Source organism: uncultured Umboniibacter sp., assembly GCF_947497555.1.
In the GTDB taxonomy this organism is placed as follows: domain Bacteria; phylum Pseudomonadota; class Gammaproteobacteria; order Pseudomonadales; family DSM-25080; genus Umboniibacter.
The window spans coordinates 57,672-115,342 of record NZ_CANMGY010000001.1; the positions used below are offsets into that span (position 1 = coordinate 57,672).

At 48.6% G+C, this 57,671-nt stretch carries 55 protein-coding genes (2 of these 55 cut by a window edge); 23 read left to right on the forward strand and 32 right to left on the reverse strand.

Annotated features, from left to right (window positions below):
• Positions 1-93, forward strand: the end of a protein-coding gene (locus Q0698_RS00205) for a DUF481 domain-containing protein (protein WP_298632578.1). Its footprint begins 1,029 nt before the window's first position; only the last 93 of its 1,122 coding nucleotides appear in the window; its start codon lies off the left edge, out of view; the stop codon is at positions 91-93.
• A gap of 77 nt (positions 94-170) precedes the next feature.
• Here the strand turns inward: Q0698_RS00205 and Q0698_RS00210 are convergent, their stop codons facing one another.
• Positions 171-3,050 carry a M14 family metallopeptidase gene (locus Q0698_RS00210; protein ID WP_298632580.1) on the reverse strand — a complete coding sequence of 960 codons (2,880 nt, stop codon included), beginning with the start codon at positions 3,048-3,050 and terminating at the stop codon, positions 171-173.
• Between the two features lie 266 nt (positions 3,051-3,316).
• On the opposite strand from Q0698_RS00210, the gene arsB reads away from it, so the two are divergent.
• Positions 3,317-4,336 carry an ACR3 family arsenite efflux transporter gene (gene arsB, locus Q0698_RS00215; RefSeq protein ID WP_298632581.1) on the forward strand — a complete coding sequence of 340 codons (1,020 nt, stop codon included), beginning with the start codon at positions 3,317-3,319 and terminating at the stop codon, positions 4,334-4,336.
• Between the two features lie 72 nt (positions 4,337-4,408).
• Here the strand turns inward: arsB and Q0698_RS00220 are convergent, their stop codons facing one another.
• From Q0698_RS00220 to hppD, 3 genes are all read right to left on the reverse strand, one after another.
• The gene (locus Q0698_RS00220) at positions 4,409-5,071 is read right to left on the reverse strand and encodes a cupin domain-containing protein (protein ID WP_298632583.1); all 663 of its coding nucleotides are present in this window, start codon (positions 5,069-5,071) and stop codon (positions 4,409-4,411) included.
• Between the two features lie 122 nt (positions 5,072-5,193).
• Positions 5,194-5,715 carry a VOC family protein gene (locus tag Q0698_RS00225; RefSeq protein ID WP_298632585.1) on the reverse strand — a complete coding sequence of 174 codons (522 nt, stop codon included), beginning with the start codon at positions 5,713-5,715 and terminating at the stop codon, positions 5,194-5,196.
• A gap of 14 nt (positions 5,716-5,729) precedes the next feature.
• Positions 5,730-6,806 (reverse strand): 4-hydroxyphenylpyruvate dioxygenase, encoded by a 1,077-nt coding sequence (gene hppD / locus Q0698_RS00230; RefSeq protein WP_298632587.1) that lies wholly within the window; start codon positions 6,804-6,806, stop codon positions 5,730-5,732.
• 214 nt (positions 6,807-7,020) lie between these two features.
• On the opposite strand from hppD, the gene Q0698_RS00235 reads away from it, so the two are divergent.
• Positions 7,021-8,007, forward strand: a complete 987-nt coding sequence (locus Q0698_RS00235; RefSeq protein ID WP_298632589.1) for a fumarylacetoacetate hydrolase family protein — start codon at positions 7,021-7,023, stop codon at positions 8,005-8,007.
• 240 nt (positions 8,008-8,247) lie between these two features.
• Entirely contained in the window at positions 8,248-8,769 is a 522-nt protein-coding gene (locus Q0698_RS00240; protein WP_298632590.1) for an outer membrane beta-barrel protein, read from the forward strand.
• Between the two features lie 98 nt (positions 8,770-8,867).
• On the opposite strand, the gene Q0698_RS00245 is transcribed toward Q0698_RS00240, so the two are convergent.
• From Q0698_RS00245 to Q0698_RS00255, 3 genes are all read right to left on the reverse strand, one after another.
• Complete coding sequence (locus tag Q0698_RS00245) at positions 8,868-9,479, reverse strand: porin family protein (RefSeq protein WP_298632592.1); 612 nt, start codon at positions 9,477-9,479, stop codon at positions 8,868-8,870.
• A gap of 208 nt (positions 9,480-9,687) precedes the next feature.
• Positions 9,688-10,314 (reverse strand): 2OG-Fe(II) oxygenase, encoded by a 627-nt coding sequence (locus Q0698_RS00250; protein ID WP_298632593.1) that lies wholly within the window; start codon positions 10,312-10,314, stop codon positions 9,688-9,690.
• Between the two features lie 28 nt (positions 10,315-10,342).
• Complete coding sequence (locus Q0698_RS00255) at positions 10,343-10,870, reverse strand: DUF1993 family protein (RefSeq protein ID WP_298632596.1); 528 nt, start codon at positions 10,868-10,870, stop codon at positions 10,343-10,345.
• Positions 10,871-11,019: 149 nt separating this feature from the next.
• Here Q0698_RS00255 and Q0698_RS00260 point away from each other — a divergent pair, with 149 nt between their 5' ends.
• The 3 genes from Q0698_RS00260 to Q0698_RS00270 all read left to right on the forward strand — a co-directional run bounded on the left by Q0698_RS00260 (position 11,020) and on the right by Q0698_RS00270 (position 15,294).
• The gene (locus Q0698_RS00260; RefSeq protein ID WP_298632597.1) at positions 11,020-11,766 is read left to right on the forward strand and encodes an AsmA family protein; all 747 of its coding nucleotides are present in this window, start codon (positions 11,020-11,022) and stop codon (positions 11,764-11,766) included.
• An 87-nt stretch (positions 11,767-11,853) separates the two neighbouring features.
• A complete protein-coding gene (locus Q0698_RS00265; RefSeq protein WP_298632598.1) occupies positions 11,854-13,368 on the forward strand; it encodes a tetratricopeptide repeat-containing sulfotransferase family protein in 1,515 nt (504 codons plus the stop codon).
• 75 nt (positions 13,369-13,443) lie between these two features.
• Complete coding sequence (locus tag Q0698_RS00270) at positions 13,444-15,294, forward strand: PAS domain S-box protein (RefSeq protein WP_298632600.1); 1,851 nt, start codon at positions 13,444-13,446, stop codon at positions 15,292-15,294.
• Positions 15,295-15,352: 58 nt separating this feature from the next.
• Here the strand turns inward: Q0698_RS00270 and Q0698_RS00275 are convergent, their stop codons facing one another.
• Complete coding sequence (locus tag Q0698_RS00275) at positions 15,353-15,919, reverse strand: DUF4136 domain-containing protein (protein ID WP_298632602.1); 567 nt, start codon at positions 15,917-15,919, stop codon at positions 15,353-15,355.
• Positions 15,920-16,124: 205 nt separating this feature from the next.
• Between Q0698_RS00275 and Q0698_RS00280 the strand changes: the two genes are divergently transcribed.
• The gene (locus Q0698_RS00280) at positions 16,125-17,432 is read left to right on the forward strand and encodes an NADH:flavin oxidoreductase/NADH oxidase family protein (protein WP_298632604.1); all 1,308 of its coding nucleotides are present in this window, start codon (positions 16,125-16,127) and stop codon (positions 17,430-17,432) included.
• 80 nt (positions 17,433-17,512) lie between these two features.
• On the opposite strand, the gene htpX is transcribed toward Q0698_RS00280, so the two are convergent.
• From htpX to yghU, 4 genes are all read right to left on the reverse strand, one after another.
• Positions 17,513-18,388, reverse strand: coding sequence for a protease HtpX (gene htpX / locus Q0698_RS00285; protein ID WP_298632607.1), 876 nt, complete (start codon positions 18,386-18,388; stop codon positions 17,513-17,515).
• A 102-nt stretch (positions 18,389-18,490) separates the two neighbouring features.
• Positions 18,491-18,931, reverse strand: coding sequence for a nuclear transport factor 2 family protein (locus tag Q0698_RS00290; RefSeq protein ID WP_298632609.1), 441 nt, complete (start codon positions 18,929-18,931; stop codon positions 18,491-18,493).
• A gap of 24 nt (positions 18,932-18,955) precedes the next feature.
• Positions 18,956-19,480 (reverse strand): DsrE family protein, encoded by a 525-nt coding sequence (locus Q0698_RS00295; protein WP_298633479.1) that lies wholly within the window; start codon positions 19,478-19,480, stop codon positions 18,956-18,958.
• A gap of 351 nt (positions 19,481-19,831) precedes the next feature.
• Positions 19,832-20,668 carry a glutathione-dependent disulfide-bond oxidoreductase gene (gene yghU / locus Q0698_RS00300; RefSeq protein ID WP_298632611.1) on the reverse strand — a complete coding sequence of 279 codons (837 nt, stop codon included), beginning with the start codon at positions 20,666-20,668 and terminating at the stop codon, positions 19,832-19,834.
• Between the two features lie 426 nt (positions 20,669-21,094).
• On the opposite strand from yghU, the gene Q0698_RS00305 reads away from it, so the two are divergent.
• The 3 genes from Q0698_RS00305 (at position 21,095) to Q0698_RS00315 (ending at position 22,680) form a co-directional block, all read left to right on the forward strand.
• Entirely contained in the window at positions 21,095-21,658 is a 564-nt protein-coding gene (locus Q0698_RS00305) for a hypothetical protein (RefSeq protein ID WP_298632613.1), read from the forward strand.
• Between the two features lie 63 nt (positions 21,659-21,721).
• Complete coding sequence (locus Q0698_RS00310; protein WP_298632615.1) at positions 21,722-22,363, forward strand: site-2 protease family protein; 642 nt, start codon at positions 21,722-21,724, stop codon at positions 22,361-22,363.
• The gene (locus tag Q0698_RS00315; protein WP_298632617.1) at positions 22,360-22,680 is read left to right on the forward strand and encodes a mechanosensitive ion channel domain-containing protein; all 321 of its coding nucleotides are present in this window, start codon (positions 22,360-22,362) and stop codon (positions 22,678-22,680) included. Before Q0698_RS00310 ends, Q0698_RS00315 begins: the two co-directional genes overlap by 4 nt.
• Here Q0698_RS00315 and Q0698_RS00320 read toward each other — a convergent pair.
• The 7 genes from Q0698_RS00320 to Q0698_RS00350 form a co-directional block, all read right to left on the reverse strand.
• On the reverse strand, positions 22,677-23,978 hold the full coding sequence (locus Q0698_RS00320) for a HAMP domain-containing sensor histidine kinase (RefSeq protein ID WP_298632619.1): 1,302 nt from the start codon (positions 23,976-23,978) through the stop codon (positions 22,677-22,679). The two genes, Q0698_RS00315 and Q0698_RS00320, sit on opposite strands and share 4 nt — an antisense overlap.
• A 37-nt stretch (positions 23,979-24,015) precedes the next feature.
• Positions 24,016-25,332 (reverse strand): sigma-54 dependent transcriptional regulator, encoded by a 1,317-nt coding sequence (locus Q0698_RS00325; protein WP_298632620.1) that lies wholly within the window; start codon positions 25,330-25,332, stop codon positions 24,016-24,018.
• 14 nt (positions 25,333-25,346) lie between these two features.
• Positions 25,347-26,570 (reverse strand): FtsX-like permease family protein, encoded by a 1,224-nt coding sequence (locus Q0698_RS00330; protein ID WP_298632622.1) that lies wholly within the window; start codon positions 26,568-26,570, stop codon positions 25,347-25,349.
• A gap of 9 nt (positions 26,571-26,579) precedes the next feature.
• Positions 26,580-27,902, reverse strand: coding sequence for an ABC transporter permease (locus Q0698_RS00335; protein ID WP_298632624.1), 1,323 nt, complete (start codon positions 27,900-27,902; stop codon positions 26,580-26,582).
• Position 27,903: 1 nt separating this feature from the next.
• Positions 27,904-28,605, reverse strand: coding sequence for an ABC transporter ATP-binding protein (locus tag Q0698_RS00340; RefSeq protein WP_298632626.1), 702 nt, complete (start codon positions 28,603-28,605; stop codon positions 27,904-27,906).
• A 26-nt stretch (positions 28,606-28,631) separates the two neighbouring features.
• Positions 28,632-29,894, reverse strand: a complete 1,263-nt coding sequence (locus Q0698_RS00345; RefSeq protein WP_298632628.1) for an HlyD family efflux transporter periplasmic adaptor subunit — start codon at positions 29,892-29,894, stop codon at positions 28,632-28,634.
• Between the two features lie 336 nt (positions 29,895-30,230).
• Complete coding sequence (locus tag Q0698_RS00350; RefSeq protein WP_298632630.1) at positions 30,231-30,461, reverse strand: glutaredoxin; 231 nt, start codon at positions 30,459-30,461, stop codon at positions 30,231-30,233.
• Between the two features lie 134 nt (positions 30,462-30,595).
• Between Q0698_RS00350 and Q0698_RS00355 the strand changes: the two genes are divergently transcribed.
• Positions 30,596-30,874 carry a DUF3081 family protein gene (locus Q0698_RS00355; RefSeq protein ID WP_298632632.1) on the forward strand — a complete coding sequence of 93 codons (279 nt, stop codon included), beginning with the start codon at positions 30,596-30,598 and terminating at the stop codon, positions 30,872-30,874.
• 66 nt (positions 30,875-30,940) lie between these two features.
• Here the strand turns inward: Q0698_RS00355 and Q0698_RS00360 are convergent, their stop codons facing one another.
• Together Q0698_RS00360 and Q0698_RS00365 are read right to left on the reverse strand one after the other, a co-directional pair.
• A complete protein-coding gene (locus Q0698_RS00360) occupies positions 30,941-33,472 on the reverse strand; it encodes a zinc-dependent metalloprotease (RefSeq protein WP_298632633.1) in 2,532 nt (843 codons plus the stop codon).
• A 176-nt stretch (positions 33,473-33,648) separates the two neighbouring features.
• Entirely contained in the window at positions 33,649-33,864 is a 216-nt protein-coding gene (locus tag Q0698_RS00365) for a TIGR02450 family Trp-rich protein (RefSeq protein WP_298632634.1), read from the reverse strand.
• Positions 33,865-34,077: 213 nt separating this feature from the next.
• Between Q0698_RS00365 and Q0698_RS00370 the strand changes: the two genes are divergently transcribed.
• Positions 34,078-34,449 carry a DUF3127 domain-containing protein gene (locus Q0698_RS00370; RefSeq protein WP_298632635.1) on the forward strand — a complete coding sequence of 124 codons (372 nt, stop codon included), beginning with the start codon at positions 34,078-34,080 and terminating at the stop codon, positions 34,447-34,449.
• Between the two features lie 136 nt (positions 34,450-34,585).
• Here the strand turns inward: Q0698_RS00370 and nhaD are convergent, their stop codons facing one another.
• Positions 34,586-35,875, reverse strand: coding sequence for a sodium:proton antiporter NhaD (nhaD, locus tag Q0698_RS00375; RefSeq protein WP_298632636.1), 1,290 nt, complete (start codon positions 35,873-35,875; stop codon positions 34,586-34,588).
• A 195-nt stretch (positions 35,876-36,070) separates the two neighbouring features.
• Here nhaD and Q0698_RS00380 point away from each other — a divergent pair, with 195 nt between their 5' ends.
• From Q0698_RS00380 to Q0698_RS00390, 3 genes are all read left to right on the forward strand, one after another.
• The gene (locus Q0698_RS00380) at positions 36,071-37,381 is read left to right on the forward strand and encodes a DcaP family trimeric outer membrane transporter (protein ID WP_298632637.1); all 1,311 of its coding nucleotides are present in this window, start codon (positions 36,071-36,073) and stop codon (positions 37,379-37,381) included.
• Positions 37,382-37,436: 55 nt separating this feature from the next.
• Positions 37,437-38,459, forward strand: a complete 1,023-nt coding sequence (glsA, locus tag Q0698_RS00385; RefSeq protein WP_298632638.1) for a glutaminase A — start codon at positions 37,437-37,439, stop codon at positions 38,457-38,459.
• Positions 38,460-38,930: 471 nt separating this feature from the next.
• Positions 38,931-39,602, forward strand: coding sequence for a DUF3313 family protein (locus Q0698_RS00390; RefSeq protein ID WP_298632639.1), 672 nt, complete (start codon positions 38,931-38,933; stop codon positions 39,600-39,602).
• A gap of 121 nt (positions 39,603-39,723) precedes the next feature.
• On the opposite strand, the gene Q0698_RS00395 is transcribed toward Q0698_RS00390, so the two are convergent.
• Complete coding sequence (locus Q0698_RS00395; protein WP_298632640.1) at positions 39,724-40,224, reverse strand: putative 4-hydroxy-4-methyl-2-oxoglutarate aldolase; 501 nt, start codon at positions 40,222-40,224, stop codon at positions 39,724-39,726.
• Positions 40,225-40,424: 200 nt separating this feature from the next.
• Here Q0698_RS00395 and msrA point away from each other — a divergent pair, with 200 nt between their 5' ends.
• Positions 40,425-41,678, forward strand: coding sequence for a peptide-methionine (S)-S-oxide reductase MsrA (gene msrA / locus Q0698_RS00400; RefSeq protein WP_298632641.1), 1,254 nt, complete (start codon positions 40,425-40,427; stop codon positions 41,676-41,678).
• Between the two features lie 74 nt (positions 41,679-41,752).
• On the opposite strand, the gene Q0698_RS00405 is transcribed toward msrA, so the two are convergent.
• Positions 41,753-42,199 (reverse strand): hypothetical protein, encoded by a 447-nt coding sequence (locus tag Q0698_RS00405; RefSeq protein WP_298632642.1) that lies wholly within the window; start codon positions 42,197-42,199, stop codon positions 41,753-41,755.
• Between the two features lie 121 nt (positions 42,200-42,320).
• Between Q0698_RS00405 and Q0698_RS00410 the strand changes: the two genes are divergently transcribed.
• Both Q0698_RS00410 and Q0698_RS00415 read left to right on the forward strand, forming a co-directional pair.
• Positions 42,321-43,451, forward strand: coding sequence for a PQQ-dependent sugar dehydrogenase (locus Q0698_RS00410; RefSeq protein ID WP_298632644.1), 1,131 nt, complete (start codon positions 42,321-42,323; stop codon positions 43,449-43,451).
• A 3-nt stretch (positions 43,452-43,454) separates the two neighbouring features.
• Positions 43,455-45,404: a TonB-dependent receptor gene (locus Q0698_RS00415; RefSeq protein ID WP_298632646.1), complete on the forward strand. Its 1,950-nt coding sequence runs from the start codon at positions 43,455-43,457 to the stop codon at positions 45,402-45,404.
• A 158-nt stretch (positions 45,405-45,562) separates the two neighbouring features.
• On the opposite strand, the gene Q0698_RS00420 is transcribed toward Q0698_RS00415, so the two are convergent.
• The 3 genes from Q0698_RS00420 to Q0698_RS00430 all read right to left on the reverse strand — a co-directional run bounded on the left by Q0698_RS00420 (position 45,563) and on the right by Q0698_RS00430 (position 49,054).
• Positions 45,563-46,843 carry a HAMP domain-containing sensor histidine kinase gene (locus tag Q0698_RS00420; protein ID WP_298632648.1) on the reverse strand — a complete coding sequence of 427 codons (1,281 nt, stop codon included), beginning with the start codon at positions 46,841-46,843 and terminating at the stop codon, positions 45,563-45,565.
• On the reverse strand, positions 46,824-47,516 hold the full coding sequence (locus Q0698_RS00425; RefSeq protein ID WP_298632649.1) for a response regulator transcription factor: 693 nt from the start codon (positions 47,514-47,516) through the stop codon (positions 46,824-46,826). The genes Q0698_RS00420 and Q0698_RS00425 overlap by 20 nt, the downstream gene beginning before the upstream one ends.
• An 83-nt stretch (positions 47,517-47,599) precedes the next feature.
• Positions 47,600-49,054, reverse strand: coding sequence for a DUF4397 domain-containing protein (locus tag Q0698_RS00430; RefSeq protein ID WP_298632651.1), 1,455 nt, complete (start codon positions 49,052-49,054; stop codon positions 47,600-47,602).
• Between the two features lie 622 nt (positions 49,055-49,676).
• Here Q0698_RS00430 and Q0698_RS00435 point away from each other — a divergent pair.
• From Q0698_RS00435 to Q0698_RS00445, 3 genes are all read left to right on the forward strand, one after another.
• The gene (locus Q0698_RS00435) at positions 49,677-49,976 is read left to right on the forward strand and encodes a hypothetical protein (RefSeq protein WP_298632652.1); all 300 of its coding nucleotides are present in this window, start codon (positions 49,677-49,679) and stop codon (positions 49,974-49,976) included.
• A 9-nt stretch (positions 49,977-49,985) separates the two neighbouring features.
• Positions 49,986-50,444 carry an arsenate reductase ArsC gene (locus tag Q0698_RS00440; protein ID WP_298632653.1) on the forward strand — a complete coding sequence of 153 codons (459 nt, stop codon included), beginning with the start codon at positions 49,986-49,988 and terminating at the stop codon, positions 50,442-50,444.
• Positions 50,445-50,549: 105 nt separating this feature from the next.
• Positions 50,550-52,454 carry a S9 family peptidase gene (locus Q0698_RS00445; protein ID WP_298632655.1) on the forward strand — a complete coding sequence of 635 codons (1,905 nt, stop codon included), beginning with the start codon at positions 50,550-50,552 and terminating at the stop codon, positions 52,452-52,454.
• Positions 52,455-52,545: 91 nt separating this feature from the next.
• On the opposite strand, the gene Q0698_RS00450 is transcribed toward Q0698_RS00445, so the two are convergent.
• From Q0698_RS00450 to Q0698_RS00470, 5 genes are all read right to left on the reverse strand, one after another.
• A complete protein-coding gene (locus tag Q0698_RS00450; protein ID WP_298632657.1) occupies positions 52,546-53,166 on the reverse strand; it encodes an LON peptidase substrate-binding domain-containing protein in 621 nt (206 codons plus the stop codon).
• A gap of 55 nt (positions 53,167-53,221) precedes the next feature.
• The gene (gene kynU / locus Q0698_RS00455; protein ID WP_298632659.1) at positions 53,222-54,457 is read right to left on the reverse strand and encodes a kynureninase; all 1,236 of its coding nucleotides are present in this window, start codon (positions 54,455-54,457) and stop codon (positions 53,222-53,224) included.
• Positions 54,447-55,343 (reverse strand): alpha/beta hydrolase, encoded by an 897-nt coding sequence (locus Q0698_RS00460; RefSeq protein ID WP_298632661.1) that lies wholly within the window; start codon positions 55,341-55,343, stop codon positions 54,447-54,449. Before Q0698_RS00460 ends, kynU begins: the two co-directional genes overlap by 11 nt.
• Positions 55,344-55,465: 122 nt before the next feature.
• On the reverse strand, positions 55,466-55,900 hold the full coding sequence (locus Q0698_RS00465; protein ID WP_298632663.1) for a thioesterase family protein: 435 nt from the start codon (positions 55,898-55,900) through the stop codon (positions 55,466-55,468).
• Positions 55,893-57,065 carry an iron-containing alcohol dehydrogenase gene (locus Q0698_RS00470; protein WP_298632665.1) on the reverse strand — a complete coding sequence of 391 codons (1,173 nt, stop codon included), beginning with the start codon at positions 57,063-57,065 and terminating at the stop codon, positions 55,893-55,895. The genes Q0698_RS00465 and Q0698_RS00470 overlap by 8 nt, the downstream gene beginning before the upstream one ends.
• Positions 57,066-57,480: 415 nt before the next feature.
• On the opposite strand from Q0698_RS00470, the gene Q0698_RS00475 reads away from it, so the two are divergent.
• Positions 57,481-57,671: the start of a TonB-dependent receptor gene (locus tag Q0698_RS00475; protein WP_298632667.1), read on the forward strand. Its footprint extends 2,251 nt past the window's final position; only the first 191 of its 2,442 coding nucleotides appear in the window; its start codon is at positions 57,481-57,483; its stop codon lies off the right edge, out of view.

Sequence of the window (57,671 nt, forward strand, 5' to 3'; positions counted from 1 at the left end):
GACCGAACTGAGAAGCCGCTACCCTTGTCAGATGGTACCATCCCAGAAAAAGATGATACTCGCTTTGTAATTAGTATTGGCTATGAAATCTAGAATGGCCTATGCACACTGTGACACCTAGTCGCCCAGTCTAATTCGACGAGGTGACTAGGGTCACTGGAAGCACTTCTTTAGAGTAGGATACGAGGCTCAGTGCCCATACCCGGCCCCAAGACAATGGCGTTGAGTAATAGTCGCTGGGTACCCAGTGCAGCGCCACGGAAGTTCGCTTCGTTGGCAAACATAATAATTTGTCCGCTACCAACCTGTTCCCGGACTAGGTAGCCCGTGTTGACGATGCGCTGTGCGGCTTCCGGCCAAAGCAGGCCACTCATCCGGACACTCACCTCGGAATTAGTAGGTACCGAAGTCCAACCTATGTTCTGCCACTCGCCGATCAGCGCATCAGAAAGGCTACCCTGCGGTGCTTGATAATGACCCGCACGGATCACGGCTTCAGCTGAGCCACTTGGCATCATTAAGGTAGCGCTACTATAGAGCAAAGGCATTTCCGCAATAGCACCAAAACTCAGCCAGTGATCAGCGTCAACGCGTCCGGTAACAAACGAACCACGCGGCATAAAGCGTGAATTCCAGCGGTCTCGCTCAACAATCTCTGACACCGGTGGATAGCTCACATTGCGTACCCAAGGCGCCACTACATCCGTAGGAAGTGTGTGAGATTTGGTATCGCTGAGGTCGAACTGATGATGCTCAGCCATAAGCTCTTCGTAAACCTTGCGATCGAACGGCTCAACGGACTCCAAGGAATCATTCAATAGTGCGGTTTGAGTGAAATCAGCGCCGGCGAATTGGCGGGAGGCTCCACCTAAGGTGATTAACGTACCGCCCTGTTCAACCCAACGCTGTAATTCAGCCACTGAACCTTCCGACATCCCAGCTCCCCAGGTTGGTGGAACAATGATCAGGTTATAGCGTCGCAGATCCATATAACTCAGTTGTTGATTGTGTATTTGCGAATGTCTAATGCCCAGCATACTGTCGATAGCAAACCACGTTGACCCCGTTACATAGGGGCTAGTGGGCATATGTGAAAGCAAGGCAATCTGCGGTTGCTCTAGCAGCGGAAAATGAGAGCCCCCCCACTCTGGCAGGTCACCCTCGCCAAAACCGGTTTCAATACTCACTAAGCTAAGGCCTAATTCGTCCGCCACAACCACCAATTCCTGAACATCTAAGTTGGGGTTGTCCGCGCGGGTGACCATGATTGAACCCGCGTTAAAGTTTTGGCTGCCGTAGGTTGATCCAATATCACTGGCTCTCACTTCAACGCCACGTTCCATTAGACGTGCTGCGAAAGCTAGTGATAAATCATCGGCTCCATCTACCACAAAGGCTATGCCCTCGGTCACGCTATTGGCTTCAGCCGATGCAAGCTCATAGCGAGATAAACCCGAATCAATATGCTCGCTAACCACGACAGACTCTAGGCCATACATCATGGTTAAGTTCCACGCCGTGGTGTCATACATCAGTGACGATTCGCCCTGCAACAGCGCATTCCGCTCGCCACGAAGTACCTCATCATTGATGTAGGCATCAAACTCCATAATGGCCGCAATTAACCGTGCCTCGGGCTGGCGATTAGGAATCACCAAACTTCCCTCGGGGATAGTAAAGCGTCTTTGAACTCGTCCGCTTTGCGTCGTGGTTTCGCCTACCGATAGCTCGCGCTCTGCCTTAAACACCTGAATATCTTGAGCGTTAAGCTTCTCGACCAGCTGGTTTAAGCGCGATTCGTTATCGGTGGGTAAAATGACATAGGATCTATTCGCGTATTCGCCGCGAGAGGCAGTGGCTACTCGACGTAATTCAACGAAATCACGATAAATTGCCTTCGTATGGGTGGCGAGTGATTCAAGGTTTGCGAAGGTACTCACATACTGATGATGTACCGATTCTGCATAAGTTTGGACGGTTCCCTCAGGACGGCGAACCCCATCTTCGGCCATGCGTGACTGTTCGTAAAGAATATGAATGGAGCCACGATACTCAGCGTAGTTGGAGTAACCCGTATAGAGATTTTCAAACCACTCCCCAGTGTAATAGCGCCAACCATGACTATCGAAGGCAGCGGCTTGTTCTTCTGCGAAGGTATCAGACCAAGACTTCACCGTAGCCGGAACATGGTTGTTAATGGGCTCTCTTGGTGGTCCCATTAAGAAGGTGTCTTGAGCGCCCATTTCATGGCCATCAATCATCAGCTGTGGATACCAATCATTGATTAAGGCAACACGGCCGCGCGACTCTGGCTGAGTCAGATAGAAGAAATCACGGTTCAAATCGAAGAGATAGTGATTCATTCGCCCGAACGGCCAGTCGCCGCTGTGGAGTAGTGACTGATCATCCACATTAGGTGCCGTACCTCGGAACTGCTCTAGCGTTTTCGAGAAGCGCGCTCTGCCATCTGGATTCATCATCGGGTCAATCATGACGATCATATCCGCTAACAGGGCTTGGGTGTCTTCGCTTTGATCTGCAATCAAGTGGTAACTGGCGGCTACCGCTGCATCGGCGCCTGAGGTTTCATTGCCATGAATAGAATAGGCCATCCAGGCGGTTGCAGGCATCTGCTCAATAAGACCGTCAATCTGCCCTGCTGAGAGTTCATCAGGGTGGGCGAGTTGCTGCGCCATCTGTTGAAATTCATCTAGCTTGGCGAGATTTTTAGGGGAGGAGATATAGGCAACATACAGTGGCCTGCCTTCGTGACTAGTAGCATACTGCACCAACTTCATTCGTTCAGATTCAGCGTCCCAGCGCGTAAATAGCGTACTGATTTGTGCCGGCGAAGCCATTCTATGGTAGCCAACTGGGTAGCCTAAAACTTCCTCTGGCTTAGTAATATCCGGCTGATAGTCGCCGTCCAAGATAGTTACTGAATACTGTAAGTCAGCATCTAACTGTGGTGCCATGAGCTCATCGGAACCCAATGCAGTAGATGCTATTAAGCAGAGTGACAGCGCGAATGACGCCCGTGATATGACCATGATGATTCTCCCTAAAATGGAATCGCTGAATCCGTTTGCTACCCGACCACGTTGGCGGATAACGTTCCTATTACGCCGCTAACCGTGATCTTTTATATCTCTACTGTATGAGTTTCATACTACCTTTACAATGGGTACCGTTTTGGGGTTCAGGCGAGCATTGAAGTCGTTATTCAGCTAAACCTTATTTTTTCGGCGTCATGGATTTGTCATATTTCATCTCTATAATGTCGAGTGAATTATTTCATTCTATTTTTGGAGCTTTCGTGGGTATTTTTGAGCGTTATCTATCCGTTTGGGTGGGCCTAGCCATTTTTTCAGGCGTATTACTTGGCAGTAATTTTCCATCAGCCTTTGCGGTCATTGCCGCGCTAGAATGGGCGCATGTGAATTTAGTCGTCGCCATTCTGATTTGGGTAATGATCTACCCCATGATGGTCCAGATTGATTTCAGCTCGATAAAAGATGTTGGCCGCAAGCCTAAGGGCTTAGTCCTCACGCTGGTCATTAACTGGCTAATTAAGCCCTTTAGCATGGCCGCATTAGGCTGGCTGTTCTTCAAGGTCTTCTTTGCTGGTTGGGTGGAACCGGAAACCGCTAATGAGTACATAGCCGGAATGATTCTCCTTGGCGTAGCGCCCTGTACCGCTATGGTATTTGTCTGGAGTCAGCTCACTAAAGGTGATCCTAACTACACGCTTATTCAAGTATCAGTGAATGACGTGATTATGATCTTCGCCTTTGCCCCCCTTACCGCGCTTTTATTGGGCGTTAGTGACATCACTGTACCCTGGGAAACACTGTTAATTTCTGTGGTGCTCTACGTATTGCTGCCGCTACTCGCCGGTGTCGCCACACGAAAGCTGCTAGATAGAGGCACTGATCATAGTAAGGTTGATAGTTTACTTGCCAAATTAAAGCCGTGGTCAATGGTTGGGTTACTAGCAACGGTAGTACTACTATTCGGCTTTCAGGCAAACACCATTCTGGCTCAGCCCTTCAACATTGTGCTCATTGCCATTCCGCTGACGATCCAAACCTACGGCATCTTCGCCATTGCCTACTTTGCCGCTAAGTCCATGAAGCTTCCGCATAACATTGCAGCGCCTGCTTGCATGATTGGTACCTCGAACTTTTTTGAACTTGCGGTGGCGGTGGCTATCTCACTATTTGGCCTTCACTCGGGTGCTGCGTTAGCAACGGTGGTGGGTGTTTTGGTTGAAGTACCCGTGATGCTGTCGTTAGTGTATTTCGTCAACAAGACCCGTCACTGGTTTACTGAATAGGCGTACCCATTGGCAGGAAGCCTACCTGGGTCGAAACTATTCGAGAAGGTGAGCTGGCCCACCTCAAGCTGATTACTCAGGAAGATGCCCTACCTTTACGTAAATCAGCGCACCATCTTCCTTCGTAAAGGGGTTGTGGGCGCTTAAGTGTGGGCTTCGGAGCCAGCTTCCCGTTGGATAACTACCGTGCTCGTCATGGAAAGTCCCTTCCAGCACGAAGATTTCCTCCCCCCCCCAATGGCGATGAGGTTGAAACTGGGTATTCGGAGCCCAACGAACCAACGCAACACTCTCACCTTCAAACTGATGTAGCGATAGCACACTCAAACCCGGCACCAGTCCTGGGCTGAATTCGGCCTGCTGAGTCTTCACACTAAACTGTGCTTGATCCTGCTGCGCAAACTGCTGTAGCTTGACGAAGATCGTGGCGCCTTCGGAGCCAATACGAGGCGTATGCGAAGTACCAATTGGATTACGCACATAGCTGCCTGCCGGATACTCACCGTGTTCGTCGGCAAACACTCCTGCCAGCACGATAAACTCTTCCCCGCCAATATGAGTATGCGGAGAGAATTCGGAATTCGGTGCATAGCGAACAATTGAGGTGGCTCTAGCGGATTCTTCACCAACGCGGTCTAGCATCATACGTTCCACCCCAGGCATGGGAGAGTCTACCCATTGATAGTCCTCAGGTATTACCACTTCACGACGTTTGAAATCACTTCTTAACTGCATAGCTAGCCTCACTCAATGACGGGGCTATCCTAGCACTCGGATAAGCTGTGAAAACTGCTAATAACCGAAGCGGGTTGAATTAATCCATGAGGAGCTATTCAACGAAGACGTCGCTGCTTGGCTTACTCGTGCAGCCAAGCAGCGTGTTTTGGTGCTTTTTTAGTTTCCGCCCACTCTTCAATCATAGGCTGAGCCACATCCTTCAAACGCTTCATCATTTCCGGGGTAGCGGTATTCACAGCAACCTCTAAGCGATGTCCATTTGGATCAAAGAAGTAGATAGATTGAAAGATAGTATGATTGACCGGGCCAATCACATTTAAACCCGCTGCGACGGCTTGCTCCTTGGCTGCCAATAGCGCATCCATTGTCTCTACCTCAAAGGCGATGTGCTGAACCCACTCAGGCGTATTATTGTCTCGGCCCATGCGCGGCGAGTTTGGAATTTCAAAAAAGGCCAGTACATTACCCATTCCGGCATCCAAAAACACGTGCATATAGGGATCGGGCTCCTTGGTTGAAGGCACCTCATCCTCGGCAATCGCCAGCTGGAAATCCATTCCCATTACTCGCTGATAGAACTCAACAGTTTCCTTGGCGTCATTACAACGATACGCTACGTGGTGGATTCGCTTTATGTTCATCGTTACTCCTCGCCTTAGTCGGCCGAGATTACGCCACGGTTTAGCTGATCGCGTTCAATTGATTCGAACAGCGCCTTGAAGTTACCCTCGCCGAATCCGTCGTCCTTCTTACGTTGGATGAATTCGAAGAATACTGGACCAATTAGGGTTTCGGAGAAGATTTGTAGTAGCAGACGAGGGTCGCCATCTTCGGTTGACCCATCCATTAGGATGCCCCGTGACTTAAGCTCTTCCACTGGTTCTCCATGCCCAGGTAGACGAGTTTCTAGCATCTCGTAATAGGTCTCTGGCGGCGCGGTCATGAAAGGTACACCGCGCTCTTTGAGGCGATCCCAGGTATCAATGATATCGTCGCAATCAAAGGCAATATGCTGAATGCCTTCGCCGTTATAGGCCATCAGGAATTCTTCAATTTGGCCCGTGGTGCTAGAGGCTTCTTCGTTAAGCGGAATACGGATTAAGCCATCCGGCGCCGACATGGCCTTAGAAAAGAGGCCCGTGTACTCACCCTTGATATCAAAATAACGAATCTCGCGGAAATTGAACAAACGCTCGTAAAAATCAGCCCAATAGGACATCCGGCCGCGATAAACATTGTGCGTTAAATGGTCGATGATCTTTAAACCACAGCCCTCTGGGTTAGGATCTACGCCATCTAGATAAACGAAATCAATATCATAAATGCTATTTTTATCACCGTAGCGGTCAATCAAATATAGCGGCGCACCGCCGATACCTTTGATAGCGGGTAAACGAAGTTCCATCGGGCCCGTTGGAATTTCAACCGGCTGCGCACCCATTTCTAGAGCACGTGCATAGGCTTTCTGCGCATCTTTCACGCGAAATGCCATACCACAGGCAGAGGGGCCATGTTCTTCAGCAAAATACGCGGCGAAGCTATTTGGCTCATTGTTAATAATGAAGTTAATGCCACCCTGACGATACAGGACAACGTCCTTTGAGCGGTGCTTAGCAACAAGGCTAAAGCCCATCAGTTCAAAAACAGGCTCGAGAACACCTGGCTCAGGCGAGGCAAACTCAACAAACTCAAAGCCATCTAGGCCCATTGGATTTTCAAATAGATCTGGCATTTCTTATCTCCACTTATACGCCATCTTGCATTCGGCTTAGTTTCACATGAAACCAACATTAGTTTCTTATGTAACTAATGTCAATACTCAACAGTCACTTTCGCGGTGTATCTTCAACAAGTTGGCTCTTGCTTGGCTAAAACAGGTGGAGCTATTCGCTCACCTATGCTATTTTAGTTTCACCTGTAACTATAAAATCAAGTGGGAGACATCCATGAAGCTCGCTTCACTCAAACACGGCCGCGATGGCAACCTGGTAGTGGTATCGAAAGATTTAAGCCGCGCGACCTCGGCTAGCACCGTAGCACCAACCCTTCAGGCAGCCTTGGATGACTGGGCTAACTGCGAGCCAAAGTTAGCAGCAATCTATAAAGCACTAAATGAAGGCTCTACAGAGAGCTTCGCATTTGATCCTGCGGGTTGTGATGCACCGCTACCTCGCGCATATCACTGGGCTGATGCCAGTGCTTACGTTACTCACGTAGAATTAGTCCGCAAAGCGCGTGGCGCAGAGTTACCTGATTCGTTCTGGGTGGACCCTTTGATGTATATGGGCGCTTCCGATGCCTTCATTGGACCTCGCGACGACGTACTCGTTGAAAGCGAGGATTGGGGCATAGATTTAGAGGCCGAGGTTGCGGTCTTCACCGATGATGTTCCAGCAGGAACACCCGCTCACCTTGCCGGGCAGCACATTAAATTACTGGCGCTCGTGAACGACGTATCGCTGCGCAACCTGATTCCTGCTGAGCTTGGCAAGCAATTTGGATTCTATCAGTCCAAACCTTGGACCGCGTTTACGCCCGTAGCGGTAACACCCGACGAACTGGGTGATGCGTGGGTAGATAACAAGTTGCACCTCCCCTTGATTGCTAAGGTTAATAATAAACAACTCGGCGCACCGAATGCAGGCGTTGACATGACCTTCAATTTCGCGGAACTGATTGCCCATGCTGCCAAGTCTCGATCATTAATGACCGGCACGGTAATCGGTTCAGGCACCGTCTCTAACAAAGGAAGCTTATTAGGCTCCTGCTGTTTAGCAGAAGTGCGCTGCCTGGAAACCATCGCTGATGGCAAACCAAGTACCCCATTCCTTAGCTTTGGCGACTCGGTTCAAATTGATATGCTTAACGCCGAGGGTGAGAGTATCTTTGGTCAAATTGATCAACGCATGGTTAAGCACACGCCGCCAGCTTAAACTGTAGATTCCATAGATCCAAGGCGCTATGCAAGCCTTGGATCTATGGACGTAACGATTACCTCGCCTAAATGTTCTTCACTACTCCACACCCTCTTTCAATCAGCATAACGTTGCCTGGACCGGTCTAAATCTGTCATTGGCTAGATCCACCTGCCCCCCTGTGATGTCGCAAAACCCAGAATGTCTACTAAGCTTGAGTGGTTAACTATCTAAGCTATTACTACAGGGGAATTCAGTATGAAACGGACTATTCAGATTGCGTTGATCGCGCTGGCCTGCCCAATGGCAGCCGTGGCAGAGAATCAATTTCGCATTGGCGGTGAGTTTAGCGCGTCACAGGAAACTGAAAATGACTTCGGTGATTCCACCGCGGTACAAGCTCAATTCGTGGGTGAATATATCTTCAACCAAACCTTTAGTATCAATATCGAAGTGGGTAAGTATGTAAACAGCGCCGACGACGTCGACGTCGAAGTTAGTGCTTTGCTATTACAAAGCTTCGCAACGCTTTATCTGCCTATCAATGATAGTTTTCGCCTCTATGGCGGTGCGGGTTATTACTGGATGAACGACGCTGATCTGTGCGGAGATGATAACTGCATTACCTTCGATGATTTCAGCACCTCAGATTACGCCATCCAAGGAGGACTTGAATTCGGTGATTTGGATGGTTGGGCGTTTGCGGTTGAATACGAAGGTCTTCAGGGTAATGATGACTTTGAGAACTCGATAGGCTTTCGCTTTGGGTATGCTTTTTAGGATTTAATCTAACCGCTATGAGCCCGCAGAGGGTTAAATTCTGCGAGGCTCATGAACGTGCTAATTCATACGCTATCGAAGCGTGCGATAGTTAAGCTTTAGAAGCGGTAACCAAGGACGACTGAGTAGCTTTCTGTCTTCGTTTCAAAGTCTGCGTACTGATATTCGGCTGCAATTTCAAACGAGTAATTAACGAAAAATCGCATGCCTAACCCATAGACTGGATCGGTACCTGAATTTTCCTGAACAACCTCTCGATCAAGATCAGGGAAACTTAATACCTTCTCCGAACTCCAGTTCATTGCGCCTACCCGAGCATCGATAAACCATGATTTACTAAGAGGAAGTGAAAAGCGTGCTGAAGCCCCATAGGCATCACCCGATCCTGGTATTCCACTGGCCAAAATATCTGGCAGTGCGTCAGGATCAATAACCTGACCAACTAAGAGAGTTCGTGTGCTCTCATAATCCTGATAGAGTCCTTCCACGGCGATATACTCATTAAATTCATAACCGCCACGGATGAAAAAAGTGGTGCTTGAGGTATCAAAGGAAACATTGGTCACATCAACACCAGCATCGCCAATTAACTCCAACAGTCGTCCTTCATTCGTGTCGACGTTCAGCCCGCCTACACCAAAATTCACATACATGTCATCGGCTACCGCTGCAGTTGAGCAGATGGCTGCGGCAGCGAATACACACGTCATTTTTGAACTTATCTTACACAATTTAGCCAACGGGTTATTCCAACGAGTTTGTGCCACAGTTAAACCTCCAAGTGATTGTTTGATGCTTTTTTATTCACACCAGAATGATTCCATTATAACTTAGTATAAAGCTTTGCGCCATGAAGCCCGAGGGCCCCTTCGACTCGTTTCAAGGCCAGTGCGAGATGAGCTGATAACACTCTTTAAGTTACCGAGGTGGATCAATAGACCTGCCCGATGAAGTATTCACCCTAAACCACCCCGCTATGGAATATCTATCGGCTTTAGCTGGTAGGACCTCATGGGGAAACTCATCACTGAGAAATAGCACCACGGTGCCAGCCTCCGGAATAACACGAAGCCCAGTGCTGTCCTCATCATTCTGATACAACACCAACTCTCCGCCATCGCCGGGATTCCAATCTTCATTCAGATACGTCACCAACGACAGTACTCGATTAGTCCGCCCTTTGAAGGCGTCTACATGACGGCCATAGAATCGCCCTGGTGCATAGTGGGCGAAATGACTTTCGAAGGAGAATAGCCCTAGGAACAAACGTTGGTTTAGCGCTAATTGCAGCTCACTACACCAGTCTAACCAAGCTTCGCCTGCCGCTGAACGATCATCAATCCAGTCTATCTCATCGGACCGAATGGACTCATTTTGCTGGTGTTGATCGGCTCTGCCTACCCCCGCCTGACGATACTGCCTCTCCGTGGTGGTTCGTGCCGATTGCATCAGTAAATTACAGAGGTCCCCAGGCATCGCATTCGGAAGGATACAATAGCCAACACGGGCTATTTCATTAGCAATTTGCTGCGGAGCATTTGTCATTAGGATTATCCCTTGCAAAGCTGCAAGCTTAGCTAGACGCTAAACCAACCGTCATCTGGCCAAGAAAATCTCGCTTACCCAAAGGTACGCCATCCGCGCGAAGCAGGTTGTATACGGTTGCCGCATGAAAATATAAGTTCGGTAGGGTAAACGACATCACAAAATTTTCCATCGTAAAGGGCAATTCAACGCCAGTCATTCGAAAGTACATTGGCTGACCGCTTAGCGCGTTTATCTCTGCTGGAGTGATTGCCGCAAGCTGATCCCTGTCCGCAATTAAATGCTCTATCGCGGCGTTAAGGTTCACGTCTTCCACGTTCTGTGGCGGATTGAATTCACCATTCAACAAGCCACGAGCGGCGTTGAGGCTGTGATGACGAACAGAGTGCAATTGCCTTAGTAACTCCCACATGTCATCGGCCATTCGCAGTTGCAATGCCGCATCGCCCGTCTCTTCTCGTTGCTGGTAAAATGTTTGCGCCTTCTTCATGGTCGCAATCGTGCTATCTAATACCCGAAGATAGCTGGCTACGCTGAGGTCGTAGAGTGAAGTCATATCTATTTCCTACCTTATAATTGGGCTAGAGTTTGAGTGTAATTTATCGCACGCGAATTGTCTGCAAAACTCAGGTTCTAACCGCTCTTCTGGTGTGGGATAATCACAGCCAACACATATAACTACTAAGCGTTACTGCGAGGCTGACTATGAAGAAATTTGCTCTGGGATTACTGCTTTTACTGATAATTGGCGTAGTGGGTGGCGGTATCTTCGCTAAACAGAAGCTCGATTATTTTTTGAATCATGACCTTGCACCGTTAGTGAGTGAATCAACCGGCCTTCAGGTTGAAATTGGCTCCGTAAACTTGAGCCTTTTGTCTGGCCAAGTCGAGATTAGCAACTTTACGATTGCCAACCCGCCGGGTTACAGCTCCGCAAAGGCGGTTAGTTTCTCCACCTTAAGGCTGTCGCTAGACCCGCTGACTCTCATCAGCCAGCCCATTCACGTCCAAGAATTCCTTTTGGCTGAGCCGGCTGTACTCGTTGAGGCCAATAGTGCTTACCAAACTAATATTCAAGCTATGCTCGATGAATTGGAAACTCGCTTCCCTGCTGAGTCTGGTTCATCTGAAGTAGCTACCAAAGCGCAAAATACGACCGATGCTCGCGTACGTATTGACGCCTTCACCATTGATAGTGCTCAACTGACTGTGGATGCCTCCGCTCTCAATCAAACCAGCCAATCCATTCGCCTGCCCGTACTCAGCATAGAACCCATTGGCGTTCCCGACGGTGTAGCGGCCAACGAAGCTGCGCGGATTATCATGATGGCATTATTAGAGGATGCTAAGGCTCAGGCTACTGAAGCGCTTAAAGACGCTGCCGAAGATCGTGCCAAAGAGGAACTTGAAGAACGAGCGAGAGGCTTGCTTGAGGACATTTTTAAGCGCTAAGCCAATCTCGCAGAAGAATTAACACATGAGTAAAGCATTCATGGCGCAAGTGATGCTGTTTGGGAAATATGATATGAAGGCTTCGCTATGAGTTTGATCGCTGCCCAGAACTACCTAAATCAGGGTAATCTGCAAGCCGCGCATCGAGAGACTATGCGGATTATTCAAGGTAATCCGCATGACCTCGAGGCGCTTCGAGTCCTGCTAGCCATTGCCTTAAAGTCTCGAAATTCACTCAAGATTGCGCAAATTCTAAATCAAATAAATCGCCTTGACCCTTCTCAAGCAAGCCTCTTTGATGAAGCCCTGGCTTGGCACCAAATTCAACTCCCGCAATGGGCTATCACAGCCCTTAAGCAACTTAACCCCGAACGAATTACCCGTGCCAAGCTCAGCTCATCTGCGGCCAATCTGGCAACTCAGTATGACCAACATTCGCTGGGATTAGCACTAACAAAAAGAACCGTTGTTCTCACTCCAAACAACGCCAATGCTCACTTCGAACTTGGCCGCAGCCTGGTGTTCAGCGGTGATTTCGAGGCCGGGCAGCAAAGTCTCATCGCCTCTCTGAACATTCAACCAGCGCATCCACTGGCATTACAACTACTGGCTACTCTGCCCAAAGCGTATTGGCCGCAAGACCTACTTCAGCAAATTGACAACGCTATTGCAGAGGCTAGTCAGCTGGGTGATTTAAAGCGCTTACATGAGGGACGATATCGAGTTTTGGAAGACAAGGGCGCTTATACCCAAGCTTTTTCAGCTATTGAGACGGCAAATAACTTGCATCGTGAGCAGCTGGGTTCGCGTTTAACTGATCCAAGCGAAAAATTGTCATCAATCCTCACTACTTTTGATCAGCTCACCGTAACAACCCATACTTCACCGAGCGAGGCAACGCCGATATTTATTGTTGGCCTACCGAGGTCCGGCACTACGTTACTAGAACAGATATTATCGGGGCAGGATGAGATCCAGGCGCTGGGTGAATTACCTCAGTTGCCAGGCATTGTTGAACGCGCTATTCAACACGCGAAAGCTAACGAGTACGTTGTTAACAGCAGCTTAGTGGCCAAGCATTATCTTGAACAAACAGCTCCATTACGAACTAATTCCCATTACTTCGTTGATAAAATGCCGCTCAATTATCAACTCATTGGTTTTATCGCCCGCGCGCTCCCTAGCGCTAAAATCATTCATATCCGCCGGGACCCCATGGATGTATGTTTTGCCCAATATCGACAGATTTTCGCCGATAGTGCTCACGCGATGGACTACAGCTATTCACTCGAACATCTGGCAAGCTACCATCAATCCTTTAGCCAGCTAATGAATCAATGGGAACAACGATTCCCAAACCGAATTTTCGACATTGCCTATGAGCAGCTGGTTACAGCGCCCAAAACTAGCTTAGCGTCTCTGAGCCAGTACCTAGGTATAGAGTTAGCGGCGGAGTGTCTAGACCTTAGACTTAACGAACGAGCTGTTTCGACTGCGAGTGCGGGACAGATACGCGAACCGATTGGCGGCCAACACCTTGGTAGATGGCGACACTACGAAGCCGCCATGATGCCTCACCTGGCTAAGCTTTTGCGAGATTAGAGAGCAACTGGCGGTTTAACTGCTATCCTTTTTCTCTGTATAACGCGAATTTTTAGCGCTTAACGCAACGCATTAATGCTGAATTTTCGACTCTTTGAGTTTAAGGCCTCCCGTCATATTGCTATGGAACATTTTCCGAACATTCAGCTTGCCAATTTTCTTAGCATCACCCTGTGGGCGTTAGTAAGCTTGGGATTGTTAGCGCTCACCTTCCGCTGTCGTCAATTATTGTATACTAACGTACTCGCTGTCCTAGTTTCGGGAGCGAGTCTAGCTGCCTGTTACTCATTAGCGGCGATGGATGCATTACTCATCGTTGCGTTGTTGTCTTCACTGTTACTTTTCGCCTTAGCCTACTGCTTGATTCGACTTTATTTTTCCCCCGATAGACTACCTCAAAGTTCTTGGATTAATACTAATAAGCGGGCGTATAATTTTCCCTCAGAAGCGATTCTGCCTCAGCTGTTGGAGCAATCTATATGTGGCGCCTATATCTTTGACCTAACTACTAAATCTCACGTCTTCGTCAACGCTCAGTATTCCAAGATTAGTGGTTATTCGTTGAACGACTTGAATACGCTAAAAGAGGGTTCTGGGCTGATTAATATTATTCATCCAGAGGATGCCACCGCAGTCAAAAAACATATCGAGGGGGCTATTGCTAACTCTAGTGAGGAGCACTGCGATCTGCACTATCGCTTTCGCCACAAAGACGGGAACTGGATACATTGTCTTTCACGGGATGTCGTAGTGAAAGACGATAACGGCACCGCTAGTTTTCTAGTTGGTACCTTCGTTGATGTGACACAGCTCCACGAGGAGCATACCGAGCTAGAGAAATTGCAAATTCGCTACGCTGCAACGTTCGAAGATGCACCTGTCGGCATTGCCCACGTCTCTCAACAGGGAAAATTCTTGAGGGCGAATAGAACGCTAAAGAATTTGCTTGGATATAGTGATTCTGAACTCGCAAACCTAACCTTTGCGGATATTACCCATCCCGACGACCTGCAAAAGGATTTCGATCTACTTAACTCGTTAATCGAGGGAGCTATTCCTCAGTACAAAGTCGATCAACGCTATTTTAATGCTCAGAACCAAGTCATTTGGATAGAGCTTACGGTAGCGGCAGTTCGCCAAGCCAACGGTGAAGTGAACTATTTTATTAGTATTATGCGGGATATTACGCAAAGCCGACTCATTGCCCACGAACTCAAAGAGACCAATGCGGCATTCAAACGGTTTGTTAATTCGTCACCATTTCTATTAGAGCAGCCTATTGAGGCTATTGGGGCGATGGCTACTCGCATTGAAAATAAGATCGTGCAACGTAAGATTGAGAAGGAATTACTCTTTATTGATGAGTTAGCATCCATCTCAAAGGTTTCTGAGGAGCTCTCTACTCGACTCGACAATCTACTCGATTTAGTACGATTCAACCCGAATGTCATGTCGATAGACTTCGAGTCTCTTGAGGAGATTATCAAGCTCAGCCGAAACGAGGCTGAATTTAACTCAAGCTATCCACGATGCAGGGTGAGCTGTGATAAAAATGTTTCCCTCCCCGTAAATAAAAGCGCCTTCGTCAAACTGATTGTCAATCTTTGCATCAATATTGAGCAAATGAGGCAACTACCTGATGCTCAACTGAGGGAGGTTAAAATTAATTGCTATCCGGAGGATTGGCATCAACGCGTGGTGGTAGAACTTCATTGCTCAGGCTTTCAGCTTACTCCCGAATTCAAGCAGCTGATGCTAAGAGCTTACGACTATCAGGATGAAAATCAGTTGGATGAAGTGGGGCTACGATTTGCGATTATTCGACAAATTGTACGAGCGCATCAAGGCCAATTAGAAGTTGGCTGTGATACTGATGATGGATTTAGCCTAACCATAATTCTGCCTGCTGGCATTACCCTGCCCTAATAAATCAGTAACAGTCCGCGCTGAACACGCAGACTGTTCCAGCCAACTTATCGTTAGTCTATTCGAATGGAATTTGACCGAATATGGTATCGACATACTGACGCACCACAACATCTAGTTCTTGCGGGGTCCAGTCGCGAACTGAACGCGTTCCCACTCCTCGCCACACGGCTTTGCCTTCCTTGGTACTGGCGATATCAATGATCAACGAACCCTCAGTATATTGACTGACATCTACGGACTGTGAAGGATAACCCATGTAGCCGCGATGGTAGGGGGCATAGCCGTATGACCCATAGAAACCATAACTATTGTTGTAACTGGTGACGCGAGTTTTGTCTTGGGTTGTAACATGAAAACTGACAAGCGCATCGGCCTCGTCACGTGATACCTGCGTCAAGCCTTTAGCTGTCAACGATGCAGCGATATCCGTTCGAATTCGCTCATCTAAAAGCGGGTTAGTGGGAACGCCAATGACTTCCACGGCATCGGGAATAATATAAAAGGTTTCTAGCGTCTGAAAATCGAAATTTGGGTCGTAATCCATATTGACGCGAGGAAGTGTGGTGCAAGCGGATAGGACAACCGCACTTATTAACGAAAAAACGAGGCGCAAGCATTTCATAAGATTTTCTCCATTGGTTGATAGTTGAGCTGTTATTACAACCGGACACACTCAAGCAAACTTTTAGCTTCGCAAGTTATATCATGGTTATTCGTTTGAGTTAACTTTTCGATCATTCAGACATTCGAACTAACCTCCTCTCGGTTTATTCGACTTGATAGCGCGGGCAAAACAGGAAATAGTGGACTAAAAAGGACAACTCAACATGAATTCAATATTAGCCACCGCACTTCACCTCCCCTGTGGAGTAGCGATACCTAATCGTATTGCCAAAGCAGCCATGACCGAAGGTCTTGCCGACCCAGCAGGAATACCTACCCAAGAACTTTCTAATCTGTATCGGGTTTGGTCTGAGGGAGGTGCTGGCCTCCTGCTATCGGGGAATATTCAAATTGATAGCCAACACCTAGAGCGCCCCGGAAATGTCATTATTCAAGGCACGGCATCCGCGGAGTTAAAGCGCGCCCTGAGTGAATGGGCTGCAGCGGCTACCGTTAATGGCAATCAATTTTGGGCGCAAATCAGTCATGCAGGACGACAGACGCAAAAAAATATCAACGCCAAACCAAAGGCTCCCTCAGCAGTTAAGCTTGGGATCCCTGGCGGCCAGTTTGGCGAACCTGTGCCAATGAGCTTAGAAGAGATCGAAGCCGCAATTCAAGGTTATGCGCACGCTGCCAAGGTGGTGGTAGAGGCGGGCTTCACAGGTATTCAAATTCACGCCGCTCACGGCTACCTCATCTCGCAATTTCTGAGTCCACGAAGCAATCAGCGCGACGATCAGTATGGCGGCTCACTGGAAAATCGCGCCCGTTTTCTTTTGGCGGTTGTAGCTGCAACGCGCGCAGCGGTAGGCCCTGAAATCCCTGTAGCCGTTAAGTTAAACAGCGCTGATTTCCAAAAGGGTGGTTTTAACTTCGAAGATAGCCTTGTAGTACTGAAATGGTTAGAAGCGGCCTCGGTTGATCTAGTTGAGATCTCTGGTGGCACCTACGAGCAACCTAAACTACTGGGCATCCAAGGTATTGAGGACGAGGAACCGCAGCAGGTTAATGCCTCCACCCAAGCAAGAGAAGCCTATTTCGTTGACTTTGCCAAAGCCATGCAGTCGGAGGTAAACATCCCGCTTATGGTCACTGGGGGCTTCCGAAAACGTGCGGTAATGGAGTCTGCCCTAGCAGACGGCAGCGCTGATATCATTGGCTTAGGGCGCCCACTCTGTGTAGTGGCCGATGCGCCGAATCAACTCCTCGCGGGGCGAGAGGAGCTAGATCGTTTTGAACAATCGCTTTCGCTACTTCCACCCGCGCTAAAATTTCTAGAACGCGTAACCGCTATTCGAGCCATAGCTAGCTTTGCAGTTCAGTATTGGTACTACCGTCAGATCGCCGCCATTGGCGAAAATAGCGCTGCGGATGAGAATTTAAGTGTGTGGGCGGCTACGAAGTGGCTACTCAAGCTGCAAAGTGATTGGCTAAAACAGCGAAAAGCGCTGCTAGCTAGATCGGCTTAGCGGAGTTGATATGGCGTAACGTAAAAGGGCGAATCTCAATGATTCGCCCTGTAGGTTGGTTCGTTTCTCAGCCTCTCAGTTTAAGAACGATAGGCCTCGGCATTAAGCGCAGCAATGCGCTTATCTAACGGCGGATGGCTCATTAACAGTTCAGTGAGCGTCTTCTTGCCGTTGATTCCAAACGCTAAGAGCGTGTTGTCTAATTGTGACTCTTGGCTTGTCTTTAAACGCTGCAGTGCCGCAACCATCTTTTCCTTCCCAACCAATGATGCTGCTCCCGCATCGGCGTGGAATTCACGGTGACGGCTATACCACATTGTTAGGAAGCTAGCGAAGAACCCAAGCACCAACTCAAGCACCATGGTGACGCCGAAGTAGACTAGCCAGTTGGTTCCCCCCTGCTGACCATTTCCATTCGACGCCACCATATTCGCGACAATTCGAGCCAAAAACATCACAAAGGTATTCACCACACCTTGCATCAGCGTCATGGTAACCATGTCACCGTTGGCGATATGACTCACTTCATGGGCAAGAACTGCCTCCGCTTCATCCTGAGTCATCGCTCGTAATAAACCCGTGGATACGGCTACCAGAGAATCATTTCGCTTCGCGCCGGTTGCGAAGGCATTGATATCAGGAGCGTCGTAAATGGCGACGGTCGGCATGCCAATTCCGGCCTGTTGAGCTTGATGCTCGACCGTTCGTAACAACCAACGTTCAGTTTCATTGCTGGGCGACTGAATGACTTGTCCGCGCACCGAACGAAGGGCCATCGACTTCGACATTAACAGCGAGATAAAGGCTCCACCGAAGCCGAATACCGCGGCCAAGATCAATAGACCAGATAGACTTCCTCGCTGCAGATCTGTGGTTGCGTAGATGATATTTAAAACCAAACTGAGTAATAGAATTACCGCTAGGTTGGTGGCAAGAAATAGTGCAGTACGTTTCATCGTTACCTCAAATTATTACTGATGACCGTTGTTGAAGAATACCTTCAGACGTTACAAGTTAGCGCCAAATCAACGCCCGCATCATTAGGAATAATGCGGATGTTATTCAGCGGCTTTGGTCGCCTGCCAAGCGGTTGCCTGCCAACTTCCATCCCGCTTAATCAGGACCCCAGTATTAAAGTAGCGCTGCGCCGGCTCGGATGATTCAGCTGACTCGTAGAGTGTGAGCTCAAACGTTAATATCACGGCTTCGCCCAGACTTCTGACGGTAACATTCTCTGCGCCGTACCAGGCTGAACTCTCCTGTTCAGGTGCTGTACTGCTGCGCATCCCATCGATGATGGTGGACTTGCCAAAGCGGGTGCCGGAGGAGCTGGTGTAAATGAGGTCGCTCGCCCAGAATTCATCATGAACTTCTACGTCATTAACACCACTAAGAAACCAATTTAAGCGATCTTCCACCTCGCTTTCCAACGAAGCATTTGCGCCACCTGCCAGGAGAAGTAATGAGAGAGCTAGTGAATATTTGATGCTTTTGTACATAGTAATTTCGCCCTACTTAATAGCTTAAAACGGATTTAAGGTGTAATGGTCCTGCTGAAGTTGAGCATGAGCCGCCATCGCCGAAACTGCCATTTCAACACCCGGGATTAATTGCTCTTGCGTCACTCCTAGATGAGTCGCGGATTGACCACAGACGATGACGCGAACACCTTGTTCAATCAGCGCAGTAATCAATGGTGCAGAACCATTATTTTCTCCCGACCTTTCTTTATAAGCCTCCTCGCGTTGGACATCGTAACTAGCCGCGCCATGCACCACCACTGCAAGTTGAATGCGATCTTCGGTTACTCCGTGTGCAAGCAACATATTATTGAGTCTGGCCGCGGAGTTGATGTATCGAGAAAAACTGCCCTGTTCTGCACCATTACCCACATCGAACGCTACACGAAAACTTACATCGCTCTCGATGGGTTGAGCTAACTCGATATCGTAATAGCGGCCGAACCCTTCGATGGGACCCGCTACTGAGGGTAAACTTAGCGTTAACATAAGGGCTACGGCTAAGGTATTGTAGACAAGCTTCATCATCACTCCTAAGTTCTTTCAAGCTTTATGATTTCGACATTAGTGTATCGCGCTCTGACAGCAAATCCTATTTGGTATTCTAATTAGATTTTGATGGGAGACTAGTGGGTAAAAAAAAGCGCCAACCAGAATCTGATTGACGCAAGGAGCCTGAATGAAACTGAGGGACGTTGTTAAAACTTAGCCCGAAGCAATCCTTGCTTCACCTGATACAAAGAGGCAATCCATACCTCATCGTTTAATTATCTTAAACTAATGCGCTAACTCGAACCCATAGCCAATCACCTACAAAAGCATCAAAAAGATTGCTTAGTCTGCTATCACTGCAGTTAATTACACGAAGCTGATCACTATTTACTTAAAATCCGCTGCACTATGTCTCTCTAGAACTCGAGTTGCTTCGTCACCCCAAGCTCGATTGACGCGTGTGCCACGCTGAACCGCTGGTCGACCCGAGATTTCATCCGCCCAACGCTTTACGTTAACGTATTCATGCACACTCAGGAACTCCGCTGCACTATATAGACCGCCTTGAACTAGTACGCCATACCACGGCCAGATCGCCATATCCGCGATGGTGTATTCATCACCACACATAAATTGATTAGCGGCTAAATGCTTATCTAGCACGTCAAGCTGACGTTTTACTTCCAGCGTATAACGGTCAATAGGATACTGAAATTTTTCCGGTGCATAGGCATAGAAATGACCAAAGCCACCGCCTAGGAATGGTGCACTCCCCATCTGCCACATTAGCCAACTTAAGCACTGAGCGCGCTGTTGGCTATCTGTTGGGATAAACGCTCCGAATTTTTCAGCAAGGTGAATCATCATGGCACCCGATTCAAAAATACGAAACGGCTCGTCGCCGCTTTGATCAACCAGAGCAGGTATTTTTGAATTAGGATTGATCGATACGAAATCCGAACCAAACTGTTCGCCTTCCATAATATTTACCGTGTAGGCATCGTACTCAGCTTCACGGTGACCGGCTTCTAACAGCTCTTCAAAAAGTACGGTCACCTTCACACCGTTTGGCGTGGCGAGGGAGTACAGCTGAAATGGGTTGTCTCCCTGCGGGAGTTCAGATTCATGAGTCGCACCCGAAACTGGCCGATTAATACTCGCAAACTTACCACCATTTCCAGCATCCCACTGCCAGATCTTTGGGGGGGTATAAGTGTCACTCATAACGTTGATTCCTTCTCGATTAGTGATAGCAACATAAGGGTTGAGCGTGAAGAGTTAAAGGGTCTCTACGGTAATTCCTTAGCAATACCTATGCGTATTGCGCAATTTGGGGTCGAGTTGGGGTCGGGTACATATTAGTTGGGGTCGAGTTGGGGTCGGGTACAAACAGGTTATCGCTATCAACGTTTTGAACGTCATTTGGATTAAAGTTACCTCTCAATTAAGGAGGCTCAAAGTTATGTACCCGACCCCGATCTTCGACCCGATTCCAGGGACAATCAAAGTTATGTACCCGACCCCAAATTGACCCCGAATTCGACTCCAATGTCTGAAGCTCAGTACTGACATCATCACATTCATTGAGATAGATTGCTCCGCCTCGTAGTGATAAGATTTCGAATATTACTCTTAGCTAAGGATAGATAGATGACGCATCAACACCGCCCAACTTGGGTCACTTTAGTAGGGATACTCACACTCGTCTTTGGCTTCTTCTCACTAATAGGCGCTGGTCAGGAACTCGCCGTGCCTCGTTTCTTGGAAATGCAGCAAGAGATTGTGATGCATGTGGAAGATATGGCCGAGGAAAGCGCGATTGATGGCAGTGCAGAAATCGAGATCACCTTGGATGGAGAACAAACTACCGTAGATGTCGATGAAATTATGGTCTTTGTGGTCCATCTTTTTGACGTACCGGAATGGTTCGAAAGTTGGGCCTTTACCATTGGCGTGATTAGTCTCGCGATTGCAGTGTTATATTGCATCGGCGGGATTACTTTATTAATGGCCAATGAAGTCTCACTGCCAATATTCTATACCGCGTTAGCCTTATCCATGCTCTGGGAGAGTGTTAGAATCGCCATCTTCGCTCAGACAGAGGCGCCACTACTCATCATGCAAATCCCTATCTCTGGGGTTAGTTTGTTGATTGACGTCATTCTATTGGTCATTGTGCTAAGCGCAGAAAAAACGAGTTTCGCACGGATTTAACGGTTAGGATGGGGTAGCCGTTGTCGCTCCCATCCCTCGTCACCAATAGGAAATCACGACCGCATGTATAACCTTATCCTCGACGGACACTACAGTATTTTCCTGTTAATCGTGGTCGCCCTCATCGTGTCGCTCACATTCCATGAATTTGGCCATGCTGCGATGGCAAAGTTCTACGGTGACAATACGGCTGAGCAACAGGGGAGATTAACGCTTAACCCCATAGCGCATATTGATCCAATGGGACTACTGATGGTGGTGATTCTGGGCTTTGGTTATGCAAAGCCGGTGCCTACCAACCCGCGCAACTATACGTCGGGGTGGGCACAACTCTGGATTGCAGCGGCTGGACCGCTAATGAACCTGCTCATCGCGTTCATTACCGTCAATATCTTTATGCTAGCCATGCAGGGCCAGTGGGCGTGGGCTCAGGGTGAAGGAGCACAGTATTTCTTTATCTATCTGGCTACCATTAACCTTATCCTAATGCTCTTTAATCTAATTCCACTCGGCCCATTGGACGGACACTATATTGCGCCGTATCTGCTTCCAGCGGGGCTCCGACGCCCCTATGTACTGTTCAATCAACGCTATGGATCCATGCTGTTCTTAGGGCTTATTGTCCTGAGCATCCTTGGTATTCCCGTTTTTAGCTACGTATGGCAGCTTGGTCAATTTTTACTCCCATTGTTGGTGATTGTATGAATGCTTGGATTTCCGCAGCCGTCGTTAATATCTCAGCTCTGGTGGCAGGGTTAGGTTTAACCGGTTTTGCAGTAGGGCTAGCGCTAAAGGATGCGATCTCAAACTTGGTCTCGGGTATGATGCTTGTAGTGTATAAAACTATCGAGTTAGGCAACGTGATTGAACTATCAGGCGTACAAGGCGAAGTGATTAATATCAACTTACGCTATATCACCTTAGACATGAACGGGGTACACCATTTAATCCCCAACGCGCTGTTACTGAACAGTAAACTGGCGATTATTGACCCGAAGACCACGCTAACAAGCTCAAATTAGTTCGGCAACCACAGCGATACGCGCAAACCACCGCCCTCACGGTTGCTGATATTCAGCACGCCGTGATGGGCCTCTACAATTTCACGAACCAGAGTTAAGCCAATTCCTGATCCACGCTGCTTGGTTGAGTAGAAGGGAATAAACGCCTGAGCAAGCACGTCATCGGACATCCCTTTACCCTCGTCCAACACATTCACTTCTACCCCGTCTCGCTTGGATACCACGCTTACCGTTACGCAGTCATCGTTCGTCGAGGCTTCATGGGCGTTAGTCACTAAATTGATGATAGCTTGCTCGAGCTGAGACTCATCAAAGGTACTTGCTAACTCAGGCAGGTCACAGTCAATGTTGAAGTGCTGCAATGTCTGCAGTCGCTGGAGGAAGGGAAGCCATTGATGACTGGCCTGTTGCGGTGAAGGCAAGCGGGCGAACTTCGCGTAGCCAAGAACGAACTGATTCAAGTGATCAGCGCGGTCACCAAGGGTAGTGAATACTCGGGTAAGCCGATTATCCTCGCTGGACTGAGTAATCATTTTGCCAGAGTGAACCATGGACATGATGGGCCCGAGCGAGTTATTGATCTCGTGGCTGATTACCCGGATAACCTTCTTCCAAACCGATACTTCCTGTCTATTGAGCTCCTCGGACATGTGCCTGAAACTCAACATCGTGGTTTCTTCGGTATGAATGCGAACCACGGCTTTATCAATATGCCAGCTCTGATTAACACGCTCGCCGTCTTCTTGAGCCGTTACCGAGAAGAGTCCCTTCGTCATATTCCGTTCGGCATCCGCAAAGGCGGCTGGAGCACCGTGAAGGACATCCGCTACTAGGGCTCCCTCAATGCGTTTGCCCTTGGCAAAGTATTTTCTAGCGGCATCATTTGAGAATAGTACCCTGCCCGTTTGGTCGTAGAGGAGCAGCAAATTTGAGGAGCTTTGAAGAATTCGGTCCAGAAGGAGTTCACGCTGATAGATACTCATCTTTTCGCGACGAAGTACTGCTGCAGCGGCATTAAAGTGCTTCGCTAAGGTCACGAACTCCGCACCATCACGCTGCTCAATCGTGATACTGTAATCGTTATCCTGTAAGTTAAGCAGGCCGAATTCCAGCGCCTTAAGTGCCCTGCGAAGTCGTCTAAGCAGATAGCGATTAACCAAGACGAAAGTCCCTGCACCCAGGGCAATAGATAATGCCAATACCTCATAGCGCTCACCTTCCAATAGGTAGGCAAACCATAGCGCAGCGAGTAATCCCAGCAGAGAGTTGGCCAAGACAAAGCGAGTAATAATTCCCATGTCAGTTAGCCTGCCATACTGAGACAGCAGCTGTCATCTAATTTTCAATCCCCAATTTTTCCATACGTCGATATAGTGCTTGTCTCGATAACCCTAAAGACCGAGCAGCCTTGGCGACTACACCGTCGTTATCGCTAAGGGCTAATTTAATGTCATCGGCAGACATCTCTATCGCACCAATGGCTGGCGGTTCTAGGCCAAAATGCTGCACCTCAAAGGATCCATCTCCGCGAAGTAATGCGGCGCGAGAACAGGCGTTTTGTAGCTCGCGCACATTTCCAGGCCAATCGTGCAATTCTAATGCGCGAGCAACCCCTTTAGGGAGGGTATCTTGCTGAAGGAAAAACTTCGCCAAGGGAATAATATCTTCCTTACGATCAGCGAGCCCATCTAAGCGAACCTCGATAACATTCAGGCGATAGTACAAATCTTCACGAAACTCACCCGCTTGAATCGCGGCAGGTAAATCCGCGTTGGTGGCACTGACGATACGAACGTGAACACGCTTGGTTTCATTTGACCCCAGTGGCTCGAATTCGCCCGTTTGCAGGACCCGTAAGAGCTTCATCTGCCCGGCATGACTGAGATTACCGATCTCATCAAGAAATAGCGTACCTCCGTCAGCTTTGCTGAAGCGTCCCTCTCGGGTTTGGTTCGCGCCGGTAAATGCCCCAGCGACGACACCGAATAACTCAGCTTCCAGAAGATCATCGGGTAACGCGCCCATATTCACCGCCACAAAGGGCTTAGCCGCGCGCTCTGAATTAGCGTGAACAATCTGAGCCAACTGCTCCTTGCCACTGCCATTGGGACCTGTGATGAGCACGGGTACATCGCTTCGCGCCACGTTCGCCGCCAATTCAACCGCTGACTGAAGCGACGAAGACGCTACGATGGTGCCGCATAACTCAATATTCTCGAGTTGTTTAGCCCGATTACGCGAGGCCGCATTCAGGCGGATATTGTCCGCCTGTAGGGTACGCATCTCCAGCAAGTTACGAACCGACGTCACTAACTTGTCATCATCCCAGGGCTTGGATTGATAGTCCGCCGCACCCTGTTGAATAAGTTGAACCGCTGTTTCAAGGTCCGCCCAACCCGTTAACAGAATGATAGGAAGATCCGTGTCTAGGTTGCGAAGTTCGCCGAACAATTTAACGCCTTCATCTCCGGAAGTAGTATCTTCAGAAAAATTCATATCCTGAATCACCACCCCGATAGACTGTTCCCGAACCGCAGTAAGCGCGGCCTCGGGGGAGTCACACCCCACCGACTCAATGCCGTGAAGCTCCAGCAGTAAACCAATGCTGTCGAGTACTGCTGGGTTGTCATCAACGATTAATACACGTTCCATCAATCAGTCCTTGTTTAGAGCGAGCGAGTTGCAACACTCGGCGGTACCTTCGCCGCGCTAATTGCTGGAAATAGAATACCTACCACCGACAACAGAAGCAACGCAAAGCCCACGCTTAGCGGGTACACCACTGACAAGCTAGGTAGTGAGAATAGGCTCATCAACTGCCAATTCAGGGCCAGTGCTACTGGCACCCCAATAATCATCGAGATGACTAACATCGCACCGCTTTCCATAAGGAACAGCATGACGATGTCTCGCTTGGTTGCACCCAGCGCTCGGCGTGTACCAATTTGCTTAGTACGACGCTCTACATTGAATACGGCCATACCAATTGCACCTAACGAGATGACACTGATAAGCAATGCAATAATCAGCCCAAGAGAGAACAGCAGAGCATAGTCAACGGAGAACTGTCGATCTTTAATCTCATGATACTGCTCAATACTGACTACGACGCGTCGGTCGTCATTGCGATAGAGCTGTGAAGTAATCGAGTCGATTGCTTCCGCCGCGCTAATTCCTTCGAAGCGCACCGCTAGCTGCTGAAAGCGATTATCACTTGGTAGGAAACCAAGCCAGATAGAGTTCGTGGAAACGCTCCAGTTCGGCCATGGACCGTAGAAGTGTTCCGCTACGCCGATGACAGTCAAGGGAATGTCAACGCTTGAAGGGAAATAGATGACTTCACCCACCACATCGTCACGGCCCAACAACTCCATGGCAAGCGCTGAAGAAATCACCACGCCCGCACCCGCTTCCATACTGCCCATATCATTTGGGTTAGCAATTTCTTCTGGGCGAAAGGTTCGGCCGTACTTCATTTTCAGGCCCAACACATCACTGAGGTGATGATCTGCGCGGTAAATAGCGGCTTGAACCTGTGAACCAGTGTCATCTTCCGTAACCTTATCGCGGACGCTAGCACTGGAGCCACTGCCCTCAAGCGGCATCTGATTGGTGGTTGCTACCGCCGTGATGCCATTCAGTTGAGTCAATGTCTCGATATCATTCATCAATACCTGTTGCGCATTAAAATCCTCGGCAAAGTGATAGAGCTCCACGTCGAGTACAAGCTCTTCGTCAATACCCGAATTGATATCGATGGAGTCCATACGATAACTAATCATGCCCACAAGGTTCGCAATAATGGCGATCGTCAGCACCGCTTGAATCACCAATAATGTCGTCGTAGACGGATTACGGCGTAAACTATTTAAGGTTGGTAGAATATCCATAATCTTCTCCTACTGAATTTTGAGGTAGAGGCTGGGCGGCATGCGACAAATACGCCAGGCCGGTATCAAACCTGCGATGACGGATGACAGCAACGCGATAGCCGGTGAGTAGAGCCACATTGTCCAATGAAGTTGAGTCAGCGGGAACTCATCGCCGGCAAAACCGACAGCCAAGTAGCCGTTAAGCACGTGCAGCACGCCAGTTGCGAAGACAAGGCCTATCAAGCCACCCGCGAAACCGATCAGGCTCACCTCAACAATATGCTGAAGGAAAATCTGGCCCTGACTAGCGCCTAGCGCTCTTCGTGTTCCAACCGCGGGCGCTGCCTTTAGGAATTTACCAAGTAACAAACCAATGGTGTTCACAATACAGACAAGTAAGAAGAGAATACTGATGATCAGCAAAATATCACTTTCCTCACTGTGAACATCCATGTGCTCAATCCACTGTGCTGGCGTTTGGAGAGCGAAACTCGCTTCCGGGTTGGGAAAACGACCGGCTGACTGCTGATCGCTGATGTAGGCATTTAACCAGCGTTCGAACTCAACTCGCTCCTGCTGGCTATCGAACGATACCCAGAACTGTAACCAATGCAATTCAGAGGTAAGCAGTGCCTGATAATCTTCAATCCTACTTGGCGACCAACCGTTGGTGTTACCCGACGAACTAATTTCCTCGAGCGGCGCCAAACCTATTGGAATATAAATGCCGGCTCCGAGAGAGAACGGATTATTATTCAGATCATAGAACTTAGGCTGAGGATTGTAGTTTTCAATTACGCCAATCACTCGGTACGGTTTGTTATCCAGAAAGAGCATTCGCCCTAAGGGGTCATCCGAGCCGAAGAATGATTGTGCTGTGCTCTGAGTGATGACAGCAACGTAGTCGCCATCTCGGTCAGCGCCCCTAGTCCAGGTTGATCCCGAGATAAAAGGCACCTCAAAGACATCGAAGAAGGTACCGTCAGTCACCCGCACACTGCCAAAAATGGGGGAGGCAGCGGGGGCGTCTGATTTAATCGCAAAGCGACTCTTGAACATGGCGACGGTGGTTGCATCGAGACCGCTATTACGGACTGCTATGGCATCCTGGTAAGTGATCTGGCGTAGCATCCCATTACCCCAACCACTGCCCACTGAGTTAGATTGCAGCTGTAACGTTAAGGGCTGGTTAGCCATCTTTTCCGCTGGATTAGCGGTAATATGCTGATAGATACTGAACATCGTCACCGTCATGCCAACGCCAGCTGAGATAGCAAGAACCATCAGCAATGAAATAAACGGTGTGCGTTTGATACTTCGCCAAGCTAAATCAATATAATGGCCGATCATCTTAAGCCTCCGCTGTCGCTGGTGCTTCAGTAAAGCGACGATAATCAGATACTTGACCATCCACGATCTGAATATTGCGCTGCGCGCGTCGTGCTAGGTCTGGATCGTGGGTCACCATCACAATAGTAGTTCCCGCTGCATTAATACTTTCCAGCATATCCATCACCTGGCGTGCCATTAAGGTATCGAGGTTTCCGGTCGGCTCATCCGCAAGCAAAAACGCTGGCTTACCCGCCATGGCGCGCGCAATCGCGACACGCTGCTGCTGACCACCCGATAATTGCGCCGGAAGGTGACTATAGCGAGCTGACAGCCCTACCATCTCCAGCGCTTCCTCCACACGAGACTTTCGTTCAGCGCGAGAAACACCGCGATAGCGCAACGGCACTTCAATGTTCTCGGCTACTGTGAGATCAGGGATGAGATTAAACCCCTGAAAGATGAAGCCAATGGATTCGTTACGCGCTTTAGCGAGCTGGTTATCGCTCAACGCGCCCATCTCAACGCCGTTCAATTGATAGCTGCCGGAGCTAAAGGGCTCAAGCAAACCTGCGATATTCAGGAAGGTGGTTTTTCCGGAACCCGATGGGCCAGTAATGGTAACGAACTCTCCCGTCTTCACTTCTAGATCGAAGGAGCGAAGCGCATGAGTTTCTACCATATCCGTGCGGTAGACTTTGGCTATATTGGTCATCTTTAACATCGTGTTAGTCCTCTTTTGGGGGAGAATTAATGAATTTGTAAGGTTTCTAAGTCATCGAAGTTGTCGTAGCTGGAGACCACAATCTCATCGCCAGCACTAACACCTTCTATAATCTGTACATTTCGAGTGCCTATGGCGCCCACGACAATTGGAATTCGAACTAGTCGGTCCGCTTCTACGCGATAGGCAAAGCTACGGTTACCGTTATCAACAAAGCTGCCGCGACGAACCAGTAACGCATCCTCATAGCGTTCGAGGAAGATTCGCGCCGAGACGCGCTGATTCTGGCGGAGGGAGAGGCCCTGTTGATCTAGAATGGTGGCGCGAGCAACCAATTGGTTAGAGCGGATCTCCGGTGAAATTGCCGAGATCTCAGCCATTACCTGCTGCCCGCCAACGGATACGGTGACCGGCATCCCAATACCTAAGTCATCGCCATAGACATCAGAAATCTGCAGTTCGACCTCGTAGGCCGTTAGGTCTACCACACTCAAGATTGGGGTTCCGCTGGGAATCCTGGACTGATCACTAACCAGCAAGTTACCCACTGCGCCATCCACTGGCGACCTGACTGCCAGCGCATCCATGCGCCGCTGTACTTCCTGTACTAGGATTTCCTGGCGCGAGACTTCTGCCCGGCTTTGCTCTAACTCAAAGGCACTGAAATCACGAGACAGCTCAGCCTCGCGAACAGCGTGCTGGAACTGCAGGCGACTCTTTTGTAGATCATCTACTCGCACATCGTAGTCAATTTGGCTTATAAGCGAGTGTTCAAAAAGCTGTTCGGCGCGTCGCAGTTCTCGCTCTGCCGCTGCTAAATCAACCTGCGCCATATCCACGGTTTTGTCAGCCGCTAACTCGGCTTGGCGATTGGTCAGCTCCATGCGTGCTAGGCGGCTTGATTGAATCGCCAAACTGACACGATACTCGGCCAGGAGGCTCTGAAGGTTAGGGCTGGTAATCCGAGCTAGCACCTGGCCAATGGTAACGCGTTCACCGGCGTCAACGAGAAGTTCAATTTGCCCCTCTTCAGTGGCGAATAGCGTGGGCGCATCGGAAGCAATCATTCGTCCAGTGGCGGCAATATCTCGTTCAAATAGCCCCTGCGAAATACTCGCGATGAGTAGCTGGTCACGATCAACCGATTGCTCAGCACTATCATTACTCCAAACGAAACCGTTCAGAATGATCACTGCGACCAAACCGAAGGCTCCCCAACGCGTTCCTGCGCGTTGATGCCATTTCTTGGCTTCAATGATTAGATCTTGTTCTGCAGTATTCTTAATCATGAAAAATTCTCTCCTACGATAACTCCCTCAAAGCAATAGCCGTGCCAACTTATTTATCTCAATAAAAATAGGGCCTGCGGCCTACCTGTCCGCAATTAAAGGTGTCCGCGGACAGTGAAATGTGTCCGCGGACACGGGAAGCGGACACAGTTGGTCAGAAGTGATTCGTGAGTAATGAGTAGTGAGTAGTGAGTAGTGAGTAGTGAGTAGTGAGTAGTGAGAGACTAACGGTGCTCAGAACCCAGAGTTAAGCTGCCCGGGCGTTGATCCAAAAGGAATCTTTAGACCGTACCTATCGGTAGGTCTGTAATGAGGTGTCGTAGTTATTAAACTGGGCTACTTTAGACCGCAGGCTTTAGTAAGTTTGGGATAAGTTAAGGGACGAACAAAACTTCCGTTAACCTCCACTTGGGGAACTCCGCGAAAGCCCTTGCGAGCTAGCGTCTTCGCCGCGCGGTTATTTTGGTCAACTCGCAGCTCGTTATAGCGTATACCTTGCTTGCGAAACCATTGCTTAACGGCATCACAGTGTGGGCAGCGGTTGGTGGTAAAGATTGTTACATTCATGGTAGGCAATTCTACACTTAAACTAGGTCCGGCGATAACGTAGATTAGCTTCAGCAACTTTAGCCAACGGTGGAGTCTCAAAAGCTAACGCTGCTTGCCGCTCGCGTTGCACTCATGAAATAGGGAATTAGCAGATGTCACGATCACAACTCAATCACGACCCTAAGTTAGATGTTCTGAAAGCACTAAGAGTGTTCAACCACGTCATGGATCACGGCGAAAAGGAGGGAGAGGTTCGCAGCTTCATGGGCCTATCAGCTAGTACGGATTTTGACGGTTACACGATGTATCTAAACAGTCATCACGCCAAGCTTACCGTCTTCTTCCATAACAAATACCAACTCGAATTCGTCAAAGCCGAAGAGCTTGATGAGTTCTATACCCTGCTAGATCGGGTTGCCGAGGTCATGTAACTCGGAATTCAAGACAAAAAAACGGCGCCCTAGGGCACCGTTCTTAGATCACAAAACCACCTCGCCTTAAGCGTGAAGGCCTCGCTCAATCAAGCTAACTAAGTTGATTGAATGGGCTTTAGTTGAACGATTTACACTGCGGTTAGTAGCGAAATGTTCCTTAAGCTCATGAAGTTGTAATACAGCCATTGATACCGCCTGAGTTGGGAATGCACCCTCTTCGTTCTTAGCGATTTCAACCAAGCGATTTACATACTCAACCTGAAGATTTTGACGCATTGTATTGATGTTGCCTGACTTGTCTGCAGCGAAGACCGCAGCATTCAATTCATCCATCATTGCATCAATGGTGTAGGTGTTACCGTAAAGCGTGGTATCAACTAAGCGCTGAAGCACTCCTGGATGTAATAGGTGATCAAGCAAACCACTCTGCCCGCCCAGAATTGCGCCATGAAGTTTAGGATCTTCTGGTGCTCCGAAGTTATTGAAACCGCGACGCATACGTTGAGCGTGGGCAATCACTTCAGGATTCATTTCCATCGCATCCGGTGCGAAGTGGTACTTAGCTAACAGCGCCATGGCTTCACGTTGACGAGACTCCGCAACCGGCTCATAGGGCTGTGTTGCGCCGTCTTGACCACGTAACGCGCGATCTACATAGACACCGCCAACATAACGTGAGGTCACGTTACCGGCCCAACGCCATTCACCCATCATGGCCTCAATGGCTACCACTAGGTCATCATAGCTCTCGCCGTCATTGACGTCTGCAGGTGACATGTTATCCAGTACATCGCGAACTAATTCCATGCGCATATCAGAGTACTTAATAGCGTCATTTGACATGTCATAGATATTAACGCGAGGGTCAATACCCCAACCTGGCGCCCGCATGTCATCCGCATCGTTACCGAAGATCAAGTCATCGGAGGTCGACTTAGCAAGGTGCTCAGCCATCGCCGCAGGGTCATTCAGCTCAGGCGAGTACGAAAACTTGATGAACCAGTCATCGTAAGGTCCTGGCGTTACGGCGTAGAAACGAGTTTGCTCCGAACCACGTGGCGCAAAGTTAACCGAAGGGTAATCCATGACCGAAGCCGCTAGGCCTTTCTCATTAACCACCTCAAGGTCAAACGACTCTTCAGGAGTAAGGTACTGGGTTGCCTTCATATTGTGGTTCATACCCAAGGTATGGCCCATCTCGTGAAGGATTAAGTAGTGCATTGAATCGTGAACGATCTGTTCAGTCATCTCGGCAGCAGACATGCCATCGGTAGCAGCGAAGTCAGCAAAAGCAAACGCGCTAAGGTTCGCTGACTGCATGTGATTACCCAGTGAACAGGTATGACCGGCTAGCTGATCGAGATTCTTAGCCAGATCCTCTGGCGTGTTCATACCCTCTGCCAACCAACGCGAGATAATACGACGACGATTGAGGAATGAAGCCTCTAACATGATATCAGCACCGATAATCTGGCCAGTGCGCGGGTTAACAAAACTTGGACCATAACCGCCAAATGGCGGGGTTGGTGATGAGGTCCAACGAAGAACGTTGTAGCGAATATCGCCCGCATCCCAGTCTGCATCATCCGGCTGAACCTTGATTTCTACGGCATTGGAGAAACCAGCCTTTTCGAAGGACTTATTCCACTCAAGGCCAGCAGCCATGATTAGGTCACGCCATTCTACTGGAGTGGTATTCTCAATCCACCAAACAATAGGCTCTACTGGATCAGAAATATCCGCTGCTGGATCCTGCTTTACTAGGTCCCAGCGATGAACTAGATCACGATAGGGGGTGGATGATGTTGAAGTGAGGTCAGTTACCTGGGTATCGAAGGTACCAACACGAGAATCTGCGAATCGCGGCGTGAAGTCGTTATCAGGCATAGCGATAAAGCTATGTAACATACGAATAGAGATAGCACGCGAGTCAGTAATATCTTCGCTCCAGCTAGGCTCTCCACCTGAATAGACATACTCAACCTCGAAGTCTGTATTCTCCGGGTAACTGCGGATAGATAGAACCTTCGACTTGTCACCGTCTAAACCACCGGTCACTGGATTATCTGAGCTGCTGACTTGCTGCAGGCTCTCGCTCATCAACAAGCCATCGATGTTTACTAAGATATCACCGGTCTCTTCATCTTCAGCAACAATCTCTGCTACTGCTAAAATCGCGTCAGAAATATTCGCGTCGGCGGCACGAGAAAGCGCATTGTCCGGATCAAAGTAGAATGAAGTGTTCTGAGCAACAAACTCAATACGATTGTAATAACGCTCTGCCGTTAACACGCTGTTGCCCACATAGGCGCCTGTAAACTGACCAGCTTCAACCACACCATTCGCAGTCTGCGCAGTGTAAATGAATTCGTCTGACAGCTGATCTTCATTGATGAGTAGATGCACTGAACCGGATTCTGGATCGCGGTAGGCCGTAAAAAAACCTTCAAAGACGTCCGCATTTTCAGTTAATGCTGCAATAGACTCTTCGTCGGCCTCAGGTGCTGGCGCAGGATCATCGGAGCAAGCAGTAAGCACTAGTGCCGCAGCTGACAACGCCATCAAGCGTTGAAGCTTCGCATTTATAATTTTCATAGATGAGCTTTCCGTAGGGTTAGTAATACTTCAAAAGTAACATAGGAAACCTTTGTTTGTCATGACCTCGGACTTTGCTCCTAGTATAAGCCGCAATGGCCTTGCTACCGTTGCTAGCCGGAGCGCTTGTTATTGCTTGGAACTAGACGCTCGGACGCTTGCGCAACGCCAAAATCTTATCGCCATCCCTGCTGCCATTTACTATTGTCTTTCAACGAGCGCCAATCTATCGCCTGAACTCGACCCGTCATCACTGCTTCCAGCTCACACAATTCAACTCGTTGATCTTCGTCATAGCTCACCCGTGTGACCATGAAGTGGCGTTCCTTATTTACCGGTTGTAAATGGGTCCATTTAGATTTCATCAGAGACTTGGGACTTACCGCGTTCATACTGTCTTCCTCATTCACAACGTTTACCTTAGAAACGCTGCTCGCCAAGATGTGGATCACCCGCTGAACCCCTCCTGGCTTTTAAAGGAAATCTTTTTCACCGCTGATCGCTTGGCGACAACTAACAATAACCACCGAAAAGTGGCTACTAAAACACGCCTAAACACGTTACAGTATGAGCATTAGTTAGACTCAAATTAGCGAGATAAATTCATGTCAAAAAGTTTTGAAGTTCAAGGTCAAATCCACAGTATCGGCGAGACCACTGAATACGGTAACAACGGTTTCACGAAGCGTGAATTCGTTATCCGCGTAACCGGGGAAGGTGAGAATCCTGCCTACCCTAACTACTTAGCGATGGAATTGATCAAAGACAAGTGTGCACTGATGGACCAATACCAAGTAGGTAGTGATATCACCGTTCACTTCAATCTTTCTGGTCGTCTTTGGTCACAGCCAGGCAAAGCAGAGCGTTGTTTCAACAGTTTGCAAGCATGGCGCATCGAAGGTCAGTCTCAATCTGCCCCTCAAGCTGAGCCAGGCCCTGCTGACTTTGGGCAGTATGACGAAGACATCCCTTTTTAAGCTTCGATGCCTCAGCACTAGCACTGCGAACTAATCGCCTTAAGATCAAACTAAAAGGCCCCACTACTATGTGGGGCCTTTTTATTTGCTTAGCGTTCTTAGCAACTTACACTAATCGTGATAATCTGTTGGGACATTAGCTCAGCCAGAGCACCGCCAGATAACCAGCGCTGTAGGCTATGAAGAGTCTTGGGATATAGCGCGCATAGGCCATGAAGGTTAGCTCCTTCATTCGGCTCATAGCGACAATCCCCGCTGCTGAACCAATCACCAGTAGCGAACCGCCAACGCCCACAGCATAAGTCAGCCCTAACCATTGGGTGATGTTGAGAGTAGGCTCTGATTTTAATAGCGCCGCGGTTAATGGGACGTTATCTAGCATGGCCGAGCTAACACCCATGAGGTAGCTAGATAGCTCTGGACTCAGCGCAAAGAACAGCTCTGTAAGATAAACCAGCACACCAATTTCCTTGAGAGCCCCAACAATCAGTAGGATCCCCAGGAAGAAGAGTAAGGTATCAAACTGGATCTTTCGGACATACTCCAGCAGGTGGATCTCATGCCGATACTTGTTCACAAAACCACCAATCAAAAACATGATGGAAAGACCCGATAGGAAAGTGAGTACTGGTGGAACGGAAAAAAGAATATTCAGAACCATAGTCGAGACAATCGTCGAAAAAAAGAGGATGGCTATCACCACATCTAAGCGCTGAGACTTATCGCGAAAGAGCTCAGCTTCAACCCTCCGGTTAGTTCCTCTCATCATTAACACCACCAATACCAACACACCAATCAACGTAGGCAGGAGTAGATGGAGGAGCTGAGCCATCGACAGATGACCATCACTAAAAATCATCAGTGTGGTGACATCACCAGTGATCAGAATCACGCCTCCGGAATTAACAGCAAAAACCGCCAATACCGCGAGTTTGATTCGCTCCTTATCCGATAACTTAAAGGCAGAGACAACGCTCAGTGAAACTAGGGTAGCTGTTATGTTGTCAGCGAGCATGGATAGCAAGACGGCGAAGACCGCAACCAGGATAATTAGGCGATTGAACGACAGCTCGCCGGGCATCACTTTTAATACTGCACCCGAAATCAGGCCTCGGGCGTTGAGAAATGCCACAAAGGTCATGGTTGCCATCAGAAATAACCACAGGCTAGCGATTTCTAAAAGATTATGATCGAAGCTTGCCTGGAGGTTTGCAGAATTACCTGTCGTGCTAGCTTTCACATAGAGCAGAAGCCAGCTAACGCAACCGAAGAACAGCGTGCTTTTTGCTTTATCAATATGCGTAATTTCTTCACACGCAATGGCAATCAAAGCAATAATTGCCATACCAATAATGATTATTTCCACTGGAGTAGCGTTACCCTCGTTGCAATAGCCTAGAGATAGGATGATTTGGGCGCGAATCATACCCCGCAATGACACCACTTTGAAGAATTAGACAATAATTACCAACTCTCCACGATCAGCAACATCCCTTTGCATTGAAATAGCCGCAATTCCTGCACCAATTTCCATGTCAATAATTTTTTTAAAAAAATCGCACATTGTACAGATTCGTCTACGCTGAAAATTAGGTTGACTACATAAATAGGGAGAAAACCCATGGCCAACGTGCCCTCAACTATTGCTACCGCGACTCTATTTTTACTAGCCTCTGGCTCGCTAGCTCAGGATTCAGAGCCTGTGAATAACGAAGAAGCTACCCAGATGGATACAAGTAATGAGGAAGATTTGATCACCACCTCGGTTGAACCAGAATCTCCGGATGACGATCAAAATACCTCTATTTTAATAGGTGAAGACACCTTTAAAATCTATGGTCATGCAATGCTAGATATGGGCTTTCAAACTAAACAGAACGATCCTGAATGGGCGGATTTACTTCGCCCTACCAAATTGCCATCCTACGACGACGAATACTCGAATGACGGCCATTTTTATTCAGGTGTTCGTCAAAGTCGATTAGGCTTTGCAAGCACTAGTCCAACGGCCTACGGCGAGCTAAAAACCGTTATCGAGTTCGACTTAGTAGGCGTTGGTGACGACGCGGGTAATCACGCCCTTCACCTTTTAAAAGCGTGGGGCGAATTCGGCGACTTTGGTGCAGGTCAATTTGATAGTGTTTTCATGGATGCAAGTGTATTCCCAAATACGATTGAGTACTGGGGCCCAAATGGCTTGGTTTTCTATCGGAATGTACAGGTTCGTTGGACACCTTGGCGTAACGGTGACTCTCGCTTTGCCGTGTCCTTGGAAAGACCAGGCGGGTCCGGTGATGGGGGCGAATTTAGTGACTTTATCGCCACTCGAGGGCTAACGAGTGATTTCGAAGTTCCCGATATTGCCGCTCACTATCGTTTGGTAGGTGACTGGGGCCACTTTCAAGCCGCCGGTATTCTCAGACAGATCAAGTGGCAAGATAACAACGCGGACAGCACCGTTGATCTAAGCGGCGAGCAAACGGGTTGGGGTATTAATCTGAGCACCAATTACTTCCTTGGTAGGCACGTCATTCGCGCTTCGACTGTCTATGGGGAAGGTATTCAGAACTACCTCAATGATGCGAGCGTGGATATTGGGATTGATCAAGGGGCCGGAACGGACCCTAGAAATCTAACCAGCACCGCAATCCCCGTTTTGGGTGTTGTTGCCTTTATCGACTTAAATTGGAGTGAACAATGGACCAGTAGTATCGGTTACTCACTTCAGGATAACGATTTACCTGCAAGTGCCAGCGAAGCACAATTCCAAACTGGCCAATATGCCCTGGCAAACCTACTTTGGCACCCTAGCAGTAATATTTTCATGGGTCCCGAACTTCAGTGGGCTGAGCGAGAGAATTACGATGGTTACAAGAGTGACGACTTGCGCATCCAATTTTCCGTTAAGTATAACTTTTCTAAAACGTTCTAAATCTGACTAGGTCTTTCTGTCAGTACTGTAAACCGTATTTTTTGGAGAAATGCACATGAACATACAATCTAACACCTTTAGCCTTGCAACCGCGGGTATCCTGTCAACTTTCCTGATGGTTAATAGCGCATTGGCCGAGTTTAGTGACGAACAGCTACAACAGGCGGTAGATGAAGCTTACGAAGAATTTAAGGACGATGATAGTGGCAAGAATGCGGACTATATCCCTATTCTTACCGAGGTACCGAGCGATCTATTTGGCGTAGTCATCGCTACTCGCGACGGCAAATTATTCGTAGCCGGGGACATCGACTATCGATTCTCCATTCAAAGCGTATCAAAACCCTTTACCGCAGCACTCATAATGCAGCAGCAGAGCCCCGATGCCGTGAAGGAAAATATCGGTGTTGAACCCACTGGTATGCCATTCAACAGCAAAGTCGCACTAGCGCTATATGAACAGCGCTCCGTTAACCCTATGGTAAACGCCGGCGCAATCGCTGCAGTGAGCCTTGTTGAAGCCAGTGACGAAGAAGAACGCTGGGACTTAATCCTTAAGAATATGGAAGGGTTCGCTGGCGGTGAGCTCGAGATCTTGGATGAGGTCTTCGAATCGGAATACAGTTCCTCGGCAAGCAACCGCGGAATTGCGAATCTCCTCCTCAATGACGGTCGCTTATATGCAGATCCAGAGGAAAGCCTCCGAGTGTACACCATGCAATGTTCGCTGGGTGTTAATACGCGTGATCTCGCCATCATGGGCGCCACGCTGGCTAATGGTGGCGAAAACCCGGTTACTGGTGATCGGGTGTTAGCCGAGGAACATGTTCCCGAATTACTGGCAATTATGGCTACCGCAGGGTTTTATGATGAATCCGGTGAATGGATGTATAGCGCCGGCCTACCTGCCAAAACAGGTGTTGGTGGTGGTATTGTAGCCGTTGTTCCTGGAGAATTTGCTATTGCAGCATTTTCACCGCGTTTGAACGAGGCGGGCAATAGTATTCGTGCTATGCAAGCAATTAGTCACATTTCGGGTAAGTTAGGCGTTGGCGTATTTGGCGCGAATCCTAACTAAATTGCTAATAACGAGCCCAACACGGCGTGACTAAATAACGCGGTGTTGGGCAGTTAGAATTCTAATAGCGGGATCTGCTAGAGATAAGCGAAGCAGTAACTGAGAAGATTAATAATGGAACGCGAAGAAGAAGTAAACCGCAACAGTCATACCAAATCGATACACTTCAACTTGTAATACACTCACAATGACGCAGCTTTAAATTTTTCGAAACGATTAATCAAGCTTCCCCTGATCGCTGCGAATTAGTCGTCAGTATCACTGCTACGAATTACAAAATAGGCGCTTAGCTCCAAGGCGTTTATTACTTTAGCACGTTAGCGCTTTAGTGGAATTTCGGCAGCAGCGCTGGTTAGTTTTGCGTAAATGGATACTGAATCTCCCCTACACGGCTAACAAATCACATTTATCATGGTCATAAGTATTGCTAGGCTAAGGAAATCAACGATTATTCACAGGAGGAAGCATATTATGCTGAAGAAAATATTTACCGTAATTATCGTAGTAACCACGCTATCTGGGTGCGCAAGCATTGGGACTCCTAGTGAAGCAATAGGTCCAGTAATCGCCGCTAACCAACTCGTTGGCCACGATAGCAAGCAATTTGATGTAGTTTTCGCAAAAGATCCCTACCCAGTTGTATCGAGTGTTTACTTCGAGCCGATAGACCTCTCGAATGTAACGATCATTCAACCGGATGATTACAACTTTTCGCGCGTTAACCAAGAGTGGGAGCTAACGGACCGAGACAGGGAATGGCTACAGGAAGCTTACGCTAAAGCTCTGCAGGGATCTTTCTCTGCGAGTAACGTCACTATTGCAGCAAGCGCTGAAGAAGCTGATGTAGTCGTGCAATCTGATCTAATCCAAATCAGGCCGACTGCCCCCAAGGATGATTCCAGTCGGAGTCCTGGGTCACGTTACTACACCAAGACCTCGGGAGAGTTGGACGTCCGATTTACCGTAGTTCAGGGTACCGAGACGATCTTAGTTATTGAAGATCGCCATGACGCAGGTTTCGATACGGGTACGGGGACGATTAATAATCGAACTTCTGTTCAGTTTGACGTTCGAAATCTGTTCAATCGTTGGGCAACTCGCCTTGGTACGCAGATGGAAATTTTGGCGGAGTCAGAGTCCTAAAGTTTTCTTAAATTAATTTTTCAAGCCGGCCCCGTGCCGGCTTTTTGAACTGACAATCAAACGCCTAACGGTCTATGAGGCTAGTTAGACTGTATCACCTCAATGCAAATTGAGAAGTAGGCTACTCGCCGGCGCGTAACTTCGCAATCTGGTCCATACTTATCACAGCCACTCCATTAGCATCCGCTACCAGGTAATCGCCGGGGAGTATCTCTATACTACCCACCAGTAGCGGCACGTTTAGCTGCCCCACTCCCCGACGATCGGTTTTGAGCGGGATACTAGCTAGCGCTTTTATTCCTATTGCGAGTGTCGCCAGAATCTCTACGTCTCGGACACAGCCGAAAATCACTACGCCAGACCACCCTTTCTCGACTGCGCTGGCCGCGATGAGATCACCGAGTAGCGCTCGGCGAAGCGATGAGCCACCATCAACCACTAACACTTTTCCTCTTCCTGGCTGAGCAAGTTGTTCTTTTACTCGAGAGTTATCCTCAAAACACTTCACCGTGACAACTTCACCGTGAAAACACTCAATGGCGCCAAAATCAATTAATGAATTAGGAGTAACAACTTTGACCTCTTCGGGATATCGATCGCATAAATCAGGGGTAGTGAGCATGATAATTTCTCCTCGTTAGTCCCAAGAGTGAACCACCACAATCCACACGACGAATTTTTATGATGAATGACGGTTATATCGGGGTGGGTTATGCAAGTGTTAAGGGCCCACTGACACTTCTCTTGCGGCATTTACGTGGTGGAAACTACGCTAGCGTAGCTAAAACAGAGCTAGGTAGAATATCGCAAAAGGAGATTATTATGATGTATAAAAAAATCTTATTGGTAATGCTATCGACCTTCGGTTTAACTGCTCACGCGCAAACGGCAGAACCGACTGAGGCTACCCAGAATATTCAAACTATCGTTTTGGGGGCTGGCTGCTTTTGGGGAGTAGAAAAGCGCTATGAGGCATTGCCCGGCGTGTTAGATGCTGAGTCCGGTTATGCAGATGGCCAAGTAAGTCCTGATTATCGGACTATTACGCAGCAACGCAACCAATTCAATCCGAATAATCATGCCGAAGTGGTCAAGGTGACCTTTAACGCCAATGCTATTTCCGAGGAAACTCTGATTCAAGCCTTCTATGAGCAGCACGATCCTACTCAGGGTAATCGCCAAGGCAATGATATTGGCACTCAGTACCGATCTATCATCCTAACCACATCGCCATTACAAACTGCTGTTGCCCAACGACTAACCGAGGACTATCAGCTAAGGCTAAATGAGGCAGGTTACGGAGAAATCACCACGCAAATTAAACCGCTAGAGCAGTTTTACTCAGCTGAAGAATACCATCAGGACTACCTAGCAAAAAATCCGGAAGGCTATTGCCCTGATCATAGCACGGGAGTTCGTTTCGACGACGATGAGCGCTCAGCCGTTGATAATGATCAACTTCTGTCGGGCAAACAAATTGTCATTATTGATGCTGAATTTTACTGTCCGTACTGCGAGAGATTTAAAGCGGAAGTCGCTAATGACTACCAAGGTAATATTCCAATGACCTATCGTTTCGCTCACCAACTTGAGGGACTGACTATCAACTCCCCCACTTGGGCCACGCCTACTATTCTATTCTTGGAGGAAGGTGTCGAAGTGTTTGCGCATCAAGGATTTTTATCTGCGGAGGATTTCTACCGAGCACTCGGCGCCTTTAAACTTGGTCAAAGTGAAGCATACAATGTGGCTTTCAACGAAGGAACCGATGCGGCTTTCTGTAAAGCCTATGACCTTTTTAAGAACACCCCTGATGGTCAGTTTGTCGATGCGCTTTCTGGCGCACCCCTCTTTGATACGCGTGATCGTTTCAACTCAGCTACAGGCTGGCTGTCTTTTACTAAGCCAGTAGATGGAGCAGTAACAGAACATGCCGACAATCGATACGGAATGCAACGTACTGAATTACGCTCAGCCTCAACGGGCATTCATTTGGGTCATGTTTTTGACGACGGACCAAACGGTCAGCTACGCTATTGCATTAACGCGACGGTATTGGAATTTGTGCCGCGATAAGCAACCTTATGGCGATCAAAAAGGCAGCGACAGATTGTGATGAGTGGTCCTAGTGAGTAACCTCATCAAAGAGGCTACTCAGCAGACTTAGAGGAAGGCGCTTTTAACTGACTGAAGACAAAGCCGCCAATGGCACCAGCAGCACACTGAGCTGCCCAGCCCGCTGTGGTTCGGGCACCAGTGATTAGGGTAACACCTAGCAGCGGCTCCATAGCGGCAATCATCACGATAAAGGCAATGGCTCCACCCAGCGGAAACCAAACTTTTGGCAATGGGTAAAATCTATTCACCAAAGACATGAAAGAGAAGGCTAAAAGTAATCCAATCATGATTACAATTCCGTAAGTAAGCGCTAGACCTTGAATATCTAGCCACGACATCATGACCCGGTCACTCAACGGTATCACTACATTGACGGACTCTAGTCCAGCGATGACGAACTGAGTGTTAGCCAGTGAAGCTAAAATAAAAGTAACGATGGCACTGGTGAAAAATGCAAAAAGCGTTTGTCGATTAGGCATATTCAATTAAGCTCTATACATAAAATAATTAGTAACTTACACACTTTACGCTAATGAATGATGTTTAGGCCAATCAAAATTACACAAACTGAACCTAGCTAAATAACACGAGGATATGTCCATGCTACGCCAGATTATGCTCTCTACTTGGGTACTTAGTACCGCAGTACTTGCTCAGCCTCAGCTATCACCGATTCCTAGTGATGTTCCCACCGTGGCTAATTATGACGTTGAGGTACTCGCCGATGACTTCAATCAACCGTGGGGCCTCAGCTTTTTGCCAAACGGTGCGATGCTTGTCGCCGAAAGGAGCGGAAGTGTGCAGTTGCTGAGTAGCGACGGCGCTAGCCGAGTTGTGTTAGAGGGAACTCCTGAAGCATTCGTAAATAGCCAAGCTGGGTTCTTCGAGGCCTTACCTCACCCCGACTTTGCCAACAATCAATGGATCTACCTTAGCTATGCTTGGGGTACTAATGAGGAAAATGGACTGCGTGTTGCCCGCGCTAAACTATCTGGCAACAACTTGATCGAATTAGAGGTTCTTTTTACTGTCAGTCCGCTCAAATCAGGCGGTGCCCACTACGGTGGAAGAATGACTTTCCTTCCAGATGGATCACTGGTGTTCGGCACCGGTGAAGGTTACAACTACCGCGAACATTCGCAGCGTTTGGATAGTCTCATGGGTAAGGTTATCCGTCTTAACGATGATGGCACTGTCCCTTCAGATAACCCGTTTGTAGGTCGTGAGGATGCCCGTGCCGAAATCTGGAGCTATGGCCACCGTAACCCTCAAGGAATTGTTTTTGACACCGAAGCTAACGTGCTCTATGTCCATGAGCATGGTCCGAAGGGTGGTGATGAAATCAACGTGATTGAGCCCGCTCTCAACTATGGTTGGCCTGCTATTACCTATGGTACTGAGTATTCCGGCGCGCAAATCACCCCCTATACCGAGCTCGATGGTATGATACAGCCCATGTTTTACTATGACCCTTCGATAGCGCCTGCTGGCTTCGCCCTTCTGCAGAATTCGCAATTTAGCGCCTGGGATGGGGACTTCTTGATTGCAGCATTAGCGGGTAAGGAACTTCGTCACGTTGATATGGAAAATGGACAAGTCGTTGGCCAGCACCGATTACTCACAGAGCGCGAAGAGCGTTTTCGCGATGTTCGCCAAGGTCCCGACGGTGCGATTTATGTGCTAACTGACTCAAGCGAAGGTAGTTTGCTACGCCTTACACCGGCGCAATAAACTATGTTGAATTTGCTGTTATTGAGCGTCGCTATTGAGGAGGTGGTCATCACAGGAAACCGTGATGGCGAACCTTTAGACAAACTTGCGGCATCAGTCTCCGTGTTATCGGGTGAATCGCTAAACGTTGGGGCAACCACGCGAATAGACCAACTCTTGAATGAAGCAGCGGGAGTTAACCTACAAAACACCAATGGCCAGCAACATCTTACCGCTATTCGCTCCCCTGTTCTGACGTCAGGGGCCGGTCAAGGGAGCTTCCTGTACCTAGAAGATGGACTACCGCTTCGCGCAGCGGCATTTGGCAATGTCAACGCCATGCTAGAATCTAGCTGGGAGTTAGCTGATGGAATTGAAGTATGGCGCGGACCGGGCAGCGCATCGTATGGATCTAATGCCATACACGGCGTCATTAATGTCCGTAATGCACCACAAACCGGTCAGCAATTAAAAGTCAGTTACAGCGACTCATCATCGTCGGTTCACGCCAGATTGAGCTCGGACTCCATTTATCTCAAGGCCTATGGTCTAAATGACGAAGGCTGGAGAGATAGCTCTGGCGCAGAGCAAGCAAAAACCGTTATTGGCGGTAAGATGAGCTCCCTTAACTTAGAAATGGATACGACTCTTGCCGTTCATTCCCTTGATCAACAAACGGCAGGCTTTATTTTTGGTTCTGATGCTTACCTCGACGAGGATTTAATCTATACCAATCCAAATCCCAATGCCTACAGAGAAGTCGACGGATTCCGCCTACGAAGCCAAATTAACATTGGTCGCTCAGGTTTCTCTATAACGCCGTATTATCGCGAAGTTGAAAGTGAGCTGCTCATGCACTTTTTACCTAGCCAAGCCATCGAAAACGCCAAGCAACAGAGCGTTGGCTTCATGTCAAATTACCGAGCTAGCGCTGGCGCCACTAATTTTCACAGTGGCATAGACATAGACGCTACACGCGGCTCACTCCGCGAAGAGCAATTGATACCTGATGTATTTTCATACACTCAGGGGCTGCATTATGACTACCAGGTTGAAACCACTACGGTGGGTTATTTCTTCCAATTGAGTTCCACCCATAAAGAGCGTCTAAATTGGCTGATTGGTATGCGCTACGAGGCCAGCCGCTACGATTATGAAAACTTCATGAGCTCCGGTATTGATGGACGCTTCTATCGTCCTGAGGATAGTGTAAGTACCTTCGAATTGTTCATGCCGAAGTTACGAGTTAACTATCGTCTCAACGAAGAGCAAAATCTGTGGTTTCGCTTAGCTAGAGGTTCCCGCGCGCCGCAGGCAAGCGATCTCTACCGTCTTCAAATTAATCAAACCGGAGGCAGTGCTGGTAAAGAGATTATCGATAGTATTGAGTTTGGTTGGCGCTATAACTTCGCTGACCTATCACTGGCGGCCACCAGCTATGCGATGCGTAAGCGTGGAGTGTTCTTCCGCGATGCTAATGGCTTTAGCGAAGCCGATGGAGAAACTGAACATCTTGGTTTAGAACTCGAAGGCAGCTGGCAGTTAATCGAAGATCTACTGTGGACTGGCAGCATGAGTTACGCAAACCACACGTACGCCTTTACGCGAGAAATATCAGGCGGTCCGAACACTACTGAAACAATTCAGTCTGGTAGTCAGGTAGATACGGCACCAAAGTGGCTGGCAAGTCAGCGCTTACGTTGGCAAATAAATAGCGCTTTAAGCACAGCCTTACACTGGCAGTTGGTAGGTGCTTACTATATGGATGCGAGTAACCAGCACGAGTACGATGGTCACCAACTATGGTCTGCAACAGCGGACTATCAGATTCATCCTGATATCCAACTTTCGCTTGGGGTTGAGAATCTACTAGATACTCGTTACGCGAACAGAGCAGACTACGCCTTTGGGAACGAGCGTTATTTACCCGGCAGGCCCAGGACCGCAACGGTAGGAATTGATTGGCGCTGGTAGGGAATAATTGCCAGCCCGACAATATCATGATTGGCATTTGTTGATAGTGGCTTTGCTCAACATTACGCGCCAAATTCACGGGATCATAAATTAGCTACTAGGGTGACTCGAGTAGACCTTGGTAGCTAAACTGATAGTGACCTTGGCAATCTCTACTATTAGCTAAACTTGACGACTATAGTCGTTCCGGAGCCCTTCACACTGGATACCTCGATGATCCAATCAAACTGATCGCACAGACGCTTTACAATGGATAAACCCACGCCAAATCCAGAACGAGAATTTTCACTTTCCGCCTTCCACGGCTCAAATAGCCCAGGCAGCTTTGCCTCGCTGATGCCGCTGCCCGTGTCAATGACGCTTACCGAGTGATCTTCAACCACAATCGTTACGGCGCCAGCTTCCGTATAGTTCACCGCATTCTTCACCAGATTCGACAGGACAATTTTCACTGCCGATCGTGATGAGTTGATAACCAGCTGTTGTTGATGACGAACGCTGACGATGAGTTTTTCGCTACCGCGAATTTCCTGAAAGGTTCGCGCAATATCATCCACGACCTCATTAATGCTAATAGACTGGTATTCGGTATTCGTCTCCCGCTCTCTCGCTAACATGAGAAACGCATCCGTTAACTCTTCCATATCTAAGCTCGCGCGCTCAATTCGATCAACATGACGTGCTTGTATCGGCGTAATCTCCGAAGTACTGCGTAACATATCTACCGCCATCGCGATCACGGTAATGGGTGTTCTCAGTTCATGACTGGCATCGCGGGTGAACGCTGTCTCACGCTGAATAAAACGTTCATTACGATCAATGAATCGCGCCAGCGTTTCGGCTAATTGCAACACCTCTTGGTCCGCGTAGCTGGGCAAATTTTGTGCGGAGATTGACGCTGATTTCGGTCGTTTTGGATCCAGTTTGGCCACGGCATTGGCAAGCACCTGCGTGGGTGAGATGGTTCGCCGAGCGATGAGGTAGGAAGCCCAGAGTGCGAGGTATAATACTAGTAATACGCAGGCTAAAGGCAGGATACCATAGAGGGCAATTAATCCATCAACGCCTGAACGATTAAACAATAGCACCAGACGTTGCTCGCCGCGTTGCTCTAAAAAGACGGCGTTAAATTGCGTTCCACCGAGCTCGTGGTAGCCTTCAAGTTCGGTAATCACACCTGGTGGTACTTGCCCCTCATCACGAGGGAGTATATAGCCGGTAAGATTCAACGAGTTAGCCATAGGAGCTTCAGGCGAGCGCTCTAGCATGGCCCAATAATGCGCGGATTCTCGCTTTAGTGCTTCTTCAACTAACACATTCGATAACAGCCAATTCGTTACCCAGAGTCCCAGGAGAGCAGCCAGCGAAATAGCGCCTGCCTGCAGGAGGAAGTTTACAAAGAGTCGCTTACCCAGCGATTTAGGTTGTCGAATCGACAATGCGGTAGCCTCCAGCCGTGCTGTGTTGAATTAGTTTGTCTTTAAAGGGCCTGTCTAAGGACTTACGCAGAGCATAGATATGCGAACGCAACGCATCACTATCGGGCCTATCCTCACCCCATAACTCACGCTCTAGAGCGTCGCGTTTTACAAAGGCCGGCGAAGCTTGCATCAACCTCGCCAAGATCTGATAGCCCGTAGGAGTCAATCCGATACGTTCGCCATCTCTAGTCACCGTCATTTGCTCGAGGTCGAAGCTGACATCTCCACAGCGCAATACTAATTCACTCTCATTAAGCTGTAGTCGACGCGATAATGCATTAACTCTCACTTCTAATTCACGCATTGCGAAGGGTTTTACCAGATAGTCATCGGCACCCGCATCAAAACCAAGAATTTTATCATCCAAGGAGTCACGTGCCGTCAACATAATTACTGGCGTAGTCTTCTTTGCCACGGTACGTAATTGTTTGCATAGCTCAATTCCGTTTAGCCCTGGTAAAGACAGATCCAGCACCATCACTTCAAAATCTTGGGTTACGGCCAAATGAAGTCCTGTTACACCGTCCGCGGCATAATCAACGGAATAACCTTTAGAGGTCATATAATCCACGATCATCTCAGCAATATCTTGATGATCTTCAACCACCAGCAAGCGTTTATTTTGAACCATAATTCTTCCGACCGTTATAACAACGGCCGAGACGAAAACGCCTCAGCCGTGTTATTAGTTCAACGATGAGTGAAACCGTTCTATTAGTTACTTAGAACAATAACACCAAAGTCAGTGAGTTCGCCAGCTGCTGGCTCAGAAGGGCCGCGAGCGATAACAGTTGATACACTACCACCATCAAGCTGCACACCTTCTAGATTAATCGCAACCATTCCACCTGCAACAACGCGAATATCGTAGGATCCCGGTGTCACCGCCACGTAATCAGTGATGCTACCGAAGGTAAATTCATCCAGTAATGGATCACCCGCTGCCTGGCTTTCAACTTCGACAACAGAAAAGTCTCCTGCCGCCGTCACGAAGACGTCAACGTCACCAGCCGCCGGAGCACCGTGGACGACTTTTACACTTGCCTGAGTTGCAATCGCGCGATTTGAGTCACCCGTTGGCAGTAAGGTAAAGGCTGGTGATGAAGTAACTCGACCGGTTGCAATCACACTATATTCCATACCCGCTTCGAGTGTTACGGTACCTGAGGTGAATACAGAACCCCCTACACCAGCACCATCTGGCGAAACATCGAAGACATAGTCGCCACCTGGAACACCTGCATAGTTGCCCATTTCTGGGAACTTATCGGTGTAGTCAAAGCTAGCGATTAGCTCAGCAGGCATATCGCCTAAGGCTGCAGAGGTAGCCCAAACTTCAACGGCGCCTCCCGCTGCGGCAGCGGCATCGGGAGAAGCATGGACAACGCGAGCACCAGCACTTGTTGATGCATCGCGAATCTCAACTGCATCGGTATCGTTCGCAACTAACAATTTAACGGGAGAAGCGTCCGACTCAACCTGATTTTCCGCAGCAATTGCGGTCACTTGTAATTTCTGACCTGCAAATCCACTTAGATCAACCGTTCCAGAATCAAATACTACTGAGCCATCGACTGCTGCTCGAATTCGTACTTCGCCTGCCGCCACAGCACCAACATCGATAGAGTCCTTGAATGCAAAGTTAAAGGCGGGCGACATATTGGTGATATCATCGTTTGGCGCTGTTAGGAAGATGTCGACGGCCGGTGCCATCGGCGCAGCATGGGTGACAACTAAACTAACCTGACTTGCATCCGGCATTGCTTCAGAAGCGGCGACAACAAGCGGCTCAATATCAGCAACTGCGCCCACGGCAATCACGGTTGTCATAGCATCTTCGTCAATGGCGAAGCCGTCAACATTAATAACTTCTGCATTACCGCCTGGGATGATGCCCTCGACAGCGATGTCATAGCTGCCTACTTCAAGTGAAGCGAAGCCTGAGCTCTCGGCATAATCTAGCTCTGTAACGGCCGCATCACCATTTACTAAAATGTTTACTGCTGGGGCATCCGGTGAAGCATGAATAACACGGATACCTCCAAAAGTTGGATCAACGACAACTTCTGACGTGTCGTCATCATCGTCATTACAACCACTTAGAACGGCCATTGATGCAATGACGGCAGTAGCAATGAGTTTTTTCGGAAATGTAAATTGTTGTTTCATGAGAACCCCCTTTGAGTGAGGATTGCAATATCTATCAGCGCCAGTGAAGAGTGCGTCAATAGAGCGTGAAGAACGCGTGAATATTCGTAATCTACTTAGCCATTTAGCTATAAAAACGTTACGCACATCACAATTTTTCGTATTTCAAATACACTTTTTGTGATAGTTGAACGCTCATCACCATCGTTGAGGGGCAATAAACCTTCGTTTGACTAACAATCAGCCATTAATACTAACCCAACTGATAACCTTGCTTAGTAGTTGATTAAGTATCGCCACCAGAACGGGTAGCGAATCTCAATTCGTGCTCTCCGTATTGCTAATTATGAGTATACTGTTAACTAGGCTATTATTTCGGCTGCTATTTAGGCTGAAAGTTCTAATTCTGCTATGGTTGAAAGAGCTGATTCTTTCAATGAAAGGTTCAATACCAGCGGAGGATCGCTATGTTCAAGCAAAGCGGTCGGCTTAACGACAATTTATGTAAGCCTTGTTTAACGCTAGCCTGATCTCAGGCATCGGAGTGGTTGATCTAGCTTAGGAAGATAGATATAAATTCTTGGCGTCACTAGTATTGGCTGATAAAATTAACTCGCAACAAACTTAAAGGAAGCATAGCACTATGACGAAGAACATGATTAAACCCACTATCTATGTGGTCGCGTTAACGGCACTAGTCGCCATCACCGGTTGTTCTGCAAAGGTTGATGGTCGTACCGCTTGTGCGAATAGTGTGGACGCAGCGTGGAATGCGCTGAATATTGCCGAAACTGCGGGATTCTCGGGTAGCGTCAGTTACTCTAAAGCAGCCTCCTTAATTACTGCCGCTAAGTTCCAGCAAACGATCGATCGTTTCGATAGTTGTATCGATAAGGCACAGCGCGCCAGCGCCTATGCCGCAGCAGCGCAGCGTGGTGAGTAACGATTTCCCATGAAGCTGTTAATCGTTTGTACGCATAATCGCTGTCGAAGCATTCTGGGTGAAGCTATTGCGTCTGAAATACTCGCTCCTAACATCGATGTTCAATCCGCAGGAAGCGAGCCCGAAGGAAAAGTTCATCCTCTTTCACTCAAATACTTGGCGCAGCGCGGCTACTCAATTACAGGTCTCAAAAGCAAATCTTGGGATGTCATGGAAAATTGGAAGCCAGATATCATTATCACCGTGTGTGATAATGCCGCCAATGAGGCTTGCCCTATCATTTTTGGGCCTGCCGAGAAGGTGCATTGGGGCTTAGTAGACCCGTCAAAATCCATCTCAGATAGCGAGTTCGCATTTATGCAAACTATTGACCTGTTGGAGAATCGTTTCCGGCGTGTAAAAGAGGCGTTTTCACCTGAGCTAAGTGCTCAAGAACTGGCCTCTATGCTCCGCGAACTCCATCAATGAGAGTATATCGGCAAGTTTAACGTGCACTGAAAGTAAACCGCTTCACATATCTATGACTCTAACCCTATACTCGTATGAAACGGTTCATTCAGACAGGGAGATCATATGAACGCCTATTGCGCCACATTACTCAGTGCCGGGCTAATCGGCACTTTATTTCTCGGCGGTTGTTCTTCGTCGGAGGAGCCACTTCCACCCTCGGTCGAGTTTGCTAACTATAGCGCCGAAGAATTTTACCAGACAACCACTCAGTTTGGCGCGTCTATCAATGCCGCAGCCAATTCGGTCCTGACTACTTCCGATGCCTCGGGTGTTTTCAACGTTTATCGCCAGCCTCTTGATGGTTCGCCAGCAACTCAACTTAGCTTTTCGACTACCGACGCTATCATGGGTATCTCATGGTTTCCTGAAGACGACCGAGTCCTCTACAGCGCAGATAGCGGTGGTAATGAGCTCAATCACTTATATGTTCTCTCTGAGGATGGTACGGTGACAGATTTAACCCCTGGTGAGAATCTGAAGGCCAGATTTATGGGGTGGTCTCACGATAAGACCGCTTTATATGTTGCCACGAATCAGCGTGACCCCAGTGCCTTTGACCTTTATAAGGTTACTCTCAGCAATTTTCAAAGCGAACTCATATTCCAAAATGATAAGGCATTAAGCCTCGAGGCCGTGAGTGCTAATGGGCAGTTTGTCGCCATCATAGAAGCGATAGGTAACACTGACAGCGCACTCTATTTGGTCAATCTTGCTCAGGGTGGTAATCGTATGCGCAAGGTCAGCGAGCATGAGGGCGCTGTGAGCTATGGTGTCTTCAGTTTCGGACCGGATAGCAAAAATCTCTATTACTCAACGAATAGACATGGAGAGTTTGTTCAGGCCTGGCGCCTTGAGCTTCGCGCTCTTACCCATCATGTCTACTACACAGCAGACTGGGACGTCACTACCATTCGCTTCACAGGTGAGGGGCGATATCGAGTAGCGGCAATCAACGAGGATGCCGCCAGGCGAGTGGTCATGCGTGACTTGGAAACCGACCGACGCGTAGAAATCCCCAATCTGCCTGATGGCAATATATCGGGTTTTGAGGCCTCAGCCGATGGTCAGGTAATGACCTTTTATGCCGAGTCTGATACGTCACCGTCTAACCTCTATGTCTATCAAGCCGATACAGAATCTCCTATTGCCATCAGCGCCAACTTAAACCCTGACATTGCGGTCGAAAATTTAGTGGCCAGCGAGGTTGTGCGTTTTAACAGCTTCGACGGCCTCGCCATACCGGGCTTGTTATATAAGCCTATTAACGCCTCGCCGAACAATCGAGTTCCCGCAGTGATTTGGGTACATGGCGGTCCGGGTGGACAAAGTCGAATTGGCTACAATCCAATGATTCAGCATCTTGTTAACCATGGTTACGCTGTATTCTCTGTTAATAACCGAGGTTCATCCGGTTACGGGAAGACCTTCTACCACCTTGATGATTTGCGCCATGGCGAGGATGATTTGCAGGACATTGTCTTTGGTAAGAAGCATCTGCAGACCCTAAATTGGGTAGACCGTAACCGTATTGGCATCATGGGTGGAAGCTACGGCGGCTACATGACGATGGCCGGCATGGCATTCACTGACGAGTTTGCGGTAGGGATTAATATTTTTGGCGTCACCAACTGGGAACGGACACTAACGAGTATTCCGCCGTGGTGGGAAAGCTTTAAATCATACCTCTATGCTGAGATGGGTGACCCGGCAACGGACATGGAACGCCTGCGTCGTATTTCGCCTCTTTTCCACGCGGATCAGATCAGTGGCCCTATATTGGTGGTTCAAGGTGCTAATGATCCGCGAGTCCTTCAAATTGAAAGCGACGAAATGGTGGCTGCTATTCGCGCCAACGACGTTCCTGTGGAGTATCTTCTATTTCCTGATGAAGGTCATGGGTTCCGCAAGAAGGTCAACCGTATAGCTGCATCGGAAGCCTATTTGAACTTTTTGAATGAGTATCTTTAACAGAAATTTAAAGCGCTTGTTAACTACCTCTCCCAATCCAATTAACGGCACCATAATGAGTGCCGTTACTTCTTTATTTAGCTAAAATGATCTAGCTAATGCGATCCAAAATATCGTCCAATAGCTGTAGTCGCTGAATAGGTGTCGGCAGTTCTAAGGCATACTGGAGGTAATCCGGCTCAAGCTGAAAGAACTGATATAGATCGAAGCTAGCGTCAACGGCATTCTTTTCCTGCCACTCTGGCGTCCTCAAAACCTCTCGAAGTTGCAGTTCACTGTCAAAAAGTTCGCAAAGTCTCGCGATTAAACGCGCCTTGAGACCGTCCGCTTCGACGAAATCAAATGCCTCGTCTTTGAGTTCCTCACAACGCACTAAACGATAGGGAATTTCCTGCTGCACATCTAAAAGCCTATAACGCGTTGAACAATCCACCATCACCGTCATTCGACCATCTTCAAAGGTTTGCAGGATCTGCACCTTACCGCCGGTGAACACCGAACATGGTTCAAAGGTATTCTGATTGGCTAGGGCGCTTTCTGGAACACGGGAACTTTTGAGCGGACGTTTAGTATGACTCACCGCTAGCGGAATATCATTTGCCACGCAGTCAGAAATCATCTTTCGATAGCGGGGTTCAAAGACATGCAGCGGACAAAGGCTATTCGGCAAGATGACCTGTCCAGGGATGGGGAAGAGCGCTAAAACCGACATACTCATTACCTAAAAATGTGTGACCCTGATTATACGTGATGCCTCGCCAATTCGATCATGTCACCAATGATCGCTGGTTATTGCCGCTTTGAATTGCTTCGCCCGCTGCTAAACTTTGTACAATTTGATCAACCGCAAAGTCCATATCTTGAAAACTCAGATAGAGCGGCGAAAAGCCAAAGCGGAGAATATTGGGCGCACGGAAGTCTCCCACAACACCTCGTTTAATAAGCGCCTGACACAGACCGTACGCATGCTCATGTTCGAATGCTAGTTGACTGCCCCGCTGTGCTAGATTCTTTGGACCCACGAGGTGCAGTGCCGACGTCTCTGAGTGCTGAGCTAATTTATTCAGAAAGAACGCCATAAGGGCTAGTGATTTTTCACGGAGCTGCTCCACACTCACCTCATCATAAAGCGTTAACGCAGCCTCTACCGCAGACATCGAAATTACCGCCTGGGTACCGCAGAGAAATTGAGCGATGCCTTCGTGGGCTTCATAATCTGGCGAAAAATCAAAGGGATTGCGATGTCCAAGCCAGCCCGACAAAGGCTGCTCTAAACTACCGAGGTGTCGCTTCGCTGCATAGATAAACGCTGGCGCACCCGGTCCGCCATTCAGAAATTTATAACTACAACCCACCGCGAAATCAACATTGCAATCGTCGAGCGCGATAGGAACAATGCCCGCCGAATGCGCTAAATCCCAGACCACCACAATACCCAAGTCATGAGCAGCTTGCGTGATAGCTTTCATATCTAAAAGCCGGCCAGTTCGAAAATTCACCTGGGTCAGGACAAGCACCGCAATTTCGTCATTCAAACTAGTGAGGATATTCGCCTCATCACAGCTCACTAACTCACAGCGCCCAGCCATGAGCTTACTCAAGCCCTCTACCATATAGCGATCCGTAGGAAAGTTATCCGCTGTGGTCAACACTTTCTTCCTTCCCTGAGATAAGCTGAGCGCGGCAGCGATAGCCTTAAAGAGGTTAATAGAAGTGCTATCACAACAGACAATTTGACCTGGTCCTGCGCCGAGAATTCTCGCGAGCTGATCGCCAATTCTTAGTGGCAGGTCAATCCAACCATGTTTGTTCCAACTGGCAATTAAATCGGGCTGCCACTGCTGACTCACTACCTCTTGTAATCCCTCAGCGACTCGCGAAGATACCGGGCCCAACGAATTACCATCTAAATAGCAAGTTCCTTCCGCTAGCAGGAATTCACGGCGATAGTTGCGAAGCGGGTCTGACTGATCAAGGCGGACGGCCTCATCACTACTGATCATGTAAATGCTCCTTTGCCAGCTTTAAAAAGCTATGGAAAGTGGGGGTATTGGGGTGCAGTACATCAAAATGACCCGCTTTAGGAATCGTTTGCGTGCCCACGGAATCCAGTAGCGAATACTCGCGCTCTACGATGACGTCGTCAGCACTGAGAATGAGCGTCACCTCGCTACTTAACGCCAATTGTGAGGGATCGGCTGCTTGGTAGGCCTCGGGCTTATCGACTGGCTGCCCGCCCATAAACAAAGGCGTTGCCATCTGACAGCTATTATTGCCCCCAGCATAATCAACGAGATGACTAATTGGCGCTAGACCGACTATCTGTTCAAACTGACTCGCAAGTTTGGGTTCAGCGCTGACGAGCAATGCCAAGTGGCCACCTGCGGAATGCCCAGCTAGGATAGCGCGGTCGAGATTAATCTGCTCGGTAAAGTCTCCCATTGCTGCAATGGCTAACTCTACGTCCAGTAATGAATTTGGCCATCCACCGCCCTGCTCTCCAGCGCGTCGATATTCAATGCTCCACACTGCGAAGCCTTCGTCTACCAATGCACTAGCCATGGCATTCGCGTGGGATAAATCGTACTCAGCTAACCAGCAGCCGCCATGAATAAAGACAACCACTGGCGCTTGCGACATATCGTTCGGCTGCCACCATTCCACAAACTGGGACGGGGATTCACCGTATCTAACCAACGTAGGCTGATGCGTAACATCCAAACTCAATACATCGCCAAAGCTGACGTTGCTAACCGAGTTGTCGGTTGAAACTAAAGTAGCTTCGACTGGCGTGACGTGAGCATCGGAGGTCGGGGTTGCGAGTGCAATAACTCCCACGCTCGAAAGCAAGATGGCGAGAAGTAGTAACAAGGTATTTTGCAGATTCATAGTGCTTTCACTGAAATTATTTGATTTCAGCGTAACAGAGTAGACCATGCAGTTCGTCCGCATATTCCACAATAAGCTAGCAGGCTCTAGAAATGAAGTTCGACCTAGGCCTGCGTGGGATTTTAGACCAACGCCGCCAATAGCGCCTCTCTCATTTGGCCCTCAATAGGCTGTGGTTTCTCTGTCTCGCGATCCACAAATACGTGGGTCATGGTGCCATGCGCACAGGCTTCGTCCTCACCCTGCTTAAAAATAGCCACGCCATATTCAACGGATGAGTTGCCTAGACGATTTACCCGAAAGCCGCCTTCAATAGCATCTGGGAAGGCGATAGAACGGTGGTAGGCGCAGGACGATGACACGATATAACCAATAACCGGACTGAGCGTAGGCTGAAAGCCACCACGCTCAATAAGGTAGCCGTTGGCCACCGTGTCAAAGTAGGAATAATAGGTAACGTTATTCACATGCCCGAACATGTCATTATCCATCCAACGCGTGCTGATGGGAGCAAAGTAGTGGTAGTCACTTCGAGTAGGGATTGGGGCTTTAGCCATTGTTAATACCTGTTAGTGCAGCGTGATAAATATTCAGCGCATCGGCCAATGTCACGTCTACTGGATTATTGATAAGAAGTCGTGTCTGTAACATCGCGTCTTCCGCCAACTGAGGGATATCCTCAGCGCTAATGCCCATGTCGCTCAACTTAGTTGGAATCCCTAGCGCTAGAATAAGCTGTTCCATTGAGCTAATGAAGTTAGCGCATGACGCCGCTGAATTCTCTCCAGGCTTGGCATCCGCTAAGCAATCGTTAAGCTCCGCATACCAATGCTCAGCGGCTTCAGCATTAAAGCGCAACACATGAGGAAGTACCAACGAGTTACATAGGCCGTGGGGAATATGGAATCGCCCTCCAAGTGGATAGGCAAGTGCGTGAACCGCGGCAACGGGCGAGTTAGCAAACGCCTGACCAGCCAAGCAAGCTCCTAGCAACATATTCTGCCGGGCAACTAAGTTCCCACCGTTAAACGTGGCCTCATAGATGTTTGCCGACAATAGTCGTAATGCCTCGCGTGCCACCATATCTGAGTAGGGATTCTTTTTATGCACGCTGGTGAAAGCTTCAATGGCATGAACCATCGCGTCAATACCCGTTGCCGCTGTGACGTGTGCTGGTAAGCCAATAGTGAGATTGGCATCCAGCAGCGCCACATCCGGATACAACAGCTTGGATACCACACCAGACTTAGTCGTTTCACCGGTGGTAACAATGGCCACCGCCGTTGCCTCAGAACCCGTTCCGGCAGTAGTTGGAATCAATACCAATGGGAGACGCGGCCCTGTTGCATTATCAATGCCGTAGAGGTCGCTGAGTGATTGCTCTGAGTGCACCAATAGCGCCACCAGCTTCGCCGTATCGAGTGAGCTACCGCCACCAAAACCAACAATCCCGTCAGCGCCCGCTGCAATCGCGGCCTCTACTGCAGCCATAACTAGGTGATCAGGCGGATCAGCCACTACGTCACTGAAGACACCATAAGCCATCGCTTTTGCTGCCATCGATTCATCAAGCTGAGCTAACAGCCCTACGCTAACAATGCCTGGATCGGTAATGATGTAGGGTTTGTTAATGCCTAGATTGGCACAAATCTCAGGCAATCGCGCCAGCGAGCCCGGCTCGCTGATAATCTGCTTAGTCGTAGTAAATTCAAACGCTGTCATCGCCTATTGACCCCTCTAAATTGGACGAAAAAGGTTAACAACTGAAGTCATATCATCATGTCGCTTAGGCGACTTGTCTAGTGTGTTTGCACCGTAAAGGGACACCTGTTCTCCGCCTCTGAAATGCACTAAGAATGAAACTCTACTAACTACATTGAGATTGTTTCAATAAATTTAGCCACGCTGTCGCTTTTGTGACAGGGTGACTAAGTTGCAAAAGCTACGATATGCTTATCTAGCGCACAAGACGCTAGTTGTTACGATTTAATAACAATAACAAATGACGTAGATTCACCGGTTTAGTTTCACCTAATTTAGTCATGCCTACTACTTTTCGCGGATCCGTAGGTAGCACTGAGAGCCATTAAAAATAGCCGAGTTTCTTCGCCTTAACTACCACATCTAGGGGTACGCTATGGACAAGTCTAATACTTATAATCAATTCAACCGAGCTATTTTAGCAACGGCAATTGGTGCAGCATTATCTTCAACAGCAGTCGCGCAGGAAACTGAAAGCGGTGCTCGTAATATCATGATGGAAGAAGTTGTGATTACCGCGCAAAAGCGCGAAGCATCACTCACTGATACGCCTATCGCTGTCACCGC

Bases quoted from the DNA above. Each gene is read 5' to 3' on its own strand.
- Q0698_RS00210 (WP_298632580.1), bottom strand. From the start codon at position 3,050: ATGGTCATATCACGGGCGTCATTCGCGCTGTCACTCTGCTTAATAGCA.
- Q0698_RS00220 (WP_298632583.1), bottom strand. From the start codon at position 5,071: ATGCAGTTAAGAAGTGATTTCAAACGTCGTGAAGTGGTAATACCTGAG.
- Q0698_RS00225 (WP_298632585.1), bottom strand. From the start codon at position 5,715: ATGAACATAAAGCGAATCCACCACGTAGCGTATCGTTGTAATGACGCC.
- hppD (WP_298632587.1), bottom strand. From the start codon at position 6,806: ATGCCAGATCTATTTGAAAATCCAATGGGCCTAGATGGCTTTGAGTTT.
- Q0698_RS00235 (WP_298632589.1), top strand. From the start codon at position 7,021: ATGAAGCTCGCTTCACTCAAACACGGCCGCGATGGCAACCTGGTAGTG.
- Q0698_RS00240 (WP_298632590.1), top strand. From the start codon at position 8,248: ATGAAACGGACTATTCAGATTGCGTTGATCGCGCTGGCCTGCCCAATG.
- Q0698_RS00245 (WP_298632592.1), bottom strand. From the start codon at position 9,479: ATGACGTGTGTATTCGCTGCCGCAGCCATCTGCTCAACTGCAGCGGTA.
- Q0698_RS00250 (WP_298632593.1), bottom strand. From the start codon at position 10,314: ATGACAAATGCTCCGCAGCAAATTGCTAATGAAATAGCCCGTGTTGGC.
- Q0698_RS00255 (WP_298632596.1), bottom strand. From the start codon at position 10,870: ATGACTTCACTCTACGACCTCAGCGTAGCCAGCTATCTTCGGGTATTA.
- Q0698_RS00260 (WP_298632597.1), top strand. From the start codon at position 11,020: ATGAAGAAATTTGCTCTGGGATTACTGCTTTTACTGATAATTGGCGTA.
- Q0698_RS00265 (WP_298632598.1), top strand. From the start codon at position 11,854: ATGAGTTTGATCGCTGCCCAGAACTACCTAAATCAGGGTAATCTGCAA.
- Q0698_RS00270 (WP_298632600.1), top strand. From the start codon at position 13,444: ATGCTGAATTTTCGACTCTTTGAGTTTAAGGCCTCCCGTCATATTGCT.
- Q0698_RS00275 (WP_298632602.1), bottom strand. From the start codon at position 15,919: ATGAAATGCTTGCGCCTCGTTTTTTCGTTAATAAGTGCGGTTGTCCTA.
- Q0698_RS00280 (WP_298632604.1), top strand. From the start codon at position 16,125: ATGAATTCAATATTAGCCACCGCACTTCACCTCCCCTGTGGAGTAGCG.
- htpX (WP_298632607.1), bottom strand. From the start codon at position 18,388: ATGAAACGTACTGCACTATTTCTTGCCACCAACCTAGCGGTAATTCTA.
- Q0698_RS00290 (WP_298632609.1), bottom strand. From the start codon at position 18,931: ATGTACAAAAGCATCAAATATTCACTAGCTCTCTCATTACTTCTCCTG.
- Q0698_RS00295 (WP_298633479.1), bottom strand. From the start codon at position 19,480: ATGATGAAGCTTGTCTACAATACCTTAGCCGTAGCCCTTATGTTAACG.
- yghU (WP_298632611.1), bottom strand. From the start codon at position 20,668: ATGAGTGACACTTATACCCCCCCAAAGATCTGGCAGTGGGATGCTGGA.
- Q0698_RS00305 (WP_298632613.1), top strand. From the start codon at position 21,095: ATGACGCATCAACACCGCCCAACTTGGGTCACTTTAGTAGGGATACTC.
- Q0698_RS00310 (WP_298632615.1), top strand. From the start codon at position 21,722: ATGTATAACCTTATCCTCGACGGACACTACAGTATTTTCCTGTTAATC.
- Q0698_RS00315 (WP_298632617.1), top strand. From the start codon at position 22,360: ATGAATGCTTGGATTTCCGCAGCCGTCGTTAATATCTCAGCTCTGGTG.
- Q0698_RS00320 (WP_298632619.1), bottom strand. From the start codon at position 23,978: ATGGGAATTATTACTCGCTTTGTCTTGGCCAACTCTCTGCTGGGATTA.
- Q0698_RS00325 (WP_298632620.1), bottom strand. From the start codon at position 25,332: ATGGAACGTGTATTAATCGTTGATGACAACCCAGCAGTACTCGACAGC.
- Q0698_RS00330 (WP_298632622.1), bottom strand. From the start codon at position 26,570: ATGGATATTCTACCAACCTTAAATAGTTTACGCCGTAATCCGTCTACG.
- Q0698_RS00335 (WP_298632624.1), bottom strand. From the start codon at position 27,902: ATGATCGGCCATTATATTGATTTAGCTTGGCGAAGTATCAAACGCACA.
- Q0698_RS00340 (WP_298632626.1), bottom strand. From the start codon at position 28,605: ATGTTAAAGATGACCAATATAGCCAAAGTCTACCGCACGGATATGGTA.
- Q0698_RS00345 (WP_298632628.1), bottom strand. From the start codon at position 29,894: ATGATTAAGAATACTGCAGAACAAGATCTAATCATTGAAGCCAAGAAA.
- Q0698_RS00350 (WP_298632630.1), bottom strand. From the start codon at position 30,461: ATGAATGTAACAATCTTTACCACCAACCGCTGCCCACACTGTGATGCC.
- Q0698_RS00355 (WP_298632632.1), top strand. From the start codon at position 30,596: ATGTCACGATCACAACTCAATCACGACCCTAAGTTAGATGTTCTGAAA.
- Q0698_RS00360 (WP_298632633.1), bottom strand. From the start codon at position 33,472: ATGAAAATTATAAATGCGAAGCTTCAACGCTTGATGGCGTTGTCAGCT.
- Q0698_RS00365 (WP_298632634.1), bottom strand. From the start codon at position 33,864: ATGAACGCGGTAAGTCCCAAGTCTCTGATGAAATCTAAATGGACCCAT.
- Q0698_RS00370 (WP_298632635.1), top strand. From the start codon at position 34,078: ATGTCAAAAAGTTTTGAAGTTCAAGGTCAAATCCACAGTATCGGCGAG.
- nhaD (WP_298632636.1), bottom strand. From the start codon at position 35,875: ATGATTCGCGCCCAAATCATCCTATCTCTAGGCTATTGCAACGAGGGT.
- Q0698_RS00380 (WP_298632637.1), top strand. From the start codon at position 36,071: ATGGCCAACGTGCCCTCAACTATTGCTACCGCGACTCTATTTTTACTA.
- glsA (WP_298632638.1), top strand. From the start codon at position 37,437: ATGAACATACAATCTAACACCTTTAGCCTTGCAACCGCGGGTATCCTG.
- Q0698_RS00390 (WP_298632639.1), top strand. From the start codon at position 38,931: ATGCTGAAGAAAATATTTACCGTAATTATCGTAGTAACCACGCTATCT.
- Q0698_RS00395 (WP_298632640.1), bottom strand. From the start codon at position 40,224: ATGCTCACTACCCCTGATTTATGCGATCGATATCCCGAAGAGGTCAAA.
- msrA (WP_298632641.1), top strand. From the start codon at position 40,425: ATGATGTATAAAAAAATCTTATTGGTAATGCTATCGACCTTCGGTTTA.
- Q0698_RS00405 (WP_298632642.1), bottom strand. From the start codon at position 42,199: ATGCCTAATCGACAAACGCTTTTTGCATTTTTCACCAGTGCCATCGTT.
- Q0698_RS00410 (WP_298632644.1), top strand. From the start codon at position 42,321: ATGCTACGCCAGATTATGCTCTCTACTTGGGTACTTAGTACCGCAGTA.
- Q0698_RS00415 (WP_298632646.1), top strand. From the start codon at position 43,455: ATGTTGAATTTGCTGTTATTGAGCGTCGCTATTGAGGAGGTGGTCATC.
- Q0698_RS00425 (WP_298632649.1), bottom strand. From the start codon at position 47,516: ATGGTTCAAAATAAACGCTTGCTGGTGGTTGAAGATCATCAAGATATT.
- Q0698_RS00430 (WP_298632651.1), bottom strand. From the start codon at position 49,054: ATGAAACAACAATTTACATTTCCGAAAAAACTCATTGCTACTGCCGTC.
- Q0698_RS00435 (WP_298632652.1), top strand. From the start codon at position 49,677: ATGACGAAGAACATGATTAAACCCACTATCTATGTGGTCGCGTTAACG.
- Q0698_RS00440 (WP_298632653.1), top strand. From the start codon at position 49,986: ATGAAGCTGTTAATCGTTTGTACGCATAATCGCTGTCGAAGCATTCTG.
- Q0698_RS00445 (WP_298632655.1), top strand. From the start codon at position 50,550: ATGAACGCCTATTGCGCCACATTACTCAGTGCCGGGCTAATCGGCACT.
- Q0698_RS00450 (WP_298632657.1), bottom strand. From the start codon at position 53,166: ATGTCGGTTTTAGCGCTCTTCCCCATCCCTGGACAGGTCATCTTGCCG.
- kynU (WP_298632659.1), bottom strand. From the start codon at position 54,457: ATGATCAGTAGTGATGAGGCCGTCCGCCTTGATCAGTCAGACCCGCTT.
- Q0698_RS00460 (WP_298632661.1), bottom strand. From the start codon at position 55,343: ATGAATCTGCAAAATACCTTGTTACTACTTCTCGCCATCTTGCTTTCG.
- Q0698_RS00465 (WP_298632663.1), bottom strand. From the start codon at position 55,900: ATGGCTAAAGCCCCAATCCCTACTCGAAGTGACTACCACTACTTTGCT.
- Q0698_RS00470 (WP_298632665.1), bottom strand. From the start codon at position 57,065: ATGACAGCGTTTGAATTTACTACGACTAAGCAGATTATCAGCGAGCCG.